This is a genomic window from Desulfobacterales bacterium (assembly GCA_034003325.1).
GTDB lineage: Bacteria > Desulfobacterota > Desulfobacteria > Desulfobacterales > JAFDDL01 > JAVEYW01.
This window is the reverse complement of sequence record JAVEYW010000006.1, coordinates 115,343-173,013: the sequence shown is the minus strand read 5'-3', so window position 1 is coordinate 173,013 and position 57,671 is coordinate 115,343. Positions and strand designations below refer to the sequence as shown.

General features: G+C 46.8%; 44 protein-coding genes (2 of these 44 running past the window's edge). 4 read left to right on the top strand and 40 right to left on the bottom strand.

The window, feature by feature from the left end:
- From RBT11_08355 to RBT11_08245, 23 genes are all read right to left on the bottom strand, one after another.
- A protein-coding gene (locus RBT11_08355; protein ID MDX9786774.1) for a polysaccharide biosynthesis tyrosine autokinase crosses the window boundary here: on the bottom strand, positions 1-1,667 show its 5' portion. The gene continues 532 nt to the left of window position 1, outside the view; only the first 1,667 of its 2,199 coding nucleotides appear in the window; it begins with the start codon at positions 1,665-1,667; the stop codon falls past the left edge of the window.
- Between the two features lie 3 nt (positions 1,668-1,670).
- On the bottom strand, positions 1,671-2,462 hold the full coding sequence (locus tag RBT11_08350; protein MDX9786773.1) for a polysaccharide biosynthesis/export family protein: 792 nt from the start codon (positions 2,460-2,462) through the stop codon (positions 1,671-1,673).
- On the bottom strand, positions 2,462-3,820 hold the full coding sequence (locus RBT11_08345; GenBank protein MDX9786772.1) for an outer membrane beta-barrel protein: 1,359 nt from the start codon (positions 3,818-3,820) through the stop codon (positions 2,462-2,464). Before RBT11_08345 ends, RBT11_08350 begins: the two co-directional genes overlap by 1 nt.
- A 147-nt stretch (positions 3,821-3,967) precedes the next feature.
- Positions 3,968-4,546 carry a hypothetical protein gene (locus RBT11_08340; GenBank protein MDX9786771.1) on the bottom strand — a complete coding sequence of 193 codons (579 nt, stop codon included), beginning with the start codon at positions 4,544-4,546 and terminating at the stop codon, positions 3,968-3,970.
- Between the two features lie 232 nt (positions 4,547-4,778).
- Positions 4,779-6,617, bottom strand: coding sequence for an ABC transporter ATP-binding protein (locus tag RBT11_08335; GenBank protein ID MDX9786770.1), 1,839 nt, complete (start codon positions 6,615-6,617; stop codon positions 4,779-4,781).
- Positions 6,618-6,773: 156 nt separating this feature from the next.
- Positions 6,774-7,676, bottom strand: a complete 903-nt coding sequence (locus tag RBT11_08330; GenBank protein ID MDX9786769.1) for a PEP-CTERM sorting domain-containing protein — start codon at positions 7,674-7,676, stop codon at positions 6,774-6,776.
- Positions 7,677-8,111: 435 nt separating this feature from the next.
- Positions 8,112-8,705 carry a S24/S26 family peptidase gene (locus RBT11_08325; GenBank protein ID MDX9786768.1) on the bottom strand — a complete coding sequence of 198 codons (594 nt, stop codon included), beginning with the start codon at positions 8,703-8,705 and terminating at the stop codon, positions 8,112-8,114.
- Positions 8,695-8,991, bottom strand: a complete 297-nt coding sequence (locus RBT11_08320) for a PqqD family protein (protein ID MDX9786767.1) — start codon at positions 8,989-8,991, stop codon at positions 8,695-8,697. Before RBT11_08320 ends, RBT11_08325 begins: the two co-directional genes overlap by 11 nt.
- Before the next feature lie 59 nt (positions 8,992-9,050).
- Positions 9,051-9,971, bottom strand: a complete 921-nt coding sequence (locus tag RBT11_08315) for a hypothetical protein (GenBank protein MDX9786766.1) — start codon at positions 9,969-9,971, stop codon at positions 9,051-9,053.
- Between the two features lie 359 nt (positions 9,972-10,330).
- On the bottom strand, positions 10,331-11,773 hold the full coding sequence (locus RBT11_08310; GenBank protein ID MDX9786765.1) for a sugar transferase: 1,443 nt from the start codon (positions 11,771-11,773) through the stop codon (positions 10,331-10,333).
- Complete coding sequence (locus RBT11_08305; GenBank protein ID MDX9786764.1) at positions 11,766-12,923, bottom strand: nucleotidyltransferase family protein; 1,158 nt, start codon at positions 12,921-12,923, stop codon at positions 11,766-11,768. Before RBT11_08305 ends, RBT11_08310 begins: the two co-directional genes overlap by 8 nt.
- Positions 12,924-13,048: 125 nt before the next feature.
- Positions 13,049-13,804 carry a WecB/TagA/CpsF family glycosyltransferase gene (locus RBT11_08300; protein MDX9786763.1) on the bottom strand — a complete coding sequence of 252 codons (756 nt, stop codon included), beginning with the start codon at positions 13,802-13,804 and terminating at the stop codon, positions 13,049-13,051.
- Between the two features lie 101 nt (positions 13,805-13,905).
- The gene (locus tag RBT11_08295; protein MDX9786762.1) at positions 13,906-15,036 is read right to left on the bottom strand and encodes a hypothetical protein; all 1,131 of its coding nucleotides are present in this window, start codon (positions 15,034-15,036) and stop codon (positions 13,906-13,908) included.
- A gap of 4 nt (positions 15,037-15,040) precedes the next feature.
- Positions 15,041-17,134: a bi-domain-containing oxidoreductase gene (locus RBT11_08290; protein MDX9786761.1), complete on the bottom strand. Its 2,094-nt coding sequence runs from the start codon at positions 17,132-17,134 to the stop codon at positions 15,041-15,043.
- 58 nt (positions 17,135-17,192) lie between these two features.
- Positions 17,193-18,581: a hypothetical protein gene (locus RBT11_08285; protein MDX9786760.1), complete on the bottom strand. Its 1,389-nt coding sequence runs from the start codon at positions 18,579-18,581 to the stop codon at positions 17,193-17,195.
- A gap of 11 nt (positions 18,582-18,592) precedes the next feature.
- The gene (locus tag RBT11_08280; GenBank protein ID MDX9786759.1) at positions 18,593-19,543 is read right to left on the bottom strand and encodes a glycosyltransferase family 4 protein; all 951 of its coding nucleotides are present in this window, start codon (positions 19,541-19,543) and stop codon (positions 18,593-18,595) included.
- A gap of 398 nt (positions 19,544-19,941) precedes the next feature.
- Positions 19,942-21,384 (bottom strand): hypothetical protein, encoded by a 1,443-nt coding sequence (locus RBT11_08275; protein ID MDX9786758.1) that lies wholly within the window; start codon positions 21,382-21,384, stop codon positions 19,942-19,944.
- Positions 21,385-21,755: 371 nt separating this feature from the next.
- The gene (locus RBT11_08270) at positions 21,756-22,979 is read right to left on the bottom strand and encodes a hypothetical protein (protein MDX9786757.1); all 1,224 of its coding nucleotides are present in this window, start codon (positions 22,977-22,979) and stop codon (positions 21,756-21,758) included.
- Positions 22,980-23,354: 375 nt separating this feature from the next.
- A complete protein-coding gene (locus RBT11_08265) occupies positions 23,355-23,735 on the bottom strand; it encodes a PilZ domain-containing protein (protein ID MDX9786756.1) in 381 nt (126 codons plus the stop codon).
- Positions 23,736-24,214: 479 nt separating this feature from the next.
- Complete coding sequence (locus RBT11_08260) at positions 24,215-26,497, bottom strand: serine protein kinase PrkA (protein ID MDX9786755.1); 2,283 nt, start codon at positions 26,495-26,497, stop codon at positions 24,215-24,217.
- Between the two features lie 68 nt (positions 26,498-26,565).
- On the bottom strand, positions 26,566-28,221 hold the full coding sequence (locus RBT11_08255; GenBank protein MDX9786754.1) for a SpoVR family protein: 1,656 nt from the start codon (positions 28,219-28,221) through the stop codon (positions 26,566-26,568).
- 75 nt (positions 28,222-28,296) lie between these two features.
- On the bottom strand, positions 28,297-29,694 hold the full coding sequence (locus tag RBT11_08250; protein MDX9786753.1) for a DUF444 family protein: 1,398 nt from the start codon (positions 29,692-29,694) through the stop codon (positions 28,297-28,299).
- Positions 29,695-29,703: 9 nt separating this feature from the next.
- Complete coding sequence (locus RBT11_08245) at positions 29,704-31,764, bottom strand: serine protein kinase PrkA (GenBank protein ID MDX9786752.1); 2,061 nt, start codon at positions 31,762-31,764, stop codon at positions 29,704-29,706.
- A 539-nt stretch (positions 31,765-32,303) separates the two neighbouring features.
- On the opposite strand from RBT11_08245, the gene RBT11_08240 reads away from it, so the two are divergent.
- A complete protein-coding gene (locus RBT11_08240) occupies positions 32,304-32,900 on the top strand; it encodes a hypothetical protein (protein ID MDX9786751.1) in 597 nt (198 codons plus the stop codon).
- A gap of 50 nt (positions 32,901-32,950) precedes the next feature.
- On the opposite strand, the gene RBT11_08235 is transcribed toward RBT11_08240, so the two are convergent.
- On the bottom strand, positions 32,951-33,184 hold the full coding sequence (locus RBT11_08235) for a MoaD/ThiS family protein (GenBank protein MDX9786750.1): 234 nt from the start codon (positions 33,182-33,184) through the stop codon (positions 32,951-32,953).
- Between the two features lie 511 nt (positions 33,185-33,695).
- On the opposite strand from RBT11_08235, the gene RBT11_08230 reads away from it, so the two are divergent.
- The gene (locus RBT11_08230) at positions 33,696-35,618 is read left to right on the top strand and encodes a class I adenylate cyclase (GenBank protein MDX9786749.1); all 1,923 of its coding nucleotides are present in this window, start codon (positions 33,696-33,698) and stop codon (positions 35,616-35,618) included.
- Between the two features lie 8 nt (positions 35,619-35,626).
- Here RBT11_08230 and RBT11_08225 read toward each other — a convergent pair whose 3' ends face one another.
- From RBT11_08225 to lptD, 16 genes are all read right to left on the bottom strand, one after another.
- A complete protein-coding gene (locus tag RBT11_08225) occupies positions 35,627-36,541 on the bottom strand; it encodes an RnfABCDGE type electron transport complex subunit B (GenBank protein MDX9786748.1) in 915 nt (304 codons plus the stop codon).
- A gap of 130 nt (positions 36,542-36,671) precedes the next feature.
- Positions 36,672-37,430: an Rnf-Nqr domain containing protein gene (locus RBT11_08220; GenBank protein MDX9786747.1), complete on the bottom strand. Its 759-nt coding sequence runs from the start codon at positions 37,428-37,430 to the stop codon at positions 36,672-36,674.
- A gap of 59 nt (positions 37,431-37,489) precedes the next feature.
- Complete coding sequence (gene rsxE, locus RBT11_08215) at positions 37,490-38,104, bottom strand: electron transport complex subunit RsxE (GenBank protein ID MDX9786746.1); 615 nt, start codon at positions 38,102-38,104, stop codon at positions 37,490-37,492.
- A gap of 69 nt (positions 38,105-38,173) precedes the next feature.
- Complete coding sequence (locus RBT11_08210) at positions 38,174-38,821, bottom strand: FMN-binding protein (protein MDX9786745.1); 648 nt, start codon at positions 38,819-38,821, stop codon at positions 38,174-38,176.
- Positions 38,822-38,886: 65 nt separating this feature from the next.
- On the bottom strand, positions 38,887-39,870 hold the full coding sequence (locus RBT11_08205; GenBank protein MDX9786744.1) for an RnfABCDGE type electron transport complex subunit D: 984 nt from the start codon (positions 39,868-39,870) through the stop codon (positions 38,887-38,889).
- Positions 39,871-39,930: 60 nt separating this feature from the next.
- Positions 39,931-41,289: an electron transport complex subunit RsxC gene (gene rsxC / locus RBT11_08200; protein ID MDX9786743.1), complete on the bottom strand. Its 1,359-nt coding sequence runs from the start codon at positions 41,287-41,289 to the stop codon at positions 39,931-39,933.
- Positions 41,290-41,576: 287 nt separating this feature from the next.
- Positions 41,577-45,359, bottom strand: coding sequence for an SIS domain-containing protein (locus RBT11_08195; GenBank protein ID MDX9786742.1), 3,783 nt, complete (start codon positions 45,357-45,359; stop codon positions 41,577-41,579).
- Between the two features lie 7 nt (positions 45,360-45,366).
- Positions 45,367-46,437: an iron-containing alcohol dehydrogenase family protein gene (locus RBT11_08190; GenBank protein MDX9786741.1), complete on the bottom strand. Its 1,071-nt coding sequence runs from the start codon at positions 46,435-46,437 to the stop codon at positions 45,367-45,369.
- A gap of 80 nt (positions 46,438-46,517) precedes the next feature.
- Entirely contained in the window at positions 46,518-47,714 is a 1,197-nt protein-coding gene (locus tag RBT11_08185; protein ID MDX9786740.1) for a DegT/DnrJ/EryC1/StrS family aminotransferase, read from the bottom strand.
- Positions 47,715-47,728: 14 nt separating this feature from the next.
- Positions 47,729-49,114: a penicillin-binding transpeptidase domain-containing protein gene (locus tag RBT11_08180; protein ID MDX9786739.1), complete on the bottom strand. Its 1,386-nt coding sequence runs from the start codon at positions 49,112-49,114 to the stop codon at positions 47,729-47,731.
- Positions 49,115-49,163: 49 nt separating this feature from the next.
- The gene (gene metG / locus RBT11_08175; GenBank protein ID MDX9786738.1) at positions 49,164-51,089 is read right to left on the bottom strand and encodes a methionine--tRNA ligase; all 1,926 of its coding nucleotides are present in this window, start codon (positions 51,087-51,089) and stop codon (positions 49,164-49,166) included.
- A gap of 2 nt (positions 51,090-51,091) precedes the next feature.
- Entirely contained in the window at positions 51,092-51,964 is an 873-nt protein-coding gene (locus tag RBT11_08170; protein ID MDX9786737.1) for a stage 0 sporulation family protein, read from the bottom strand.
- A 41-nt stretch (positions 51,965-52,005) separates the two neighbouring features.
- Positions 52,006-53,112 (bottom strand): DNA polymerase III subunit delta', encoded by a 1,107-nt coding sequence (holB, locus tag RBT11_08165; protein ID MDX9786736.1) that lies wholly within the window; start codon positions 53,110-53,112, stop codon positions 52,006-52,008.
- The gene (locus tag RBT11_08160) at positions 53,102-53,377 is read right to left on the bottom strand and encodes an HU family DNA-binding protein (protein ID MDX9786735.1); all 276 of its coding nucleotides are present in this window, start codon (positions 53,375-53,377) and stop codon (positions 53,102-53,104) included. The genes holB and RBT11_08160 overlap by 11 nt, the downstream gene beginning before the upstream one ends.
- An 82-nt stretch (positions 53,378-53,459) precedes the next feature.
- On the bottom strand, positions 53,460-53,987 hold the full coding sequence (locus tag RBT11_08155) for a UpxY family transcription antiterminator (GenBank protein MDX9786734.1): 528 nt from the start codon (positions 53,985-53,987) through the stop codon (positions 53,460-53,462).
- A 106-nt stretch (positions 53,988-54,093) separates the two neighbouring features.
- Positions 54,094-56,499 carry an LPS assembly protein LptD gene (gene lptD / locus RBT11_08150; protein ID MDX9786733.1) on the bottom strand — a complete coding sequence of 802 codons (2,406 nt, stop codon included), beginning with the start codon at positions 56,497-56,499 and terminating at the stop codon, positions 54,094-54,096.
- Positions 56,500-56,702: 203 nt separating this feature from the next.
- Here lptD and surE point away from each other — a divergent pair, with 203 nt between their 5' ends.
- Positions 56,703-57,488 (top strand): 5'/3'-nucleotidase SurE, encoded by a 786-nt coding sequence (gene surE, locus RBT11_08145; protein ID MDX9786732.1) that lies wholly within the window; start codon positions 56,703-56,705, stop codon positions 57,486-57,488.
- 61 nt (positions 57,489-57,549) lie between these two features.
- On the top strand, positions 57,550-57,671 hold the beginning of the coding sequence (tmk, locus tag RBT11_08140; GenBank protein ID MDX9786731.1) for a dTMP kinase. The gene runs 529 nt beyond the window's last position; only the first 122 of its 651 coding nucleotides appear in the window; it begins with the start codon at positions 57,550-57,552; its stop codon lies off the right edge, out of view.

The window sequence follows — 57,671 nt, the reverse complement described above, 5'->3', positions numbered from 1 at the left end:
GCCAGACAGGCGCATATGGATGATTTACCCTCGCCAGGCGACATGCTGGTAACGACCAATGAGCCGGGTGGTTTGTCTGCGGAAGAGAGAAAAATAGACGTTCTAAGGCTCTTGAAGCCTTCAGAAACGATGGGCGTGGACTCCGCCAAAATACTATTGACAATGGTTTCGTCCATCCCCTTAAACAAGGATATGGCCCCGATGACGGGAATATCGAATTTTTCTTCGATATCTTCCGGGCTTTTAACGGTATTATCGAGATATTCAAGAAAAAAAGCCAGGCCAACGCCGCCGAAAAGCCCCAGTATAGTTGCCAGCAGGATGTTCCTTTTCTTGTTCGGTTTGGCGGGGATTTTCGGCAACGCCGCCTCTTCAATCACCCAAACATTCACGGTCTGATTTTCTTCCGTGATATCTCTTTCCTTTAATTTCCTCATTAACGCGTCATAAAGGCTTCTATTGGTCTCCACCTCTCTTTTGAGTATTCCCAGTTGAATATATTTTTCATTCAAATTGGCGGCTTCAAACTTGGTCTGCTCAAGCAGTGCCTGTAAATCCCCCACGTTGGATTTAGCCAGCTGGTATCTGTTTTTAATGGTCTGAACGGCCTTTTGCATCTCCGCATGTTTTTTGCTTCTCAATCCCTTCAGCTCATCCATGGCCGAAATCAAGATGGGGTGTTTGCGACCATATTTTTTTAAAAGGTCGGAGATATTTTGTTCCGCTTTCAAAATCTGTTTGTTGATGGCATCCACCGCCTCATTTTCAGCAATGACGGGAATGGCTTCGAGAGCGCCGGAACCCGTGCTTAATATCTGATCATAGACCGCCTTTAACTCTTTTTGTTCGGTCTCGGCGTTCGTCAATCGCCTGCTCAGCTCGGAAAGCCGCTCGGGTATCAGCGCTATTTTATCTTCAACAGTAACAATATCCTGGCTTCTCAGATAGGCCTGAAGAACCTTTTCAGATTTCTCCAGTTTCTCCCGCTGCGTTTCCGCCTTTTTGGTCATCCACTTGATGCTGTAATTTGAAACCTCCATCCGCATATCCAACAGATTATTGATATACGCCTGGGCGACGGAATTGGCTACTTTCACGGCAAGCGCCGGATTTTCAGACATGTAACTAATTTCAACAACTCTCGAATTGGCGACCGGAGACACGCTGATACCGGCTTGAACGGATCGGGCAATCTCTTCGGTTTTGCTCAACGGGGCATCCGTCTCCTGATCCAAATCCGCCTCAGCGGTTGATAACAGCTTTTGAATGCCGACGATTTCTTTAAATGCGGAATACTGGGTATTAAACCACCCCGCGATGAGTGCGATAATGCTTTTTCCCCCACGCCCTTCTTTGAAAAAAGCGTGATACACCTTATCCGGATCGAGAATACCGACAACCTTTTCAGCCACGGCCATGCTGGTGATGACCTGATACTGAGTTTCCAGGAATTCCGGATCGTAAGGCAGGTAACTGTAATTTCCGGCCAAAGGGCTTGAAACATCCCGCTCCATCATGACCTTTGTCGTTGCCTGGTAGATGGGCGTCGCGGTGAATGTCGCAATGACCACCGCGAGAAAGGTGATGATAAAGAAGGTTAAAACGGTGGTTTTCCGCCTATTTACGATTCGCAGATAATCTCTGAGGTGTATTTCTTTTTCTTCCATAGGTCAGAAAAAACTCTCCGGAACGATAATCACATCATCTGGGAAAACGGGCATATCCATTTTAACATTTTCAAGAACCTGCTTTTGCCCGGCAACGATTCTGATTACCCTCACTTTGTTTTTGGCTGCGATTTTCGAAAAACCCCCGGCCGTTGTAATCCCTTTGATAATCGTGAGATCCGCCTCTATTTTGTAAGATCCGGGCTTATTAACTTCTCCGGAAACGTAGTAGATATCGGCTTTTGAAATATAGACGCTGTCGCCATCCCGAATCGGAAGATTTAAGGATGTATCCCCCTTTTTAACCAGAAGATCCAGGTCGATGACAATCTTATCGGCCTCATTGGTTTCAGCTATTTTTCGCTTAATCGTCGCGGTGCTTCCCGCATCCGGCGTCAAGCCCCCCGCAGTGGATATAAATTCAAGAAGTGTTGTTTTCCCCCGAAGCTCATAAAGCCCGGGCGTTTTAATCTGCCCGAGAATAATCGCTTTTTTACTTCTGTATTCTTTAATGAAAACATCCACCTGGGGATTTACGAGATACCCGTCCGCCAGCAGTTTCTCTATTTTGGCGGAAACTTGAGAAACCGTAAGATTCTCCACATTCACCTCGCCAATCAGCGGCACCCGAATCGTGTTGTCGGCACTCACTCTGACTGTGGTGGAAAGATCCTGGTTTTCATAAACATTAATATCAAGCACATCGCCATCACCCACGGTGTATTCCGCGGCGATCGCAAAAGCCGACCCCATCATTAGGATTAAAACAAAAAGGCATGCTTTTTTCATAATCATCAAATGAAAATATCCACTCTAAAAAAGATGGTATTGGTTGTGTAATCAAACAGGCTGAAATTTGAATCCCTGATTGCAAAAATATAAGCGAAATCAACTACCAGCCAGTCCCGCATTTTATATCTTAACGCAGGCGCGATGCTGAAAATATCGTCTACTCGGTCGTCGGTTACCCGGTTATAGGTAATCAGCCCGTCATATTCATCCATTGTAAATGAACACTGTAATGTCCCGGACCACTTCTCAGTGAACCGCTGAAGCCAGGCGGCGGTGATTCCGGTTGTCAAAACGGCCGAGGAATCGATCAGGGACGATTCATTAAACCGCCGGAAACCGACCAATTTCAAAGCCCGCTTGGGTGTAAAATTATGCTGTGTTTGTATTTCAAGCGAAAAGTCGTCATCATCAAACGCGCTTCCCTTGTCAAAATCTTTCTCTATATATCCAAGTTTTATGCGCCCGTTGGTCTTGGCTGTCATATTCCAATCAAGCCCGCCATAATATCTATGCTCCGAACTGTCTGAATCCGTATATTCATCATACCGAATATCTGCAAATTCATATTCAACAAAAACAGAAGTTTTAGGCTTCACTTTGTAAAAGGCATAAAACGCATAAGAGTTGTCGTTCCTGTTTCTGTATTCATTCACATCATCGTCATAATTAAGATCGTAATTTGAATAATCGAACCTAAACTTGAATCGCTCCGGCGTTTCATACACCAGCAACAAATCGAATAAATTGTCTTTGTACTTATCAATTCGCTCAGATATGCCGTTATCGTTAGGCTCATGGTTACTTTGGTACTGATCCACCACGTCAATAGAGAGTCCCATATTTAAATTATATTGCAACATGCCTTCGACCTGATGGTTAATGGCATCATGTTGTGAATTATCCGCATAATAGACAAATTCCGGCGCATAGAATAGATAGCTTTGGAATTTTCGAGCCGCTTCGGGTTTCATGCGGCTCACTTTAAGTCCGCCGGGGCTTGTTGTGGTGGTGCCAATTTCCAAAAGTTTTTCTCTGTTCGCCGGAAGCGCAAGCCATATACCGGGAGATATCGTCGTGATAAAATCTTCTTCCTCTTTTGAATTGGTATAATATAGGTTATCCGTCCAGCGTTCTTCAAAAAGTAAGAAAGGGTGGTAATACCCTCCTTTTTTCCCGAAAACATCAGCCTCTATTTGACCCTGGCCGGGAATAATCTTTTCTTCAGTTTGCCCTACCGGGATGGGCGAGAAACTCTCCGGCTGATTCTGCTGCCCCACGGGCGCATCGGCAGCCATCGCATCATGACACACGAATAGACACCATAGCAGGCAGGAGAGCAAAAGCGGAATTCTCTTTATCAAAATCAGCTCCTTTCGTCAGAAATTGGCAATGCAGCGGAATAATGGCCGTTTATAGATTTTAACTTGCTGGTTTGTCAACAAAAAAACCCCTATGAAAATTTTTTCGGTAGGGGTTTCTGAACTACTCAGGCACTGCTTCAAAAAAGGTCAGGGACTGGGGCTTGAGTTCGATGCAAAGTTCTTATCGCCATTATCGTCAATCGGAATCTCTTTAAGATCATTGTCAGCCAGCGTATAGGCCAGTCCGTCTTCACCCTTAAGGCATTGCGACTGCGCGATTTCATCAATGTCATACACGGGCTGATTTAGAGGCGTCATCGCATCTTTAGCCGCCTTGGCGATGATCGCTTTCATCACCCCCGCCTCTGTTGCACACATGCAAAGCTGATCGATTTCCAGATCCCCGCCCACCGCATAAATATTTTTCAGCACCAGGTACGGATTATACTCAAGCTCAATCGCTATTTTTAAACACTCACAAACGCGCTCGCCCTTTTCCGCCATCAGTGCCATCGCAATAGCCTCAGCCAGCACCACTTCCTCGGGCGCAGCGTACGCCAACCCGGCGGGCTTCGCCTGGTTAACCGGCGCCACCTTGCCCTTTTCAAGAGCGGCTCTATAAACAGCGCGCCAGTCCATTGGACCGATAGCCTCTTCTGCCGAAAGAATAGAAGAAAATATCGCAACCATCGTAAGCGTCACAATACCCCATGTTAAATTTTTCATTTTTCCCTCATTTGTTCGTTTTCGAATTTATAATACCCTTCAATATTCTTCTGTTTGCTTACATTGATTCAAAGCAATACTCATGCCATTAAAACAGCATGACTAAAAAATAATTTTGGATGCTGAATTTTGAATCCAGCAATTCGGATTTTTTATAAAACGGGCAAAATATATATCAATTCAAAATAAAGAACTTGATTTCACCTCACCGTAACCGCATTCCTTTGTATCTTCATACCGGATATTGCTCAGCCTGCTTTCGGTAAAGCGCGGCGTATCGACCATTCAACGCCATCAGCTCCGCATGGGTTCCCCGTTCCGCAATCCGGCCATCATGCAAAAGCATTATTTTATCCGCCAGTTTTACAGTCGAAAACCGATGGCTGATAATCAGGGCAGCTTTGTTTTCAACCAGTTCCTTGAATTTTTCAAAAATCCGGGATTCGGCATTAATATCAAGGGCGCTGGCAGGCTCGTCCAAAATGACAAGGTCTGCATCTCGAAAAAAAGCCCTTGCCATCGCAACCATCTGCCACTGCCCCACACTTAGCTCTTCCCCTCCTTTAAACCATCGCCCCAGGGTGGTATCAAGCCCTGAATGCAGTCGATCCACATAGTCACCGATGCCCGCCTTTTCTGCCGCCGCTTTTACGCTCTCATCCATGCTATCCTTATCAATATCTCCCAACCGGATGTTATCCCGAACCGATAGGTAATACCGGATATAATCCTGAAATACGACCGAGATTCTTTTTCTATATTCTGCGGCGCGAAAATGTCGAATATCCACCCCGTCCAAATTTATGCTACCCAGCTCGGGGTCATAGAGTCTGCAAAGAAGCTTTACCATTGTGCTTTTTCCCGCCCCGTTTTCCCCCACTAGCGCGACGACCTCGCCCGGCTTTATGTCAAAATTCAAATTTTCTATTACATTTTTTCCACAATTTTGATACCCAAAGGTTATGTTCGATATCGCAAATCCGGTTTTTATCACATTCGGTACAGGCTCCGGTTTTTCAGGATCTTGAATATCCGGTTGAACATCCATGAATTCATAAAAATTGGAGAGAAACAGATTATCTTCATAGAGCGCGGCCACGGCGTCCAACAATGAGCCCATGTAGGCAAGCCCTCGTTGAAATGCTTGAAAATACATCACCATATCACCAATAGAGATCCGCCCGTGAACAGTTTCCGATGCGATGTAAATAAAGGAGCCAAACACAGCAATCGTTACACTCGACTGGGCGACCAAATCCCCGAATGCCCGGCGCTTTTCGAACCATAATTTTTCGTGCCTTAACGTGTTGCGTATACGATTAAAACACCCAATAAAATAGTCGCCAAGGCCAAAGAGTCTAATTTCTCTGGCATGCCCTCCATCCGTCATAAGCCAATTGAAATAATAGCTTCTTCTTTCGTCCTCGGTTCGCTTTTTCTGCCAATGATAAATGCGATCCGAATAGGTCAGGCGCATCATCACCCCGGGAATGACCGCCGCCAGCATCACCAGAGGCAGCAAGGGGTTAAACATGACAAGGAGCCATAACATCGCAGTAAGCGAGGCGGCGCTCTGACCGGCTTGCACTAAGCCGTTGACAATACTGGTAGGGCGGTACGGTCCATCCCGTTGTGCCTGATGAAGCGTATCGCGGTGCCCGGGGGATTCATAATAAGCAAGATCCACAGCCACCGACTTTTCATGAAGCACGGAATACATATAGTCGGTAACCGTCAGAGCTTGTGCTTTTTTCACATAATCGGCAAAAAATCGACTGCCTGCCGTTATTAACCCCACGCCGCCGGCGAGGCAAATGTATGAAACAACCTCCGAAAACCCGTTACTCGCCGCTGCCATTTGATTCGATACCGGAAAAATCATGCCGGAAACCGCGTCAATAATCAACTTGACAAGATAAAGGGACAACAGGGGCAAAGCACCTTGAATCACGATCAAGGCACCGGAAGCAACCGTCCATCCGGGACTGGCCCGCCATACAAATCTAAGGGCCCGGTCTATACGCAGGGCATTTTTGAGTTTAACCGATAGGGGGGTGGTATTCAGTGGCATAACATGGGTTATATGATATGAAAGGCTCACAACGCGTTAATTAAAGCGATAGTGAGCCTCATGTATTCCCTATAAATCATCAGGAAGGCGATAACCGAAATTCAGGCTCATCAGCAAATGATATCCCCCAACCTTTAAGGCTATAATAACAAATCACTAGCCAACCAATAAAGATCGATCTTGCACTTTCTTGTTTGACTTTTTATTAGCAATATATGCCCCAAGGCCAATAAGTCCAAATCCCATCAGCGCCATAGTTGCGGGTTCGGGCACTACTTGAAAAATTAAATCTTGCTTTCCATCAAAGCTGGCTATTTGAAATTGGTCACCATTAAATGCGTTTAAATCCGATGAGGCTAAGCCGGTAATGTATTGCGCGTATGCATTTACAATATCTGAATTTGTAAATGAAGTGTTGAGGACGAATCGATCATAATCGGTCACCCCATTGTACCCATCAGGAGCCGCCATGTCATAAATCGTTTCCCAAATAGCAAGTTGTAACGCCGCATTCTCGGCCGCGGTATTATCGGCGCGCCAATAAGTATAAAGCAGCCAAGCTGCTTTATTTCCATTATTTAATGTGCCGACATTCAAAATGGAGGCATCGCCGTCACCAACCAATTCAGTCAAGTCGACACAAAAACCATATGTTCCAAAGAGCGGTTGATTTTCGCTCGAATCCTTGTAAAAGGACAGGTAAAAAGAACCAGCATAGCGACTGTCACTTGATTCTGATCGCCAATCACTACCGGTATATGTGTCCGTAGAAAAAACTCCATCATAATTGAAATCAAATTGAAAGTAGACAGCTAAATACCCATAAGACTTCGGCTTGTTATCGGGTGTGACATCAATGTATTCCGCTGATACACCCGAGACGAATGACATTGATAGCAATATGGCCCAACCAATAACGAATCTTACCATTTCTCCCCCTTTTTGATTTTCTCCGGGGTTGTCCCGGCCAAAATGGCCATGAATTTTTAAAAAAATCCTCATACGGAAAAGCCGGAAGCTGAGCGGCTGGACTCCTTTGCAACCAACAACTTTCTCCAATGATGGCGCTTTCGTGCATGTTTCTTATAGAGGCCCTAACCTATATGCCGATAGAGTTTAAGGTTGTTGAGGCCCTCCTGGATACCCTGGAGGTGGGGGAGGTTCCTCTGAAAAAGAAAGGACCGTTTCCGATACCGCTGCCGCAGCTATTAACGTTAGTTTCGGTTTTTCCCATTTTTTGTCGCGATTTTCGTTTTCCATTAGTTGACTCCCTATTTTTTCACTACAAATTATAGCAATAATTATGCCAAATGGCCTTTCTGCCAGTCGGAAAGTATCCTCTCTGATCAGAAAACATATCTGCCTAATAAAACACGAAATTTATAAAATCAACCCAAATCGCACTGACAACCCGGCGCATTAATTACCCCCAACCCCTCTTGTCATTCAACAGGAATTAGGAAATAAATTACATATGCTTCGCGCCCTCACAGCTCAATAGTATTTTCTTTTCAATAGCTTGCCGAATATGGCGGTAAGGTTGAACCTGGAAAGAAATGTAACATATCTCTTAATTTTTATATAATTAATACCATAACATATTCCGTTTCGGGAATTAATCTCAGAAATAAAACCAAGGATATTATCATAAGGTTGCGGGTTATCCTCATGAAAACAATGGTCACCCTTTGTCACGAACCGATCTTGAGAAAGGCGCATAATTCTGTGCACCACTAATTTTTCGGTAACCGAGTCTATAAAGGCCGCCATATCACCGGGCGCGGGTAACACATCGCCATAGGGAGTCACCCGGATCACATCTCCGTCTTTAATAAACGGAAACATGCTGTCCCCTCTGGCCGTAAACCGGATCATTCGTCCCTGTTCAGTAAAAGCCTTGACCAAGATCCCCAACGCCTTGCCAGATAAGCCAAGGCTGTCCAAGCGTTTAATTACTGGCTGCATTTCCTGGAAATTAGGCCCGTTATCAGAAACATGCACGCCTTTACGTGTATGTTCGCCGAAGGTGAAAATGACTTTTATGCATCCCAGCATCCCAGCATCCGGCTTTGCCGGATTAGGGTTCAAGGACCAGCCCTTTTCCGATAAGTTCGCCCACTAGGGCCACTACATCCACTTCAATTTCGACAAAAGCGGCATTGTACTCGGCCGAAAGCACCTTTATCACTTCAAATAGAGTGGTATGCCCATCCAATTTTTCCCAAACCGCAATGCCCGTCGCGCTCAACGCGTACATCTCGGCATCAAGATCACCCAAACCAGATTTTAGTGGAACAATTACCAACTCTCCCTCTATTTCCCTGGCGACCACATCGGCTGAAACCCGGTAACAATTATTTAAATCAACTGACATTCAATTTCCTTTTCCTTAACCGCGATTGATGCGAAATTGCGCGAATTCATCATAGTTGTTCATTCTCGGCTATTCGCGCAATCTGTGGTTAACTTGTTTTTTATCTTTCCGCATATATCACCTGACAAATCAAATTGCACCCGGAAGCACTTAACCTGCCGCACCAGCGCCGCAAGAATATCAAAGGTTTTTTCCCACCCGTCCGGCGTTAAAAAAGGGTGCACCAGCGCCCGTAAAAGCTGGTGGGATACCCCTCTTCTTTCTATTAGATCTTCAATATGATTCCCCGCAAACTGTTCCAGAAAAAGGACCGCTTTCAACGGCACGGAGCCGGCAGAAGTATCCGGGACCGTGCCATGGCACCAGTTGCCATGTATCCAAAAATCAGTCCCCCTTGCCGTTACAAACATCCTGTCGTCGCAAAGAATTCTAAACCCATGCCGCTTCAACATTCTGGAAAGGGTACTTTTTCCAACCCCGGATGGCCCCGTGAGCAAAATCCCCTTGCCGTTCATATCAAACCCGTTGGAATGAATCATCAAGCCGTTTCTATCACAAAGCAATTTTGAAAAAAGAACTTGGTCACTATTAAACAACGTCAACGCATTGAAAAGGCCATTTCTATATTTTTCTTCCCCTATATCAACCGCATAAATATCAACGACCTTGTGGTCAGCGCTAAACACCCCAACCGCCGAATGGCCGGGATCCGCCGGGAAAAGAGATCTAAATTGGTATATCCAGTATTCATCAGTTTTAAAAATCCGCCATCTATCTTTATGATAAATTTCTTGATTCGCCATCTCATCTGCTCTTGGGGTATTCGGTGAGTGAAAATAATGAGAGATCAAAACATTATCCGCGCCGGGCCCCTCCACTTCAAACTGCCTGAACTTGGGATGAAAGGTATTCTCGGTAATGTGCCGCTCGGACCTAACCTCTATGGTTATACCTGCGACCTGATAAAATTTTGAATACATGAATTCCCTATCAAAAGAGTTTTAACCCCGAATAAAATAAGCGCTAACAAGAGTGCTCAGCAAAAAATACCAACTACCCAAATTGTAATTCAGCGCCAACTTTGTAATTCGAATAACGTTTTTGAAAAGCCCCTATCACGGTTGCCTTCCAGCCTAACCCGGCAAAGCCGGAAGGTGGGCGGCTGGGATGCTGGGATGCTTGGCAGCTAACAACCCTCTCCAATGATACACGCTTTTTCGTGTATGTTCCTGATAACGAGTCTAAACAATTGCCTTATTGATATCACGCAACCGAAAATACAGGCCCTGTCGTGGCAAAGCATGGCACAGCAAATATAATTATCTTTTGTTTCATTGCCCTACCTGCCTGAGCCCATGAGCACGACCCTTACTGTAAGCAACAAGAGTCTAAGATCGTTAAAAAGCGACCAAGTATCGATATATTGCAGATCAAGCCGCATCCACTCATCGAAACGCATATCATTCCGCTGAGGGGCGATTTGCCAATAGCATGTCAAACCGGGCTTCATGGAAAGTCGCCGTCTTTGCCATATAGAATATTCAGTTACTTCTGAAGGGATAGGCGGCCTGGGTCCCACAAGGCTCATTTCGCCTTTTATCACATTGATCAGTTGCGGTAATTCATCAAGACTCGTTTTACGTAAGAAGGTACCGACCCAGGGAATAATTCGCGGATCATCTTTTATTTTAAACGCGGGGCCGTCAGCCTCGTTCATCAGCGTCAGCTCCTGTTTGAGCGCGTCTGCATCATTCACCATCGTTCTGAATTTATACAATATGAATTTTCGACCGTTAAGGCCCAATCTCTCCTGTCTGAAAAATACGGGCCCCTTAGACACCAGTTTAATCGCTAATCCAACAAGGACAAAAAGAGGCAGGCAAAGCACCATCATAATTAAGGCGACCACATGATCCCCAACTGCCTTGATGAAGAGTTTGGCCTCATTGGGCGGGGTGGTCTGAAGCGCCAAGGTATGAAGCCCCAGAAAATCCTCGATCCTGATATTGGCGATTCCAGGCCGATACATCAACTTATCGAGCTGCCAATCGGGAATAATTCTGACCTTTACCCCCATGCTCTCAGCCATCGAAAGATATTCGGCTGCATTTTCAATCAGCTTTAACGGCATCGCAAACAGCAATTCATCAACGACATTATCTTTCAAATAGGCCTCAAGCCCCGCCATGCAGCCGATTACCTGATGTCCATTAACAACCGGTTTGCCAATTGTGGCTTCATCCAGGTCAAAACACCCGAGCACCTTGTAGCCCGACCCCCGGTTATTCTCGATGCTTTTAACCGCATCGACAGCGCGTTCCCGGCTGCCGATAATCAGCACATTTCTCGTGTTGATTCCGCGGGCTCTCAACCGTTTCAAACCGATGTAAATAATATATTTTGATGCCGTCAGAAGTAAAATGTTCAGAAAAATAAAAATTCCGACCAACATACGGCTGATACCTTGAATATGAAACACATAGAGCGATATCGACAGTATCACCACACCTAATAAGACGGACTTTGTGATTCTGACGAAAAATTGCCAAAACTGTGATTCGCGATAGGAAATATACATGCCCATCCAGGCAAAAGAAATGTACCAAACAATGATGATCAGCAGCAGCACGATATAATAATTGGGATTACTTGAAAGGCCCCGAAGCGACGTGGGAAGGAAAAAATTCTTAATATGATAGGCCGCGATAAACGAAAGGGCAGTAATCACCAAATCCAGTGTTTTCTGTACCCGTGTTGTCAATTCGCCACGTCCTCTAAGCATTTTGAACCCCTGATTTTATTTTCAAACACTGCCAGATTAGCCGAAAGGGCCGCAGCAGATACCTAAGGAACAAGAAATGCGCCGGCAAGGAAAAAGATTCCCACTCCTTTTTGGTCGGCGAAAAAAGGAGTCGCAATAAATATCTCCATTGATCCGTCCAAGAATCCCTAACGCTAAGGTGAAAATGGGAAAACCGTCTCTTCCCTTCGCCGGCTTGCGCACCCGCTTCTTTCTGAAACATTCGCGACACAACCGTTTGAGCGAGACGGGAAAGATCATGCTTCGCTTTTATTCTATTTTGAATCATCTCGGGAATAGAACTGCCCAAAAGCACCCAAGAGAGATAAACCCCCAAATCCAGAATCTTTCTGCAGCGCCAATCTCCGGCCAGATCGTCAACAAGACGCCAATTCAACCGGTCACTTTTGCGAATCAATTCCGCGACACAGCAAACCAGCTCCAAGAACGCCCATTCGTGCTTTGCGCCATGAATGCATAGATATAACAATAAATATTCGTCTGACAGACTGAGAATTTTTTTCTTGTGAAAAAGAGAAATTCTCAGGCTGCCCGATAAGCTCTCCATGATCAGGGGTTTTGAGAGATAATTCCCGGATAGTTCCCAATGCAATTCAACAATAACGCCCGATGCATTGCTGCGAAACGACACATTATCTTCATCCTTAATGTACCGTGTCATCAACGAATCGCTGATTGCCAATTCTGCAGCAAATCCGTTTTGTAGCAGTAAGTTCCAGGCCAGTTTAGCATGGCTTCTGCTCACCAGAATATCCAAATCCGCAAAAAAACGCCGTCCGATGTCACCATATACCTTGTCCGCAAGCACAGGCCCTTTGAAAGGAACCGCACAAATTTTGTTTTCTTCAAATAACCGTAACAACTTTATAAGAAAAAACGATAAAAACATACTATGTTTAACGTTGTCGCTATAAACCACTTTGAGTTTATTAAAAATGTAAGCCGGCGCGCTATCCGCTAACATCTTATTGATATTTTCATACATCAGCGGAAAAATTCTCTGCCGCATGGCCATGTCGTAAACCAAATCCCATTGCAGGGAAGGGGAAACAGCCCTCCTTATTTGCGCACATCTGACCTCTCCCGGTTCAACGCATGCGCACAACCGCACAAAATCAATTTCAGGGCCATAGGTATTGATAGCGCTCGTTCCTATTCGGCGAATAACTATTGGCTTTGAACCGCGAAGGAAGCGAATTTTCGCAAACACAAGGTATTTTTAACGTGTTTGAATGATTACGAAGCGGCAGAAGTTTTCTTTTTTCTTGCCAGCGCTTTCATCAGCATCCAAATAAAGGCGGGATTGGTTTTTGCGTATCTTTTCCACATACGCCGGGGTTCTTGATAAATTCGATACAACCATTCAAGACCACTGTGTTGCATCCAGCCAGGGGCTCGTTTGGTTTTGCCGGCAATCACATCAAAACTCCCCCCGACTCCCATACAAAAAGGAACCCCCATTTCAGGTATCCATCTATTTAAAAATTGTTCTTTTTTGGGCGACGAAAAACCGACAAACAGCATGTCCGCGCCACTATTTTTTATTTCTTTCGCTATATCTGACTCCTCATGTTCCGAATAATACCCATTTCGGAACCCCGCTACTTGAAGTGTGGGATACTGTTTTTGAAAAGCGCTGACCATATGTTCCACCACCCACTGCTCCGCACCGAAAAAAAAAGGTTTGTACTTTTTCTGATCGCATACACGAATGAGCGCCTGAAAAAGATCCACTCCCGCCACCCTGGATGAAAGGGGCGTTCCAAGAAGTCTCGCCGCCCATACAATCGGCATCCCATCCGCATTGATAATATCGCATCTATTTATAATTGCTTTAAATCCCTGATTTTTTTGCATCTCGACAAATTTGGAGACATTGACAACGACATGCTGACAAAGCGTCCGTTCAGCAATGTGGCGCTCAATTTTTAAAATGGTCTGAGCTATATCATCGCTATCGACCGGACAGCCCATGATTTCATAACGAGTCATTCGTTTTCCTCTGAGACTTATAAATCGGAAGCTGCACGAATAGCCTGCTCGGCGGGCGGGCAAGAAATGCCGTGATGCTCGAATTAGCCGTTACCTGTGGATCATCTATTAAGATAATAAGACAATGCATAATACATCCACGCCTGCGCCCACCGGATATAGGGTATTTTATTGGTCATCAGCCGGGATTTCTGGTAATAAAAAAAACCTGCTTTGTCCTGCATGTTCAAAATGGCCCATTCAGCGATTCTTTCGGCCATATTCAAACTTCTTTCGCTGTATTGGTATAGTTTAAGACAAGTGATAATTCCTTGGGCAGCGCAATGGATATCAATGGGGTAAAGAGAATTACTGAAATATTTGGGGCAGCCATTTTCTAAAAAAAAAGTGTTTAAATAATATTCATAGGCGCGCTTTAATTCTCTCTCCCATATCCATCTCCCCGTAAATCCCATCCATTCTTTTAGCGCTACGAGATTAAACCCGGTATGAAAATTATCGACAAACCCGTGATGATGAAGTTCCCCATAGGGCCATGAATGGTCCGGTCGCAATGCCGCAACGGAATAGGCCATCGCTTTACGTGATTTTTCATCATATTTCAACTGCCCGGTATAGGCAAAAACTCGGCCCAACAAGGCCGCCCCGAGCATATTCGCATTATGCACTCGGGCGCTTTCCCCCGGAATATACCCGAAGCAAAGGGTGCCTTCATCTTCAAACAGAATCAGATGTTTTAAAATAAAATTGCAGGCACCGATAGCAACTTCCAACACCGAGTTATCAGCGGTTCGGTCAAAATAATCCAGAAATGCATGGGCGACAAATACAGTGGTTACAATATTGGGTTTACCCGCGGGAACATAAAAAGCCCTCGCCTGCCAGTCGAAATTATACCCCCAGCTGATGCCATCATAGCCCGTGCACGCTATGTTTTTCAACCAGTCAAGAATTATTGCTGCTTCATTTGTTTTATCGGCCTGAATGAGACCAGCGGCAAATAGCCCCAACCCCTTGGCGTTATACTCTTTGGGTACTTTTACAAGCCGACGGAAATTAACCGGGGATCGCTTAAAAAACTGAATCCAGATCAATCGCAGCAAAGCGGACCGATAAAGGGGGGAGTTTTTAAACAGGGTTGAATTCAGCCCATCAAACAGATCCCACCCGCTGTATTTTTCCTTCTCAACAAAATGTGCAAGCGATTTATAAGATGTTTCGATCGATCGCATGGGGTTATAAGTCGATCACCTGTTTTGTGCGCAATGATTCGAGAATCCCGAAGCAAACTTCTGCGGCGCTGAAAATTTCCCGAACGGGTATCGGGCATTCGCTGCCGCGTTTAACCGCATCAAGAAAGAGGAACACCCCCACCTTCTGTCCTTTATTCTGGACCAGAAGTTTTTTTGATTTCGGCTTGCCGCCGTAAATCGTCACTTCCTTGAAATCATTCAGAACAACTGTGTTTCCTCGGCAGTATATTTCAACATATTCTTTGGCAAGCGATTTTGACCCGTTGGCAAAATATGAAATACTGCCGATGGATCCGTTCTCATAGCGCAGAGACACGGTTAACACATCATTCAAATTTAGAGGCTGTGTCATGGTAGCGGCATAAACGGATATCGGCAACGAGCCGTTGAGAAACGTCAAATAATCTACAAAATGGCAGACTTCACCCAAAATTCGCCCGCCTCCCACATCAATATCCTGAATCCATGAGTCCGATGGCATAAAGCCCGCATTGATTCGGTAGGTCATCGCCATGGGACCTTCGTTTAAAGCCTCTTTGAGGATTCGTGTCAGCGGTGAAAATCGCCGGTTATACCCCACCATCAATAACCGATCGGATGAATATGCTTCCTTGATCAACTCAAGTTCGGCCGGAGCCAAACAAACCGGTTTTTCAACAAATACATGCTTTCCGGCCTTTAAAGATCGTAATACGAAATCCGCATGTGTATTGTGCCGGGTAGCGATAAATACGGTATTAATCTCTTTGTGCTCAAGAATATCCTTTTCTTCACCCGTGCAAAACCCAAACCCAAACCTTTCAGCCACAGATCTTGCACTGGCACTGGTAGCCGTCTTCACGCCGATAAGTACGATATCATCATTTTTCGGTATATTGGGAAGCAAATGACTTTGCGTGTAAGAGCCTGCGCCAATAAACCCAATGCCGACCTTAGCTGTTGTTTGCCTTCGCGGTCCGATTAGAACCGGTTTCTTTTCAATTCTCTTGGAGATATCATAGGCAATCAAAATACCGATAAATGGTTCTGTTCGGGCCATAATCATGTCATATGCCTTCGGCGCATCTTCCAGCGGAACACAATGGGTGGTCAAATAGCTCAAATCGATGTGTCCGGAATAGATGAGATCCTGAAAGGCCTGCATATTTCGTTTTTCAGTCCAGCGCACATAAGCATAAGGATAATCCATGCCTTTTTCTTCGTAGGTGGGGTCATAACGACCCGGACCGTAAGAACAAGACATTTTAATCTGAAGCTCTTTTTTATAATAGTGGGGTTCTCTGTCAAACCCGGTAGGAACGGCCCCAACCACAACGATGCACCCTTTTTTCCGAGCTATCGCACCCGCAAAATTAATAGGGTCCAGCGATGAAGACGCTGCGGTGATAATCACCGAATCACACCCCATACCATTTGAAAAATCTAAAATAGCCGCTTCAATCCCAGCGTCATGTCGATTAAGTGCCAGATCCAGGCAATGTTTCCGGCCGGTCTCAACCATAGCTTGATCAATATCCACACCAACAACCCGAATGCCTGAAGCCCTTAAAAGCAGCGCTGTCAGTTGCCCTAGTAACCCCAAGCCTATCACTGCGCAGCTTTCCCCAAGCCGCAGATCCGCTTGCCTGACGCCTTGAAGAGCGATAGCCCCCAGGGTGTTATAAGCCGCCTGTTTTAAATCGGCATCCGCTTTCAATTTCACGCATAAATTTGCAGGGACAGCTATAACTTCTGCATGGCAGGCCGAAAGGCCTCCACAGGCGACCCTATCGCCTATGGCGAAACCTGAAACATCGGGTGAAACATCAATCACAACCCCGGCGCATGAATACCCGAGCGGGCAATAGGAGTCCATTTTTTTCATCACTGCGCGATAGGTTTGAACAGGCCCTTTGGTTACCAGTGTCTCAAGCACCTGTTTTACTTGTTCTGGCCGCTCTTTTGCTTTTCCGATATACCCCTTTCGTGCCGCTTTAACTGTGCTGCCTTCCGTGCCGACGCTGATTAAGGAAAAATATGTTTCAATTAATATTCGTCCCGTTTGAATGAATGGCAACGGCGTGTCAACAATACACATTTTACCATTCTTTAGTTTTTGAGTTAGTTGATGCATTGAGCGCTTTCAATTAATTTTTTTATTTTTTTACAGCTACTTTCTTATTCAATTCATTAATAATCCTCAGCTGTTTACCACCTGTTGTCAAAGGTAGTTCATCTACTATTTTAATGGAAATGTCCAATTCATCCCATATTTTTTTTTTATGTTCCTCCTCAATTCTCAACGCGTCATTTTTTGAAAAAGTAGGTGATACAACCAACCTTATTTCTAATTTTCCGATTTGATTTTGATAATATTGTGACTGAATAACATTTTTATACAAATCGCCATGCATGTTTAATGCCGCAGCCGATATCCTCGAACCATTATAGCCGAAAATGCTTTCTATGTTCCATCGGCCTTGAACATCTGAGAATCTTGGCCAATTACGTTTACAACAGCCGGACAACTCTTCTTTTACGGCATAATCACCTGTCTTATACCGTATAAGCGGCATTGCACGATTCCAAAAACCAGTTCCGACCAATTCCCCCTTTTCACCCTCCAAGACCGAATTCCCATCATTATTAACGATTTCTAAAAATCCGTAATTTGGAACGTGATGAAATGAAGCGTTTTTCTCACATTCGCCGGCTAAAATAACCCTTTCACTTTGTCCATACCATGTAAAAACTTTTGTTTTAAACGCTTTCTCTATCCTTTTTCTTTGTTGTATCGAACAGGATTCCGACCCTAGTAGAGCAGCTTTTATAGGGGGTAATTCACCATTAAATTCGTCTCTTAAAATAAATTCTGCGATGCGATCAATTGCCGATGGGTACCCATGCAGATATATTGGCTTGTAGCCAATCAATTGTTCAATATATTTATTAATAGTTTTACTGTTAATATGAAATGGAGAGAATTGCATCTCGTTATGAATCGGGTTTTCCTGCCAATACGCACCATTGTTTTTTTTTAAGGGAACGCCACGAAATGTTGCTTTTTTAAATTTTGGTTTATATCCAACTCGTTTCCATTGGTGATGAATAAAAGCCATTTCTCTCGCATATGACATGTCTTCCTCATAAAACACCAATTGATTACCTGAACTTCCGCCTGTGTATGCCTTATGGTGAGCTATAGCACTTATGCATTTGGGGATATAATCATTTAACTTTGATTGTAATCGTTCTTTGGAAAGAAAAGGAAAGTCCTTTAAGGCTTCGAATGCTGATAAACGTTCTACAAAACGTCTGTGTTGCCGGTAAGCAGGTACATGCAGTGTGGAAAAATCAAGTATCCGAAATAAAGCATTTTCTTGATATTTAACAATTTCTTCATGAGAAGCATATTCAATTTTATTAAGATCTAATTTCGTACTACGATAAGCCTTTCCGGCAAGAAACTCGTAAGGTATTTTGCAAACAATACGTTTTAAATAGTCTGGCAGACTATTGTAAACGTCTCTTTTGTATTCAAACAAGCTGGCCTCTATTATTTTTCAAGCAGGGTTTTATATATGAGACTCACTTTATCCGCAATGATAGGAATTGAGCAATTAAGCTGCGCATATTTTTTAGCATTTTGCCCTATTTTTTCTCTTAATTTTTGATCACTTATTAATTGTAGCATCAAATTTTTCAGCATATGTATGTCGCCAGGATTAAACAACAAACCATTTTCCCCATGTTTAATAATATCGGGAATTCCTCCAACAGGGGTTGTTATTATAGGCAAGCCATAGGCCATCGCTTCCAGCATTGACATTGGAACTCCCTCACAATAGCTAGGAAGGCAAAAAATATCTGCATTCGAATATGCTTTATTCATATCATCTCTCTGTAGCCATCCAGTAAAAATAACATTATCCACAACGTTTTGTTCAATAGCTATCTTTTCCCCTTCCTTAATCTGACCTTTTCCAGCTAAAATCAATTTGCATCCACCAAATTTCTGATAAACTTCTTTGAACGCTAAGATTAAATCAAAAACGCCTTTTTCTTTTTCGATCCATCCAGCATAAATTATCTTTAAGCCATGCCTTTTATCCCTTTGTATACTATAGGTTTGAGATGGACATGGATTTGAAACAATAGCTATTTTTTTACTGATTCCCGGAAAGGTTATTTCATTGGCCTTAGTTGTTGACAAACAGAGAATTTTATCTGAAAGGGTAATCAAGCATCCTATAATGCGCTTCTTGTTATAATTTTTGTTAAGAAACTCTCCGAACCCCCCGCCATGAATATGAAGCACAACTTTTTTTTTTAATATTTTACTTAAAACAACAAAAATACTTTTTCTGTAAAAACTTACATTTGATGCTGTATGTATATGAATAATATCGCTTTTAAAAATAAAACAGGGCGCAACAAAAAGCGCTTTAAGAAAAGTCGACACCTTTGTGATTGTTGTTGTATCTTCTTGCGTCGCAAGCCAGTTCATAGTGTAATTTTCGAACAGACTTGATTCAAAATATGCGGTTATCACAGATGATATCCCGCCACGGCTCTTCCTCGATGGGCCTATATGAAGTATTTTTGGTTTTACTATTACCAAAATCTTTAGCTCTATAGTTATTAAGTTAGTTTCCAGGATGTCAGAGGCCATCTCAAAACAAATTCATCTATTTAGAAGGCTAAAACCAAAACTGCTGTAACAAACTGTAATTAGGCATAAAGCAAACGGCCTTGTATCTAATCAAAAAAATATGCACAACATTCTGAATTACAAAGAGAATAAAACTTACAAGCAAACAATAGGGAGACCGGTAGCGCCCATAAATGCGCCGGCTGCAAAAACCCAGAAAAGGAAGCATCGCAAGTTTTTTTAACTCTCACAAATCAAAGCTCATCAACAGGTGCAACATAACCATTTAATTCTGCGTCACCATTTTGGATTGAACCCAAAAACATCAAACCCAACCATAATGAAAACAAGTCCGTAAAAACTGGCGCCGTCACGGAGTTTACTATTAATATGGTAAAAGCCAATAGCGCCGAAAACATATATTGCTTTGTGTCGACATAATGCGTATAAAAGTTTGCACTTACTATTGATGACTTGCCAATTTTAATAATTTTAGATGATAATTTACCAACCAGAATTTTGAACAACGCAAATAGACATAAGCAGTAACTGAAAAATCCAAACCATCCCGACTCACCTATAACATGCGGCCAAAAGGTATCCGTCAAAAAGGTATTTCTTTGAAACCACCAATATTTTTGAAATCCTAAGTACAGATAATATGGGGAACTATATACATCAGCGGCGTGCCCCCCATACCCCCCTAACCCACCCCCTAAGGGAAATTTGATATTCGCCAATAAAAAACTTTTTGCATAAAAAGCCACCCTAGCTGCTCTGGCTCCCCAAAAATCCAAAAAACCTAATTCATTATACATAGTAAATTTTACATAAGGCAAAATTATTGGGATCAAGATAAAATATAGTAAACCGGTTAACACTGTAAAGGATATGAATTTCTCACCATAAAATTTTTCCCTTCTGAAAAAAAAATACACAACCAGCAACCCGATAATCATTGCAAACGTTTCATTTCGGGAAAAAGTAGTCAGGAGTACAAAAAAACTCAAAATTATCCACAAAAGTTGCTTCTTCCCCTTTTTAATTCCTAACTGAATTATATAAAAACCACACATTGTGGCAGAAAACGTAGCCAACTGCCCAGGATGCCAGAATATTCCAGCTGCCCTTGGTAGGCGCTCTTGCAGTAGAAAAAATGCACCCTGGTGCGCACCGGCTGAGAAAAACGTATTATAACTTTCTGGAAGAACGAATTGCCAAATAATTAAAGCAATTGACAATAAAAGTATCATTTTTGAATAAGGTAAAAATTTTTTAATAATCCATTTTGTATCTCCCGCGCCGATAAACGCCATTGCCAGTATAGGCATTTTTAATTCGAGCAAAAACTGAAGCGCGAAGGCCTCGATTTTAAGGGGAGAAAACAACCAGCTTAAACTACCCCAAAAAAGATAACAAAGATATGCAAATACAGTTATCGGCCCCCATATTCTTATGTTCCAAAGAATGAGCAATCCTCTGAGCAAATATGGGAAAACCAAAATCAAAAGGGCTTCTTCTACTTTATCGTAGTATTGCAAATAGATGCCCAGATCAAATTTTTTTACAAATGGATGAATCGAAATACATATAATCCACCATAATAACAGGATAGGCCGTTTTTCATTATTTGAAAAAAAGCCCCTAGTTACAGAATAGAAACCATTATTATAATTTTCTGAAATCATATAGCTCATGGTTTGTTTTACAACCCATTATAATAACGGCAAAAATATAGATGCTTCAAGAAGGGGCAATGTCTAATAAAAACCACGCCTGATGTTATGCACGCAACAGCGGAATGAGTCTATAACATCAAGCCGGAATTCTTCTTGTTGTTTAAAAAACTCTTACCTATCGTCTTTTTACCATATAGTTAAAAGTATATGTAACTACTCAGGAATACAGAATTCAGGAGCCAGAATTCAATATAATGCACTAACCGCCTGAATCTTCATTCAACTATATTAATCCGGCTGCTTTCAGTTGTTTGTATTCTGAATTCTGGATTCTGTCTCCTGGCTACTGAGCAGTTACAAGTAAATTTAAATTGATCTACTCGTGAATGTTAAAACTTTTGTTTTAATAAGCTGTTAAAAACATATATTTGATACCCTCTTCCAAGCAAAGATGATAACAAGAATGCAATTGGTATTCCCCAAACCCCCATGTTGATTACCATCAACGTCCCCAAAGAAACAACGATAGATGCAGCAATAAGTTCCGCAATAAAACCCGATTTTGTATCTTCCATCGCAACCAGTGCGGAATTTACTGGAATTGCAAAAATTACAACACTTGCTTGTAACGTAAATAATAGCAGCAACCATGAAGAAGGGTTGTACTTACCGCCAAATAAAATTGACATTATTTCATTACTCGAAAAGAAAACCACTAAATTGTATAAGATCAGAACCAAGGCTATCAATAATGTGTACCAACTAACCAGCATTCTCACATTTTCTTTACCATGTCTATAGGCGTGCGCCAATTTTGGAACAGTAAAAGTGGATAGGGCCTGGGCAACGGGTGATAGCAAAGAGGCTGGAATCATGCAAACACCATAGACTGCCGCCTCCTCCATATCGCCCTGCACTACCAACAATATCAAAGGCCCTGAAAGCAACCCAAGTAAAGCCCGCCCCACAAGCCACTTGCCAATTCTGATGCATTTCTGCAAATCCAATAAAAACCGTTTTCTTTCAAACTCAATTGATCTTCTTTTCAAATACAACAACACCAAACTAGGGCATATCGACGAAAAAGAAATTATGCAATATGTGCTTTCGATATTTAACGTCCCAAAGCAGTAAAATATTCCTGTTAAAACAATCGCGCTGCCATTAACAGCAACGCCAAAAAAAAACACTTTTTTAACATCAAGAGTCGAAAGTAAAACCTGCCTTAAGAAATCCCTCAACAACCAGGCAGATACAGCAAAAGAATACAGCAAGACAACTATGGCAGATATGCCGAAATTAAAGAGATAAGCCTGAACAAGTCCTATGATGCATCCCATCATAAACAATACGAAGGATACTATAAGATGGAGCACAAAAACATTGCTCAAAAAAGACCTTTTTTTCTCATTTTCAAATCCTGGAGACAATACAACATACGGAGTACTTGAAAGCCCGTTTTGTATGCCAAGAATGATTATAATTAAAGGAAAGAGAAAAACGTAAATACCATACTCTTCTTTAGTCACCGAACGCGCCAACATTACGCTAATAGTTAAATTAGCAGCACTTCGAAATACTTGTTCGCCGACAACAAAAACGAACTCTGTCAAACTTCTTCCAGTATACAAAAGTATACATACCTCCCTTGACAGTCAAAAGTTCTTTGGCCTTCAATCGGCCTCTTTTTGCCGCACAGACAGTTATGACTGGCGCTTGCTTTAAATTATTCGATAAATCGCGGTATGCTTGAATCTGCGAAAATGATGGTGAAATTCATGCTGAAAGGCAACCCTCCCTTACCCTTTTCTCCGATGTCACGATGGAAGAATATGTTAGCATCCACAGTGTGCCACAGTTCTCTTCAATCTAATGCCGATACATCTTGGTTGTATATCAATCAAGTAACTATTTTATTAGATAATAGCCCGCTCTCCATTCGCGTCGATCACGGCTCAACTATGATTAAACCGCTAATCGAGAATAAACTAAAAAAGAGGGGCAGCGTTAGTTTCAAGGGTTTTTAGAAGTGTTAAAATTTCGGTAGGATTTTCTTTTTCCCCCTGGCCATATGGATTAAAAGAAACACCCATCTGATACTGGTAACTTTTTTCGCGGTTCTTTGAAGCCCATCGGACGGCAGCCTTGATTTCCGGCTGTTGCTCTATGCCCGGAATGTTGAGCTTGAGGATAAGCGCCTCACCGACATCAATTCTATGATGACTTAGGAATTTCAAACCGCCCAAGCTCAAATCCAGCACCGGATAATATTCATCCGAATAGTCCCGGGTCTTCCAAAATTTGGATTTTTTCTTATAAAAAAGGGTGGTCCCCGGAATACTAAATCGATTGCATTGCCGTTTTTCCATCCCCACTCTCCAGGATTAACTTTTCTGTCCACCGGTTTTGCCTCCGCCGCAAGCGGTTCTGCCCGCTATATTTTGGCTGACGACTCGATGCACATCGGGTTGATGACTGCGGGTTAATATTAACATGACGGGGTGTTTGTTTTCTCATTCGCAACTCCCTGAATACAAGACAACAACACCGGCATGCATTTAATTTCATTCGCTATTTCACAAACGAAATGTCTTGCAGGTCCATATGGCTCCGCTTTCTCGGTTACAACATCGATACCGAGCAAATGGTAAGACCCTGAATGGATTTTGAAATTTCCTATCAGCACAACCACTATGAATCAAGCTTAATAATTTGGATTTTCTTTGCATTTAAATATCGGCAGCCCGGTGCGATTTCTTAAGTCAACCGCGAAAAAAAGAGGCCCGATTATCGGCTGCCAACCCGGTGGGGCATGAGCAAAGAAACAGGGTTGCCGGAAAAACTAGCTTTAGTTGGAAGCAAATTTTTTAGCCAAATCGTTATCAATCACATACATGCAAACCGCCTTGGCACCCAGTTGGGTATAGCGGTACTTTCCGATCAGATTATTCATCAGGTAATTCACGTCGTCGCGAATCCGCTGGTCATAGGTTTTAAAATCCTCGGTTTCATAATCCGCGATGGCGCGCCGGAAGTTTTCATTGCCGAGAAAGGGTTCCAGCACCTTTTCCTTTAAATTGTGAATGTATCTCTCGTGTAATTCTCGATATAGATCGGTTTCCGTGAGATTTTTCCCCTCAATCAGAATGTCATGGGGAAGCGTTTTGGTAGTGTATTCTTTCTGGGTCCGCTTGCGGAAATCCTTTCGATTCCGGTCGGCACCGGATGCCCCGAGAAGCCGATGTTCGATGCCGGAAAAAAATTCTTCGGTGATATTGATTTTATCCTTTGTGAATTGGCAGGTTGCGGTTGTGCCAGGCTCAAAATTAACAAAAAAGATATAGTTTTGAACATCTTTGGAAATCTGCTCTTCATTGTAAAAATAGAGCGCTTCTTTTACTTCTTGAAGCACCGTATAATTGTACAACTGCTCCAATGACTCTAGAAATCCTCTGGGGATCGGCAAATGCTGTTTCTCGATCAGCCCGTTAAAATATTTAGTGAGGGTGGCCATATGAATCAACCGGTCTTCTTTAGCATATCTGGAATAAAAATCGTTGAAAATCTTGATGGAATCCCGCCCCGATATTCCCTTGATCCCCTCGGTTTCCGACTCGCCGATGATGCTGCGCCTTCGCCGGGCCGTAAGGTTCTTTCTGTCTTCCTCGCTCAACCATGAGGGAATATAACCGGTATAAATCTCCATTTTTAACAGCAGCAGATTTTCATCGCAATAATTCTTATATTTTGCTGGGTCTCCGATCCATTCCTGAAGCGCTTCGGATTTCAGATTCAGCCGGGTGGAAATAATCACCCTGGCAAAATTATGCAACACTCTGGGCAGAAACCCTTGATCGATATGCTTTCCGAATATATTCCGGTAGATTTCAACTTCCGTATTCAGATCCATGACATAGGGGATTTTGATATATTCAATCCGGTCGGAAAAGGACGGGAAATCCTTGATATTGGCCTTGTCCTCAGGATTCATCAACGCAATAAAAAGCGAATTGACGTTTTCTTCAAGATCCTCGACCTTATGCACGCCCTCACTGATGACATTGTGAAGCTGAATGAGCCTTTCGGTGTTATTCGATTTAATGTCCATTAACACATAGATGCCATTGTTGGTCTTGGCATAGTGGGAAAAAAGATATTGCACCAGGTTGCTGTCTTTAAGAATGTCGTTGATCTGCGTCTGAATCATCTGGTTGGTAAGGGTGGTCCGCCGTAACGGCTTATCGCCCGGGTTAAATACGCTGATCCCTTCGCCGAGGCGCCGGTTGAATTGATAAGGCCGCGCATAGACGCGCTGAAAAACTCTTTGAGGGCTCTTTAGTCTGGTCAATAGCGCTTGATACAACGAACTGCAAATCGTACACGCGCTGTCCCTGAAAACCCATTCGTATTCCTTTTCTGTAAATAATTTCCATTTAAACTCATCATTTTTAAACAACTCATCAAAAAACGGGCGGCGAATGCTCTTGGGAATCATGAGCAGCGGGTTATCGTGGCTCACACACGGGATCTCAATAAAATCACTCATCATAAAGGGCGGCGGCTCGGTCCTCGCCGGGCTATCCGTTACCTGCGTCGGTTTGATGCGGCCGGTGATGAACGCATCTATGATCTGGTCCTGTTGCGGCCCCTCAACCAATTGGCGATCCACCCGCCAGACCGTTTCGTACCGCATGCCGTTTTCCGTATTGGCATACTCCTCAAACTTCATCAGCAGGTTGTTGAGGAAGGTGCTTTTTCCACAACCATGAGGCCCTTCAAAAATATACAATTTATTCTGCTGCGCACCACGGCGCATCGCCTCGATATGGCTAACCAGCCGATTGGCAAAAAGGCGGTCGGCAAAAAACGGCCGGTCGGCATTGTCCACAAAAAGCCGATTGCAGTTAAGCCTGACATAATGAATGGATTCCGGATCATCGGGGTACTCATCGCCTTCTTCATCCACATAATTAATTACCATGTCATGAAATAATTGAAAAACGTTTCGAATATACCGGGCCGGTTCCGCCATGGTCATTTTCAAAAATTCATCAAAGGAGACCAAGGCGCGCTGATCACATTCCCGCACCGCCGTATTGAGTATATTCATCGCTTGTCTCAGATTTTCCATAATATTGCGCTACTCCTTAAAGCCGCCAGCTGTGAGCTATCAGCCATCAACTATTATCATGAACACGTCTAAATCACCTTTTTGGACAATTTCCGGTCTTTCATTGTATAAACAACCCGCTGCCATTTGATTTCCTGCGGCGCGCTTTCCTTTGAGGGGGTAGTGGTTGCCGTCCTTATGGCGCTGGTTGTAGCGGACGGCCGAAGGGTGGCCACCACATCGCTGGTTTCCAGGTGGACCGGTCCGCCCCATAAATATTCTATTCCCAGCATCGTGTTGGCGATATACTCGTTTACCAAAGGTTTACCTTCAAAATGATGGATTAAATACAGGGCGTTGTCTTTTGTTTTGTCCTTATCGACCGTGATAAAGGGGGGGTGATAGAGCGTATCAAGCAACATCTGTCGGTAATCCGCGGCCTTTTTGCTTTTGACATAATATTCCCAGACCATCTTTTGTTGATTCAGCCTTCTGTCCGCGACAAAAAGTTGGTAATCCGTTACAAAGTCCTGGTCCACAAAATAATTAATAAACATAAAATCGCATAAATTTTCACGTAAGGAAAAAATATAGTCTTGGCCCCTTCCGGTTACGGCATCATATTCCTTGCGTGCATGGGCGTCCAAAATTTTTTGAAAATCAAACGTATACTTGCCCTTATCCGCCTTTTTCTCTATGTGGCCGAAAAGACGCATTCCCAGCGCATAGGGATTGAGTCCCACCCGCGGCATGGAGGTAACGCCTGCGTGCACCCTTGCAAAGTCGATTTCATGGCCCTTGATGCGATCATCCTGCAAAAAGAGTTTTTCATGCCAGTAGCTGGCCCACCCTTCGTTCATGATTTTGGTTCGAATCTGCGGCTGAAAAAAAATAGACGTATTTCGGACGACAAGCAAAACCTGTTTCATCCACCGGTTGTTTTCTTTGTTGAGAAATTCCGAGTTGGCACCAATAAACTGAAGCAGATCCACCGGCACCGGCGCTTGCCGTTTCAAACTTTTTTTAAACAGTTCATCAAATTCCGGGTGCTGCTTTCGTATTTCCCCAAAAAAGGACTCTTCTCCAGCTTCACCGTAGGTTTTAAGGCAGTCGTTATATCGCGTAACCTCTTTGATATACTCTGAAACATTTACTTTTTTAATGGTTTGTAAAAACACATCAAAATAAAAATTCAGCCGCTCCGCCTTGCGCGAAACCCGGCGATGATTAACACGAGAAAGCTCCCGATGATAGCCGACCAAATTGTCAATACCTCTGGCAAACTCGATGGCATAGTCCACCCAACGCCCCTTCTCGGCCCGAAGCCGGGCGATGAGCCGCTTGTCCGAGAGGGCCTGCCCCGTAAAATCAAATTCCCATGTGTGTTTAAAAAAAATATTATTTTGAAAAAAATCGATATGCCCGAGTACATGATAAAAAATCATCACGTTCAGCCAGTCCGGGTTGTTATCATTATAAAAAGAAATGGCCGGCCGCGTATTAATCACGGTTTCATAGGGATTGCCGGGATAGAGTTCATACTTTCCCTTCTCCCTGAGCACCTCCACGTCGTGAACCCAGTAATCGTAAAGCGTGGGAATCATGACTTTGGGCGTCAGCTCCAGCAAATCCCGGTTGGTTACAATATATTCCAGGGATTCGTCCTGAAACCGTAACCCGGCATCCCTGGCACGGGCTTTACACCCTTCCATTATTTTTTTGGTATGTTGATCAATCAATTCCATAATCGATCTCGCGCACCCCGTTTCGTTGCATTATGCCCTCGCCCACCGATGAGAAGCATCCAAAATAAACCTCGATCAAGCGATCAGATTCTTAATTCCCTCAATGATTCTGGGTTCATCGGCATCTTCGCGCATCACGTCCAACCGCAGCAACTCGCGACGCTCCGAAAGAAGGCCAGATTTTTTCAGATACCGCTCCACTTCCGTGTTACCGCTCGCTCCATGGGAATGCTCTGCGATGGTCACACCGACCCGGTTGGCATAGGTAAGCATTTTTTTAATGGCGGGAATCGCTTCCTTTCCGTCCGTATCCCAATCATCCCCATCCGTGCCATGGAACACGTATATATTATAATCCGCGGCCAGATTTTCCTTTTCCACGATATCATTGACCAACTGGAAGGCCGTGGATACCTGCGTGCCGCCGGCCACCTTTGAGTTATAATACGTATAAAAGTCTTCTACTTCCTTGGCCTCGGTGTCATGAAGAATAAACCGGGTTTCCACCTGACGGGCATACTGGTACAGTAACCAGCTATAGATCAACACATGCTGGGTCACCACCAACTCGGTCGCCTTGCCGATCATGGACCCGGAATAGTCTCGCAGGAAAAATACCATGGCCTGGGATTCATAATCCTTCTCCCGGGACAATATGCGATAAATCTTGTCATTCGGCGCAATCAAAAACCGGGTCGGGTCTATATCCCCCACATCCGGCACATTCCCCAAACCGATATTGGTCTCAACAATCTTTCTCAAGGTGGCTTTTTTGTCCAGCACCTGCCCCGACCCGGGGTGCCGGTCCGTCAAATCGTAGGTGTAGCGCGTCAAAGAGCGCTTTTTCCCCTTGTCTTTCAGGTTTGGCAACTCAAACTTTTCCGTCAGAATTTTCCCCAGGTCATAGGCGCTCGATTCGATTTCGTGCTGGCCGCCTTCACCCTGGCCTGGCCCGGTCTGGCCTGAAGCGTCCGGCTGCCTGACGGGCTGCTCACCGATCACATCGCCCTCTTCCCCGTCTCCGGACCCACCGGAGGGATCGCCCTCCGTCGGTTTGAAGTTGGGGTCATGGATGAATTTTTCCTCAACCGTCGTCGGAACGACAACGACCTTGTCCTTGCCGCCACGGCCCGGCTTGATCAGCCGTCCCACCCGAATTTTTCCGGGAAAGCCATCCTTCTCGCGGACCTTGTCACGTTCCAACAGTTCATCAATGGACCGCAAGCTGACATCATAGGAAACGGTCGGCAAGCGCAGATTGTTTATTTCGAAGAGGTCATGAAACGCATAGAAACTGCGGATGGGCGTCCGCGGCGTCTGCGCATCAACCGCGGAATCGACCGGCGGATGGGTTTGCGCTGCCGCAAGTTCCTCCGAAATCATCTTTTCCTGCGCTGCGCTCAGTCCCTTTTCCTTCATTCGAAGATAGCGCTCGTAAAGTGCGGCGTGCTTATAATTGTCGTTTACCGTCACAAACCCTCCCTATTTCTCGTCCTCCTGGGTACAGAAATACTCGATGGTTTTCTGCGCACAGGTTTTGCAATAACCAAGTTTGTTCAGCATGGTATCCACCATTCGAGCATAAAGCTTCTGATTTTCCTCGTTGGTGCGATTGGCCAACGCACCGATCAGGCTGCCCGCACCGGCAATGTCGGATTTAAGTCGAACATCCGTCACCGCCTTCACAAGTTCCAGGTTATCCATAAAATCGTAGTTTGGGTCGGTAGTAATCTTCTGCCCATATATTTTTCGAACCGATGTCCGAAAGGACTCTCGTTGCTCGGCGGTTTTTAAGCCAAGTCTTTCTTCCACGCTCTTGATGAAGCGCTCATCGATTTTCATCGCTTTTAGCTCGGCGGTTTGCGGATCCTTGTACTTCCACATCATATCCGGCCCCAGGTTTTCCGCATCAATTCCGATAATCATGTTGACGTAGTTCATCACGTCTTTTCGAATGGCATAGGGTTCATCCATGTAGGCATTGAACATCTCCGTCATGATCCGCTCCCGAAAGAGGCCTTTGGCAATTTTCAGATCCTCAATGAATTTGGCGCGATCATTGGCGTCGGACACATAATCCAGAACAATCCGGTCCAGGCAATTAAAGATATCATAGGCAAACATGCATTGGCCCTCATTGGTTTCCGAGCTTTCTACCATCAACTGAATGGCGCGGCCGACATTTCGTTGCCCCAGCCCCTTTTGCCCAAAGCGCTTGGTGATGTCCGGGTTCTGGCTGAGCGTATCGATCACTTCGGCCAACGCCTTGATACTCTTTTCCCCGGCCACCTCCCCAGCGGCCAGTTTCATGGTCTCCACTGGTGTAAGCTTTTCAGATCGCGGCAACCGTGTCAGCACGGCAGCCACCGATGCCGCGTAATTCAAATTCGGATCCTGGTGCAGGGATTCCTTTGTCAGGGTCGTTTTGGTCTCACTACCGATCGCATAGGCGGTCAACTGATACTGCATTTTATAATTGGTATTATGTGAGACATAGCAAATACGGCATCGATCAATAATTGGCGCCTCCTCCTTTTCGGATAAAAACCGATTGAATTCGGAGTTGTTGCTGGTCGCGATAATCAGCGTATCAATGGGCCACTTATAGCCGTCAATCTCAATGTTGCGGTTCTGTATGACGCCCAAGTACACCTGAACCAAATCTTTCTTGTTCTTGTATATTTCATCGGCGAAATGAATGCCGCCGCCGGCCACGCGGGCCAACGCGCCGCGCCGCAGATCAAACCGGTATGGGTTGTTGGTTTCCGTAATATGCAACAGCCGTTGAATCGATTCCTCGCCCAGCAAATCCACAGCGGATGAGGTGATTTTATCCTTGGCCGGATATTTGCCCGTAACGGTCCCGAGGCTCTCGGTCAACGGAACCGGGACAATTTCGACAAAGGAGAGCATCTCGTCGATCTTTCCGTTAGTGAAGTTAATAATATCGTTCCAGATAAATCCGCTACAGGCGCCCAAGGGCCGATAGTTTTCATAGCTTTGCTCGATCTGCGCTTCGGAAAAACCGATTTTTTTCGCTAAAAAGGTGCGGTTGACATTTTCATCCTCAAACAGGTTCATCGCCAGAATCATCGGGTCCTCAAACGTTTGAGATTCAATCGAGGTTATTCGACCATAACCGCTGAGCTTGTCGATATTTTTAAACCGGAAGGTATATTTTTTATTGCCTTCCCGGGAGAGAAATTCTCTGTATTTGGTGCACAGGTATTCCACAAAATACGTTTTCCCGTTACCGGGCTCCCCCACGAGAACAAAGGCCATCTCCTTGGACGAGCCGCCCTCGGAGGCATCTTTGACAAAAGACACAAAGCTGTTGATTTCATCATACATTCCGATCAAATGTTTTTTCCCGCTTCGGAATATACCAAAATCATAAGTGGTTTTACCGTTAACCACCACTTTTTCGATCTCGCTGCTTAATATCATTCTTGAAACACCTTGAAATGCATTCTCAAAGCAGCGCTTTCCTTCCTTGACGGCAATCAGATGGGATTCAAGTGAGCTGTTTTTTCGAGTTGCCATATTTCCTCCGGTCAGGGTTATGAAGGGATTATTCCAATCCCCTTAGCCTCCCTTAAGAGCACTTTGGGGGTAAATTCTTTCTAAATCAGTTTCTATTACCTCAAAAAATGGCGCTGAGTAATCGAAAAGATGACGCGGTAAAATTTATTTTGATTATATCAACTTATGCCTTGATTGCAACACACATTTCATCCTATATTAGCTATAACCTGCTGCATTTGTTTTGTTTTATATATGTTTTCAGGTTACGGGCCAAATTGCTCACATATAACCCTCTGGAGAAAACATCGGGAGCGTTCAATACCCAAACACACCCCCCCTAAAATAGTTCTTAACCGCAAATTCTTCCTTGACCGCTCATGCGTTGCCAACTAAAGTAAACGATTATAACCCGGTCAGTGATTCAGAGATGCTTCATTTACAAAGAACAAAGCCGGAAGCTGGGCAACCACCGGCCTGCCAACGACCTTCTCCAATGATGCACACTTTTTCGTGCGTGTTTTCGATAAAGGGCTTAAGATAGGTAAGAGAGACTGTTTATGGATCTCAATACGCTGAAAACACAATTCAGGCACAAGCAAAAAGCCGACCTGTCGGATATCGATACAGCCTTGAGCGCCGTTCCTTTTCTCATACGGGAGATCGAAAGGCTTGAAAAGGAACTCACCGAATCCAAAAACCGGATAGCGCAACTTTCCAGCCAATTAACAAAAGCCCCCCCTTCGTTCAAAAAGGGGAAAAAAGGGCAAGGCGAATGGGATGTGAGGATCGATGAGGATAAAAATCGTCTCTTCTTACAATTATCCGGCTTTTTCGACTATCAAGCGGCAAAAATGGCGTCCAATGCGATTGTGTCGGTGCTGCCCAGTCTTCGAGAAAATGCCGATGCCATCAATGATCTTTCGGGAATTAAGGGGTTTGACAATAGAGCGCTGTTTCACATTCGCAAAGTCATCTATACGCTCGAATATGTCGGAGTACGACGCGTGGTTCGAATCCTCGGGGAAAAGGCCGAGCTATCGGACATTTTAAGGAACATTTATTCCAACGAAGCACAATATCAGATGGCAATGGCCGAAAGTATTGAAGAAGCCGAAGCCCTTTTGGACCGGAGTCGGAAATTTCTAAAAACTTGACCCTGTTTCAGACTGTCTCGGTGGCGCAGTCCAGTGAATCAAAATTATATTTATCCACCTGCAACCGGTGGAAAAATGCCGATCCTTTCGCCGCCTGACAGCCGTTGGTCCAAAGCGCTCTTTTTCCCATTAACAAATATCAGTTTGGCCAACGCCATCGGCACACCGAGATTTTCCATTACCTCACGAATCGTCATTCCCTCGGCAATCGGATAACCATTCACATCCTGAGGGGTGAACGAACTCAGGCCGGCATATAATTGAATATGAATCGTTTTTCCCATATCCGAACCCCATTGCCACGTTGTTTGAAAGGATTGACATCAAGGCCGATTCTGCTTTTGCTCAAACGACATGCAATCATGGCCAGAGCTTTTAACCACCACAACGGAAGGCAACTCTTTGCTCTTAAATTTCATAGCCCGGCAACCGTGCGGCAACCGTTGATCCCACGTCACATAATAATGCCGGCAGTATCCGCATTTTTTTTTGTTATCTGATGGCATTGTTTTCGTCGCGCTTTAATCTCGCTTTCATCCATAATCTTTCATCGTTATTTACGGATGGATACTTGCCAAAATCGACATCACCGGTTATTATCCGAAGCCAATCAGCCAACGGCGGAATACAAATGACTTCTCGGCAAAGCCGGAAGCTGGGCGGCAATAATGCTTGGCAGCCAACGACCTTCTTCAATGAGGCACGCTTTTTCGCGCATGTTTCTGAAAAAGGGTCTAACTCTGCACTTCTTTTATTATACACTCATGCTAAGCTTTTTCAATCAAATCGAGGAAAATGGCTCTCCCGATACTCTCAAAAAATAAACAGACCTTCATTCGATACAATCGCTTTCGAAAACAGATTTTTTCCGAACTTTCCCCCCGGGCAACCGAAACCATTCTGTATCTGTTGCCCTGGATGTTGAGCGTGAATCACCCGGCCTGCCCAGGGTTTGTTGTTAATATGGTAAGACCCCTGAAAGTCTTTAATATTGATAATGAATGGGAAATCCGCCGCCGTGAATCAAATTTCAAACGTTTGTTTGAAATTAAAACGCCGGCGTCCCTGTTACATCACGGACCGCAATTTAACGTCATTCAAGGTCTTTATACGATTGGTAGCGTCGGAACGGTCAGCCAAACCGCCAATTCGGACTGTGATATCTGGGTCTGTTGCGATAAGAATCACTATGATGAACCTGCATGGAATCAATTGCACCGCAAGATCAACCTGATTAAGGACTGGTTGGACCTTCACCTGAAAATGCAAGTCTATTTTTTTGTTTGCGATGAAAACGATATTCGCGAAAACCGCTTCGGAAACGTCGATTCGGAAAGCTCCGGCAGTACCCAGAAAAATATTCTTAAGGAAGAATTTTACAGAACCTGTATCGTTATTTGCGGGAAAATCCCTCTATGGTGGCTCTGCCACGATGACAATAAAAAAATTTCTTATGAGCTATCACGCAAAGAGATGCTGGCCAGGCAATACAGCGATTACGATATCATCGATTTGGGCGACCTGCAGCAAATCGAAGGAAGCGAATATTTCGGCGCCGCACTCTGGCAGCTTCAAAAATCCTTAACCCGGCCATTGAAATCCATTATCAAAATGACCCTGTTAAAAATCCTTCTGGACAGTCCTGAAGAACGGCCCATTTGTCATCAGTTCAGAAAAGCGGTCTTACGGACTGACGAAAAAGGCCTTTTTCCGGACCCCATCGTTTTTACGATTCACTCCATTTTAAATTATTACCAATCAATTCAGAAAACCGATACACTGGAATTTCTGAAACAATGCTTTTACATCCGCTGCGAATTCACTCCTCACGCCAGTCGAGTACCATTGAAAAATGAGCTGATAAAAGACCTGTTCCAAGCATATCCCCTCGACATTAAAAAACGAATTCACCTTAGCCGATTTGATTCATGGGATTTTAATGCGCAATTAAAGCTCGGAAACCGGTTGTTTCAGTTACTTATGGACAGCTACAGGGACATAACCGCTGCGTACGCGGGCAATGCCACTGAAATAGACAAACGGGATTTCACCATTGTTGGGCGCAAAATACTGGTCCATCACCAGCGAAAGCCGAACAAGATCATCGTACTGCAGAAACCCACTGGAAATCTCAATCTGACGCATCTGACCATTCGCCTGGAAGATACCCTATGGCAAGTATATTCGGGTAGCAACAAGGAGACGCCACTGGCTGTGGATACTGATATTCTCAACATTATCGGTTTTATCGTCTGGAACAATTTGTTTGATGTGAACAAAATACGAATGGAGCCCAATTCCTCCAATGTCACGATGCAAGAGATCGCTAATTTAGGCAAAAAGCTGTATGAGTTCATCGGAACATTTGAAACTCAGGACATCGAGCTGGCCGGATATATACAGAAAGAGCGCTTGACCAAACTTATGGTCGTGATCAGTTTTGAAAATTTTTACTGGGAAAAAAATATCAACGATTTCGGAGTGCTTTATAAAAACAACTGGGGAGAGTTATTCCTAAGGCGATTTATTTCGGCGATCGAGCTGGAAGCCTTCCTGAAAAGGGCCAGGCAACCGGCTTTAGGCTTCGAAACAGCGTATTACCTGCAACGCAACAGCTCCTATTATGAAAAAATCATTGAACGAACCAAACAGGTAATTCTCTCTTCCATCAAAAATGCCGGCCCGCCTTTTGTAAAGCAGACCGGCATGTCATCCTAACCTGTTATTTATCCGCGCCATTCCGTATCATCAACGGTGGTTTTAAAATCAGGCAGCACGATTTCGGGAAGTTTCTCTTTTTCAACCTTTTTAAGGTCTATTTCAGTCGGTTGCCCCACAAAGACAAGCCGCTCCTGAGGACATTTATTGCAGGCTGCGACCAGATCAGGCAGGCACTCCGCCGTATACGCGTCGTAATTAATCGCCGACAGGTTGTTTTCAACCGTAAACAGATCCGAGAATTTGGTACAGGCCTTACATCCCATGCACCCCACATTACAAACACGCTTCACATCCTTGCCGGCATCCTTGTTGGAGCAGGTCACCACCAGTATTTGAGCCGCCTTAAAAGGCGCCATGGTGATAATGTTCCGGGGACAGACCTTTGCACAGGCTTGGCATCCCACACATTTCTTATAATCTACGGTCGCCAGGCCATCAACAATATGAAGGGCGTCATAATCGCACACCGAAGCGCAATCGCCTAGGCCCAGGCATCCGTAAGTGCACCCCTGCACATCCGCGACCAGGTTCGCCGCTGCGCAACGCTGCTCGCCCCGGTATTCATTTCTGTTCAGCCGGTCTTTGTAAGTAGCGCCACAATGAATCACCGGCCGATAAGGTGCACTTTGCGTGACCTCAACCCCCATAATGGCTGCAATCCCAGCCGCGCAACTGGCCCCACCAACGTTACACAAGGTCACCGGCACTTCTTTGCCCATCACAATCGCTTCTGCATAATCCCCGCAGCCCACGTATCCGCAACCACCGCAATTAGCGCCCGGAAGCACGCCAATGATGGCTTCCACCCGAGGATCAACCTCTACGTAGAACCGCTTATTGGCCCAACCTAATACATACCCGAAAATCACCGCCATCGTCACCAAGGTACTGGCGGAAAGGCCGACGGTTACCCAAGTCATATGCTATCTCCATTCAATTTTTTTCCGTCACCCGATTGCCGGCGAATTCACCAGTGAACACAATCAGGCACGAAGAATTAAGTAAGATTGGTAAAAAAACACATACGCATCGTGTCGAAGACACTGACCGTCATTTATTCCAGGTTTCAGACGGTTTGGGCAGATCGGCACTTGCAACCTGAGGTGCGGCCACGGATGTAATCGCTTTTCGCAATCCCTTGTCCACGCCGGTAAAGCCCATAAACGACATCGCCAGTATACCAGCCACAATCAAGGTAATGGCAGCCCCTTGAAACGGCTTGGGAATATCACAGAGCATGAGTTCTTCCCGTATGCCGGCCATGATCACAATCGCGATGGTAAACCCGATGCCACCGAACACCGCCAGGGTCATGGAACGACCCAGATCCCAAGCATCCGCTGGGTTATCCACACCAACCACATTGCTCATAATAGTCAAACAGGCAAACAAAATGGCACAGTTCGTTGTAATCAAGGGCAGAAAAACACCGAATGATTTATACAGGGGAGGATAAAATTTTCGAACATACATTTCTACGAATTGTACGGATGAAGCAATCGCAAAAATATAAACGATATAACACAGAATGGTTAAATCGATTTTTGCTGCGGCTTCCGGCGCCATAAAAAAACCACCCACAGTTGTAGAAATCCAAGCGCCTGGCATCAGCACAAAGGTCGTAATAGCCCAGCTCAACAGCGCGGCAATGGAAATGACGAATGTAACGGCAAAGCCCATGCCAACCGCCATTTCAACTCTTCGCGACACACCAATGAACGGGCAGATACCGACAAAATAATAGAGCACGAAGTTGTTGATCAGGGCGGCGCCCATGGCAATAAGCACGATATCAATCAAATAATTCATAACACACTACCTCTTCAGGTTGTCTATTCCAAGCAATCGGCCCTTTTTCACCTTGCATATTAGCTTTTCATAGATTTTCGGATGCTTATCCAATTAACAATCCCCAGCAACAAACCAAAGGTAAGAAACGCACCCGGCGGCAACACCATGATGCCCCAATCAGGCCAAGCTGTCGGAAGAACCCGAAAACCAAACAGCATACCGGTACCCATGATTTCGCGAACCGCCGCGATGCTGCCTAGAGCCAAACCAAATCCAAGAGACTGACCGATCGCATCTGCACCGGCTGTAAAAACCGATTGCCTTGACGCACAAATCTCACAACGACCGATAATGATGCAATTCACAATAATGAGGGGAATGTACGGCCCAAGGGCTTTGCTCATCTGGTAGAGATAAGCCGCTAAAAACCGATCGGCGATGGTGACAAAGGTGGCGATGGTCAGCGTGAAGATCACAATTCGCAAGTGCGGTTGAAGCAGGTTTCGAATCAAGCTGATAATAACGTTCGCACAAAACAATACAAACATGACCGCACCGGCCATGGTCAACGCTGCCTGCATGCCATTCGTCACGGCAAGGGTGGGGCACAGGCCAAGTAATTGACGGTATACCGGGTTTTCAGGCAAAATACCCTGAATAAACCTTTCCATTGGGGTTGGGCCTTCAGCCATAACAATTTTCCTCTTAATATAAAATCTGTAATGGATTTTCACGGTGCCGGCAAATCGGCATGCCATGTATTATTTAAGCTTATCTTTCAGGTCTCCGAGCGTGATATTCACAATGCTGCATACACTGTCGGAAGATATGGTGGCACCTGAGACCGAATCGATTTCTTCTGGCGCCTTCGCGCCGGACTTGGTGACCCGCAGGGGTTGAAGCGTACTTTTCCCGATAAACTGGCCTCGCCATTTTGTTTCGATGATTTTATTCCCCAATCCCGGCGTTTCTTTCTGATCCAGAATAAACAAGCCTGTTATTTTCTCTGCACCAGCATCAAGACCCACCAGAAGCTCAATCTTATCGGCATACCCCTGTCCTTTGGCTTTTACCACCCACCCGGAGCGTTTTCCTTCCTTTGCAGTGTCATAAACACTGTAGTAGGTCGTTTTAACCGGTGTTTTTACTTCGATCTGGCGAGGCGCGATCGTAATCTGCTGCGTGTTCTGAAGTTGAGCAGCAGTTTCTTGGCCATAGACCAGCTCCGGCACTTTCTCCAATGTTTCATTCAGCTTATTGGCCTCTATGGTCGGTCCTAACGTCATTTGAACAGCCGCCAATGCAGAGCCGAAACAAACAGCCAGCAGCAGCACCAACCAAGCTTGGACCAAATAATTTTGCTTTAAACGGGACGAGCCAGCGGATTTTTCCGAATTTTCAGCTCCCATGTCACTATTTCCTTCATATTTTCGCGATTAATACCTTTTACTGCCTAAACCGTTATTGCCGAGGCCTATCGGCTGGGTACCAATGGAATTCCACCGAACGGCTCCGGAACCGTCCAGCGATTAATCAACGGCGTCACGCCGTTCATCAGCAGAACAGCAAACATAACGCCCTCCGGATAGCCGCTGTAAAGCCGCAGCAACATGATAAAGCCGCCCACACCAATGCCGAAAATCCATTTTCCCTTCGGCGTTACCGGACTTGATACCGGGTCCGTGGCGATAAAAAACGCACCGAACAGAAGAGCGCCGCCGGTCAGATGGTGCATGGCCGTCCAAGGGGCGGTCATGTCGACCAGATTCGCCAAAAAGGCGATCATGCCCGCCGTCAGAATCACACCGGCCGGGATTTCCCAGGATGCTGTGCGCCTGACACAGAGAAAAATGCCGCCCAACAAACAAGCAAGCGCACTGGTTTCCCCCAACGATCCATTGGTGTTGCCGAGCAAAAGTGCCAACAACGGGGTACTGATGCCAGCCTGCTTAAACGCGGTCAGCGGGGTGGCTTGAGACATAATATCCACCGTCCCGGCTGAAATTTCATACCCGGAGGCGCCCATCAACCCGGCAAAGGCGATCATCACAAAGGCTCGTCCCACCATGGCCGGATTGAAAATATTCATGCCGAGACCGCCGAAAATGATTTTTCCGAAACCCATGGCCACCGCCGAGGCAATCACCCCTACAAACCAAGGTGCCGGACCGGGCAAGGACAATCCCAAAATCACGCCTGTCACCGCGGCAGAAAAATCATTTAAACAAAGATCGTTCCCACGAAGCCGGGTAAAGGCCGCTTCGGCGGCGAGGCAACTTATCACGCAGATACCGATTTGCTTGACGGCATACCAGTGAAACACGTATACTGCCACAAGAACCATCGGCGCCAACCCGATCAGCACATCGATCATAACTGTCTGTGTGGTCCGCCCGGTCCCGGGCAAATGGGGTGAAGGGGCCACGTTCAGTGCGGATTTTATCGATTCAGCTTCCATTTTTTTTAATTTCGCTCCGTCTCACTATAATTTGGTTCATCGGACCTATCTTTCCCAGGCCTACCGCTTGGCCATCAGCAACGCTTTGCCCGTCCGGACGAGCTGTACGATCGGCAGATTCGCTGGGCAAATATAAGCACAACACCCGCATTCAAAACAGGCCATAATATGATATCGTTGAGCCAGTTCCAGATCCTTATGCCGGGATGCCAGCGCCAGTTTGGTGGGAACAAGGTTCATGGGACAGGCATCCACGCATCGGCCGCAACGAATACAGGCCGTCTCATCGGCTTTTTGAACATCCTCGGTCGTTAACACGGTGAGCGCGCTGGTGCCTTTGGTTACTGGCATGGCTAAATCCGTAAACGCAAATCCCATCATCGGACCCCCCGCCACTAAACGCCCCGCATTCAGCTTCAATCCGCCGCAATAAGCCACCAGTTCCCCAAAAGCGATGCCGATCGGAACCAATAGATTTTTCGGTTGCGCAATGCCGCCACCGGTAACACACACCACCCGGTGCGTCAGGGGTTTGCCCCGCAGAACAGCCCCTGCAATCGCCGCGGCGGTTCCCACATTGGTCACGGCAACACCCACATCCATGGGAAGGCCGCCGACCGGTACCTCGCGGCCCACCAAGGCTTTGATCAACTGTTTTTCACTTCCCTGCGGGTATTTGGTATGAATGACACAAACCTTAACCGCGGTACCGGCAGCAGCCGCTTTAAGCGCTTCCACGGCTTTGGGCTTATTGTCTTCAATGCCGATGGCAATGGTCTCCGCACCCACGGCACGCGCCGCCAGAATGGCGCCCGCGATGATCGGCTCGGACGCCTCCAGCATCAGCCGGTAATCAGTGGTCAGGTACGGCTCGCACTCACACCCGTTCACCAACAGGGCTTCGATCGGTTTTTTCTCATTTTTGGCGAATTTGACATGCGTCGGAAACGCTGCCCCGCCCTGGCCGACGATACCGGCTTGTCGAATGGCGGCGCCGATCTTTTCAGGCGCAAATTCGGCCGCCTCATTCAGCGACCATTTCCCGCCAAAGGTTTCTTCCCACAATTGATCCGCGGAAATTTGATCCCCTTCCGCCACAATGGGAATGGCCGGCACATGCCTGCCGTTGGGAAGGGTGGTAACGCCGGTTTTCTGGACCTTACCATTGATGGGGGAATGGATCGGCGCGGAAACGAACGCTTCCGCGTTGGCGACCATCTCGCCATATGATACCGCTTGCTTTGCCTTCACAATCGGCGCACAGGGCGCGCCCACATGTTGGGTCAAGGGCAGCAGAACACTATTTGCCGCCGGGATTACTTCAATCGGCACATCGCTTGAAAAGTTTTTCCTCTCCGGCGGGTGAACGCCGTGAGCGAATGTGCCACTGCCCGGCAACCCTTCCAGGCCAAGGCTCATGATGCCTCCTTGAAACGATTCCGCTTTAGTCGCATCATCGGAAATTAAGCGAAGAAGGCTCACCCGATGTTAAATTCACGAATCTAATTCGGTTTTAAATTTTGATAATGAATGCTCTCCCGCTTCAAAGTAAAGCGGGCCGAGGCTTCAGCCGGTTGAAATGACCCGATGCAAAAAAGGACAACACAAAATTCGAGCTGTCATCGCTTGCGCAGATCATCTTCTCACTCGCGCATCACTTGTGCACAAGGAGATATTTTATGCCTCCAATTCCAGCGCTTGTCAAATTATATTTTAGCTGTCGCCGCCATCCGGCCGACAATAAACTCCCCTATTTTTTCGGCGGACAAACCAAACAGCGCGTCCATGTCCATCAGATTTAAGTATTCGTCATCCCAAGAAATATTGTTCTCTTGAACGATGTTTTTAATGTGCTCATACTTACCGCCCAGCGCCTTGACCCTGGCCGTTAACGGCACCTCGGGTTTAAACGCGATGTTGAGCAGCAGCAAGAACTCGATCATATTCGGTGTTTCAGGCGATGCGGAAATAATCGGAATCACAATAATACTGCGATCGTCCTTTCGGCCTTTGCCGATATAGACATTTCCCTGCCGCACAATGATTCGTTTGGTGCCCTTGAGTCGATGGTCTTTTTCAACCCGCGAGGGAATCGAATTCAGGATACCGCTTTTTGCAATTACCTCAATGGTGGTATCGTCGGTTAACTCACCGAGAAGATTCAACCCGCCGATCCGATATAAAATGGCCCCCTTGACCTCCGACACGATTCCCTGCAGATGCTTCAACACAATAATATTGTGATTGACCAATTGGGAGAGCGTGACGCCATGCACGCCAAGCACATCAAACAAAATCCCCTCCACCTTCTCTTTGATTCGGCTGGTTCCCACCGTCACGGTTTTTGCCTGATGCTTAATGGCATCTACAGGTCTGGCCATGATATTGATGGATTTTCCCATCACTTCAAAAAAGGTTTCCAGCATTTTCCGGGCAGTGCCCTTAGTACCGAAATCAAGTTCGAAATCAGAAGCGGGCAGCCTGCCCGAGAGATATTTGAGCAATAGAATAATCTCCGAAGCCAGTGCAATGGGCATTGGAGAGTCCGTTGCCCGTTGGCGGACTCGAACCTGGTTGTAAAACTTGGCAACCGTTTCACGGAAGGACTTTTCCAAGATGACTTCAAAGACATCCAGGCCCTCGGCCACATGCCGGTCGACCGCTTTATGAAAATCCGACCGGTATTCAAAGAGAAATCTCGATCCGTCGTGAATGGCGAGGGCCGCATAATATCCCCAGAGATGACCAACCAGGGTATTTAATATCGGCGATAGGTGCTGCGGAACCGCCGGAACATGAAACACCGAATCCGCATAGGGCGCAAAGCGATCTTCCCCCTCATCCGTAATGACCACCGGCGTGGCCTTATGAGCCTTGAATATGGCCGTATCTTTTATAATATCCCCCAAAACCGACGGCTTGGTGCCGGCGGCGCAAATAATAATCAGGGGCTCTGAAGACAAATCAATATGCTTTTTGTCTTCCACATAATCTGATGAGATGGTCTTATAGCACAGCTCACTGAGTTTGATACGGATTTCATCAGCAGCCGCCTTATTGGGGCCGCTGCCGACGGCCGCCCAGTAAGTTTTGGCCGGCGCGAATTTCCGGGCCGAACGCTCAATCTCCGTCTTATCGGCCAGAACAGCTCTCATGTGCTCCGGAATCCTTAACAGGCGCAGTATCTCTTCCGAGATAAACTCAGGCGATCTTTTGCCTTTGAGTTCGGCAATAAAAAGTCCCAACAGCGCACCTGCAATAATCTGAGAATAAAACGCCTTGGTGGACGCCACCGACATCTCAATATCCCGACCGCTGCTGGTATAGATCACACCACCGACTTTAAAGGTGATGTCCGAATCCCGTCGATTGACAATGGCAATGCTGTGTGCCCCGCGCGCCCGAACCATATCGATCGTTCGATTGGTGTCGGTGGTCGTACCGGATTGGCTGATGGCAACAACCAGGGTATCGGCCATGCTGCGGGCGTCGGAATCCTCCCCTTGAATACGAAATCCGCTCAACTCCGAGGCCTTTAATGCCGTAATGGGCAATACCGGATCATTCAAATAGTAGTTGAGAATATCGGCGCAAGCCTTGGCCGCAATGCCTGCGGTCCCCTGCCCCACAAAATAGATTCGCCGAATGGGCGCAGCATCATTGCGGCCGGTCAATGCATCCCGCAATTGCACCGGCACCATGGTTTCATTCAGAGCCACCCGGTAGCGCCGCAAGCCATCTTTTTCTTCAATTTTCCATCGATTATGCAGGGTTTTTTCCACCGAAGCCGGAGACTCGGAAATCTCCTTTAAAAAATAATGGGGAAACCCCTGCCGATCGATATCGCGGGTGGTCAGTTCGGTTCTCTTGATATCGTTTTCAGATAGGATGATTGGGGTGCCGTCATAATACATGGCCTCAATGCCGTCAAGACCGGCGCCTCCTTCCCGATTGAGTATAAAAAGTTGGCCTTGTGTCGGGCCGTTTTTCCCCTCAATCACCTTCTCGCCGTTCAATTTGATATACCGTTCTGTTTCTTCGACAAAACCGTAAACCTCTGATACGGTCATAAAATTATCATCGGCAAGCCCCACAAAAATTGCTTGCCCGCTGCCTCTTTGCGCCAGAAAAAGTTTCCCCGGAGCCAGGTCAGTTTGAATCGCGATAGCATGCGATCCATCAAAATCATTTACCGCCAGCCGAAATGCTTCCGCTATATCATGGTCTTGCTGAATGTATTTTTGAATCTGAAGCGGAATAATTTTTGTGTCGGTTGTAATCTCCTCGGGTATCCTGACCCCGCTTTGCGCCAGCGTTTCGGTAAGCGCCAGATGGTTATCGATATCGCCATTAAGACAGGCCTGAATAATTCCAACCGACTCAACCCCATGGGCGGCCCGATTATCCACCGGATGACAGTTTGCCTCACAAATGGCGCCGACCGATGCCCACCGGGTGTGACTCGACAGGGAGTAATGTTCATAGGCACACTCGGTAAGCGCCTGAAATATCACATCCGCTGATATCTGTTCACGAATAAAACGAATGTTATCCCCGAGGCTGCCGATTTCGGCAGCCACCTTGTAGGTCATACAAACAGCCGTCGTTTTGACCCCTTGGCCATTCGTTGTTTCACGGACGCTGATCCCCCGGTTGAGCAGTATCGATCGGTTCTTTCGCTCGGAAAATTCAGCCGAAAGCCTCCCGTTTTCCCGCTGAGACAGTGACGTCTCGAATCGTTCATATTCGCCGGCCGACATGCTCATCAGAACGGAGATGCCGGCCGAATCCCGCCCCCGAACCTCGAGCCGATCCATGCTGTTAAGCACCGCATTGATTTCTTTATATAGCTTGAAGGATGACGCCTTCCGAGGCGAACCATCTCCGCCGGCCAGCAATTTTACTTTTTCGATGTTATCCAAAATCTCTGCATTCAGGCACCACCGGACATCCTTTAAATCCTCAATGCACGCCGTCATCGCCGGCACCACATCAACGGGCAACATGCCGAGCTTCGCTTTAAGCAGATTTTCCTCCACCACGATAAAATGAGCCAACCGATCGGCGTAATCCGCAAACGCGCGCTGCACTTCTGGCTGAGCACATACCTGAAAAAACGCATTGGACCGTTTAAATTGTCGCACGGTTTTCAACAGGGTACCCACGGTACCAGCGCCGGAAAAATAATCCGTGGCAACTGGCAGGTTCTGTTCGAGGCAAAAATGAAGCCCACGCGCTTCAATCCGTGAAATCAATTCCGCCAGCGGCCGAATATCAATACGGTCAATACCGTCTTCACGGGATTTAACGGAAACAAGACCGGCCAGCCCGCAGTTGAGAACCGTCGAACGGCAAGGGAAAAACACGATGGCGCCCGCAGGCACTTGCCTCATGTGCCTGCCAAAATAGACGCGCGATAACAGCGTGTTTCGAATTCGCTCTTTGCATCCTGAGATTGACACCCGGGTTGCGCTGAAAAAGCGTTTCATCTATTCGCTACATCCTTTCGTAAAAGCCCCTGATTCGTTCCCGCGTCATTAGTTTTTTCCAATCGCTTCCAAGGGCGTTTTCCCAAAGCGGCGCCAGAAAAAGCGCCACATCGATCATTTTTTCCATGTTCTCATTGGACATGCCGGCTACGAGGTTACGCGGTAGCAAAATGCCGTTTTTATCCGCCATGATACGAAATTCCCGAACCCCTTCCGGGTAAAACTCCTCCAGGTAATCAAAAACGATGCTGTTGCCGATCCCGTGATGCAGGCCCAGCACATAGGAAAGCCCGTAGGAAAGTGCATGGCAAACCCCCACCTGCGAATAGGCGATGCTCATGCCCCCGAAATAGGACGCCATCATGAGTTTATCTTCGCCTTCAGCGCTTCTGGGGTGCAAAAAGACATCTCGGCACAATTCAAGGGATTTCCCGCCGTAAGCCTTGCTGAATTCGTTTAAATAGGTTCCGGTCAGCGACTCCACGCAATGAATATAACAATCCATACCGGTATAAAATCGCTGCTCGTCCGGGGCGTTTTCAATCAGCTCCGGATCGAGCACCACCTGGTCAAATACCGTGTGATCCGAGTTGATGCCCAATTTCCTTTCCGGCCCGGATAATACGGTCGTGCGGGAAACCTCGGCGCCGGTTCCGGACAGCGTGGGAATGCCAACGTGGTATACTGCCGGCTGTTGAATCAGATCCCATCCCTGATAATCTGCGGAACTGCCTGGATTTGTCAGCATGAGTGAAACCGCTTTGGCCAAATCCATGGTGCTGCCGCCCCCGATACCAATCACCCCATCGGGCAACCGGCCGGTTACGGTCTTGATCTCGGCAGTCAGTGCATCGACGTATTTTGTTTTGGGCTCATCCGTCACATTGACCCAAATACGACGGTCATTGTCCTGCATCGGCAACCGACGCTCTAACTCGCCGTTTTTAAATACATCATCCACTAAGAACACCACACAAGAAGAATCTGCACGGCGCCGGGGTGCTAAAATATCACCCAACTGGGCAAAGCAGCCACGGCCGAATACCACGTGCGAAACCACTTTAAAATTCCGGAACATAGATTTTCCTTCTTTGAGTTTATATGGGTTGGAGTTATCGCGTTTTTTGGATGGGTTGCTTTGTATGCCATCAGACCGGTTCAATCACGCGCAAACACCCCGCAAATCGCCTCAATCCGCTGCTGCAACTGCGCCGGTGTCCAGGATAACTTAATCTGCATTGAAAGGGTCCTGCTCATGATTCCATCCGATTGGGGTAAAGAAAGGTTGTTATAATCGCAGGCCGAAGGATGATTCAAACGGGTTATCGATAGCGGTGCCGGGGAAGAGAGCCGCCGCAAGTGATCCCATCTGCGAATATAATGCCAGTTATTATCATACCAATAAAAACATCCGTCCACGCCTGCCTGTCCCAATGCCCCCGCAATCTGACGAGCGCGCGTCTCGCTGGGCAGCAAGAAAGACAGAAAGGTGGCCGAGTCTCCGGCAGGATCGGGAAGATGCCGAAAACGAACCTCGGAATATTTATTTAGGGCGTCCTTAATCGCTTTTTTATTGGCCCGTTGCGTTTCTATAATACAGTCCAGCTTTCGCAATTGCGCCAAGCCGACCGCTGCATTCAGTTCACAGATTCGGTAGTTGGCGCCCAAAATTTCATGGTTTTCAAGGCCTCTGTCATTTCCGATATGATCGTGACCGTGATCCGAAAAGGCGGCGGCAAGAAGATAGCGATTTGAATCGTCGGTGATCACCGCCCCGCCCTCGCCGCAGGTAATGGTCTTAACGGCATCAAACGAAAAGCACCCCATGTGGCCAAAACTTCCCAGCGCTTTTCCCCGAAAAGTGCCGCCCACGGCCTGGCAGGCATCTTCAATCAGGACCAGGCCCTTATCATCGCAAAGGCGGCGGATTTGATCGATTTGAGCCATGGCACCGCACATATGAACCGTGATCACCGCTCGGGTCCGCGGTGTCACCACCGCCTCTATACTTTTAGGATCAAGGCACAGCGTTTCATCAATTTCCGAGAACACGGGAATGGCACCCGCGTTGATTACCGCCTCAATCGTGGCCAAAAAGGTAAAGGGCGGCACAATCACTTCATCACCGGCGCCGATTCCGCAGGCAGCAAGGGCGATACTCAACGCCGCCGTACCGCTAGAGCATAAATGGCAGTACTTCACGCCGAGTTTTTCGGAAAGTGCGGATTCAAATGCCTTGGCTTTCCAATGGCCCTTGCGCGCCCCGTCAAACCCGTAGCGGAACAAAACGCCCGTTTCCAGAACGTCTCCCACCTCTTTTCTTTCCTCATCGCCGAAAATTTCGAATCCCGGCATAGTCTGTCTCCTTTTTAGCTCCTGGCGCTCTTTTGGGGCGTTGCCCGGCGGGCTGAAAAATAATCATTGAAATAATGTTTGATGACCATTTTGGCATACTCGTTGGCCCGGGTGCCGATATAGTCTTCATGGGCAACCACAATCGCCAGCGCAATCGCCTTTTGCCCGTTCTTTTCTTCCGCAAACCCCACAAACCAATCGATACGGGCATCCCGAGTCTGATTATCAATGGAGCCTGTTTTTCCGCCGATAGCCAACTGCGATAACACGCGGTCTTTTTGATATCCCCGAAATGCTTTTCGGCAGGTGCCGGAACGAATGGTTCCCTGCATCAACTGCTGAAGCTGATCACAAGTCTCGGCGCGAATGGTTGGGCCAACCATGAATTTTCCGCCTCGATACAACAGCGTGCCGTTCGGTTCGGTAATGGAATCAATGATGGTCGGCTCAGGCATCTGTCCCCCATTGACAATGGCCGCGGCAATCAACGCACCATGAAGCGGGGATAAGGTGGTCCGCCGGTTAAAACCGCTGGCAATCTCGGCCAGTTGGTATCGCTCGTCCGTTAATGTCACGCTGCTAGGCTGAATTGCCGCTTCAAAGTCTATCTGGCGATTGAAGCCAAAGGCATCCGCATACTTGGTGAGAACGGACTGTCCCAATCGCAAACAGCCCAACTTACCGAAAACCGGATTGATGGACTGCGCAAAGGCGTCTTTTAAGGAAGTTCGGCTCGTGTAGCGGGAGTTATTTTCCTTGAGCTGGGTTTTATACAAGGTGTATTTGCCGCCGTTGAAAGAAAGTGCCGAATCCGGGTTCAAGCCGCCCGCTTCCAATGCCGCAGACGCTGTGACGATTTTAAACACGCTGGCGGCCGGAAATTGACTGTCCAGACAAGGATTGATGTCGGTTGGCTGCTTGTTAAAACCGACCATGGCCAGAATTCGACCGGTTGCGGGCTCCAGGACGACCATGCCGGTATGCCGGGAAATGGAGCCCTTTAGTCGATCCAGCAAAAATTGCTGCAAAGAAAGATCGAGACTGGTATCGACATGAACCGGCGTTCCATGCACTTGCAGCGTAAAACTCTGTTCTGTCAGATTCGTAATGGGCTCATTTACCAACAGTGTCTGTATATCACTCTTGGTCAGCGGAGAATTAAGCTTGGTACCAATGTGCTTGTCCGTTGCAACCGGGGAAACCAGGCTGTCTTCCCGGTTCATAACGTCCGAAAGATACCGTTGCCCCCCCCAAATCAGGAGGGTCAAGACGGCCAGGCAAACAACACGAGGCACAAGTTTTCGGCGAACAAGGGCCTTCCGCTGATAAAGGCGTTGAGCGGTGCGCCAATCCATTCGGGGTGTATTTTTCAGATCGATCTTGGGATTTAAGGCCATCATGAACGCTTTTGACCGAGTTTCTCCAGTTTCAGTTGGCTAACGACGACACCTAGCTTAATCGCGTCCCCGGCTTAACCGCCTTATCCACTGTGGCGATGGTCGGGCCGGCGTCATCCACCGCAGCCAGCAACATTCCTTTGGATAAAACGCCCATGAGTTTGGCGGGTTTGAGGTTGGCGATAATAATAACCTGTTTCCCAACCAGGTCCTCGGGTTCATATTGGAGCGCAATTCCGGACACAATGGTCCGCCGAGTTCCCATATCGACTTCAAGTTCAAGCAGTTTTTTAGCCCGGGGGACTGCCTGAGCCTTTACCACGGTCGCAACCCGCAGGTCAACCTTGGCAAAATCTTCTATGGTAATTTCCGGTTTTAATTCCGTCTCCACGGGAATCGAGTCCGCCACGGGAGATGCCTCCGTTTTATTCTTCTGCATGTCAATCCGGGGAAAAAGAACGATTGATTTCGGCAGCCGGGTTCCCGGTTGCGTGAGCCGCCACATCTTTAATTGTTCGATGGCATAAAACGGCAAAGCGGGATCCATTCCCAGATGCGTCTGCATCTTTACAGCCGTATCCGGCATCACCGGATAAATCAAGCCGGAAATGATTCGAAGCCCTTCCAAAAGGTTGTAAATGACAGCTTCAAGCTCTTTCCGACTCGTTTTTTTCTTCGCAAGTTCCCAGGGAGCTGTCGTATCGATATATTTGTTGAGCTGATTAATAAATTCCCAGACCCAGCCCAAAGCCTTGTTAAAGGCAAACGCCTCCATGGCCATGTCATACTCGGCCACTATTCTTCCGGCCGAAGCCTGCAACCCTAGCTTCAGATCATTTTCAACGGTTCCATCCACACTCGGCACCACCCCGGAAAAATACTTATGCGCCATGGCAATGACTCTTGAAAATAAATTTCCCAAATCATTGGCCAAATCCGAGTTGATGCGCTGAACCAGCAATTCCTCGGAAAAACCGGCATCCAAGCCAAAGGACATCTCGCGCATTAAAAAATAGCGAAACGCATCCACACCGTAATCATTTTTCAAATTCAGCGGATCCACGACATTCCCGATGCTTTTGGACATTTTGCTCTGATCGATATTCCAGTATCCATGCACATTGAGGTGATTAAAAACGGGAATACCCGCGGATTTGAGCATGATCGGCCAGTAAATACCGTGAGGTTTCAGAATGTCCTTGGCCACCACATGTTGCACCGAAGGCCAAAACTTCTTAAACTGCGCGCCATCCGGATACCCCAGCGCGCTTAAGTAATTGATCAGCGCATCAAACCACACATAGGTGACATAATTAACGTCAAACGGAAGGGTGATGCCCCATTGTAGCCTGGACTTGGGCCTTGAAATACAAAGATCTTCCAATGGTTCTTTGAGAAAAGACAGTACCTCGTTCCGATAACGCTCGGGACGAATAAAATCGGGATGCGCTTTAATATGGTCGATCAGCCAATCCTGATAATTGCTCATCCGGAAAAAATAATTCGATTCCTTTATGATTTCCGGCGCGGTTTCATGGTCCGGGCATTTGCCGTCCACCAACTCGCGTTCCGTATAAAACCGCTCGCAGCCGTAACAGTAAAGCCCCTCGTATTCGCTGAAATAGATATCCCCCTGATCATAAATCTTTTGAAGAATTTGCTCTACCACGGCGATATGGGAAGGATCCGTGGTACGAATAAAGGCATTGTGCCGAATATTCAACTCCGGCCACAGCGCCCTGAACAGCCCACTGATCTTATCCACGTAGATTCTCGGGGAAAGCCCTTCTTTTTTCGCGGCACGAACAATTTTATCACCGTGCTCATCCGTACCGGTCAGAAAAAACGTCTCCTGTTTTTTCATGGAATGAAACCGGGAGACTACGTCCGCAACGATGGTGGTATATGCATGGCCCAAATGCGGACGCGCATTCACATAATAGATTGGGGTAGTAATGTAAAATGTATCCGAGGGCATACTTACTCCTGTTCCGTTATATCCAAATCTTCTATATCGTTTATTTCATCGTCGCAGGCGGTATGATTGTCTTCGGAATCCTCTTTCTTGATCGCATCGATCGGCACCTCCATCTCGATGCCGTCCTCTAAACGAACGGAAATCCGGTTGCCGATAACGTTGTGCCGAATCACCTTGCCGATGCCTTTTTCCGTCATGACCTTTTTGCCGATTTTGGGCAACCCTTTTTTTAATTGCCGGTAGGTTTCAAACTCATAGGTCAGGCAACACATCAACCGGCCGCATTGGCCGGAAATTTTGGTCGGATTTAATGAGAGCCCCTGTTCCTTTGCCATTCGAATGGACACCGGTTCAAATTTATCCAGAAAAGAGGCGCAACACAGCACGCGACCGCATCGGCCGAGCCCGCCACACATTTTGGCCTGATTTCGAATGCCCACCTGGCGCATTTCAATCCGAGCCCCTAGTTTCTTAACCAACAGCTTGACCAATTGGCGAAAGTCGACACGTGATTCGGCGGTAAAGAAAAAAGTGAGTTTACCGCCGTCAAAGGTGCTTTCCACTGAAAAAAGGTTCATGCTCAGGTTAAGTTCCTTGATACACTCCACACAATAGGCATGCGCATCTTTTTCGGTCTGCCGGTTCTTTTCGATCTGAGAAAAATCGGTTTGGTTGGCCGGGCGAAAGATCTTTTTCAACGGGCGGGGGGCATCCATTTCATCATAGGGCCGGGGCATCATCGCCACAGTGCCGAACCCCAGCCCCTGTTCGGTTTCGACAATCACATGATCCCCCGGATTGAGCACATAGGCACCGCATTCAAAGTCATAAACCTTTCCTGCGGATTTAAACCGGATTCCAACTACTTTTTTCATATCGTCATCTTAGCTGTTCATCTTAAGATTCTTGAACCGGATCAAGCCGATCCGATGGCGCGAGCGGCTGCCGGCAGATGGCCCGCCAAGCGCATCAATAAGCGCTCAACCGTCAGCCGGGCATTGGCGTTTGCCTGAATATGCTTACGGGCCGTCTCGATTGCCTCCATATGTAAAAGGATATCCGTCTCATTCATATGTTCGGCGGCGCGCTGAATTCTGCTCGCAAGGTCCTCGTTCATGATTGCCCCCCGCCGAAATCCACACACGGCCAAATCCCGGTAAAGGATGGTTAACATATCCATTGCATCCATCAATTTATGTTTATTCTCCACCAATCGAAGCGCCAAAGCCATCAGGACCGATATCGAACGCTTGGTGGAAGGCGTCACCTCCAGAAACCCGCCGGCATCAATCAGCCAACGGCGCGTATCGGACCAGTTTTGCCGGTAAAAACGAAGCGCCCGTCCATAACTACCGTCCGCCATCGCGGCCAGTGCATTGGCTGTGTCAGCGGGTAATGCCTGGTTTTCAATCAACAAGGCCGCCAGGCTTTGCCTGGACAGGGGATTGAATCGAATTCGCCTGCAGCGGGAAACAATGGTAGGAAGAAGGTCTGCTGTACCACGAGCGGTTAAAATCAGAATCGTTCGGTCCGGAGGCTCTTCCAAAACTTTCAAAAGGGCATTGCCCGCCTCCGAATTCATGGCGTGAGCATCGGAAATAATCACCACCCGCCAACTCGCCTCATACGGCTTCATGGCCAGAATATGAAGCAATTCACGAATCTGGGCGATCCGAACAAATTGTCCAACCGGCGCAATTCGAATGACATCCGGGTGGCTATCGGCCTGAATCTTCTTGCAAGAGCGGCACTGTCCGCATGCCATCGGCAACCCGGCCATTTCATCCGCGCCAGCCTCGGCGCAAGCGTCATCGCCTGGATTCAAACCGGTGGAAACCCGGTTGCCCGTGCAGTTGCATACCATGGCAAAGGCCAAAGCCGTGGTTCGCTTGCCGACACCGTCACTGCCCGTAAATAGCATGGCATGCGGTATCTTACCTGCCCGGGAAAAGGCGGTCAAAATACGGATAGGCTGTTGCTGATCTTTAATGCATGCAAACCCGATCACGCCATTAACTATCAACCCGTTCCTTTAATTCTTTTCCGGACTTAAAGAACGGCAAGCGTTTGGGCTTGATGACAACTTTATCGCCGGTTTTGGGATTTCGCCCCGTATAGCTTTTATACTCTTTTACAAAAAAGCTGCATAAGCCGCGAATTTCTACACGCTCTCCCTGAGCCATCGCATCGGCCATATTGTCAAAAAACAACTGCACCACCTTTGCCGCCTCTGCCTTGGAAATGTTTGCATCGTTTTTCAATGCCGCAATAATTTCCAATTTGTTCATATGTCCTCCTTGCGCCCTGAAGCTGGTATTCAGCAATTAATATTCCTTTTTATTAACCGGGTGTTAATAGGAAGTCAAGCAGTTATGATAGAAATGCCGGCTGGATTTCCACATCCTGCGCATCAACCTCCACGGCCGCATACTGGCCGAGCGCCTCCACATTCACGATCACTCGCCCGCTTCCCTTATAGCGAACGAAAATCCCGACGATACCCGTGAAAGGCCCGCTTAATACCACCACCCGGTCTCCCGGTTGGAATCGGTTCCCCGTCTCTATCGGAAACTCCCCACTGACCATTATTTTGAGCGAATCGATCACATCGTTTGCGACGGAAATCGGTTCGTTTTTATTCCCGATAAGCCTCACGGCGCCGACGGTTTTAAGAATTTCCAGGTAAGCGTAAGGATTCAGATCCGTTTTGACAAAAAGATATCCCGGAAACAGCGGTACCCGAATCATTTTTTTCCGGTCCTTACGTTTACTCTGAACCAGCGCCTTGGGCAAAAATACATCCACCGATTTTTTAACCAACCCGTCATGCACTACGTTTTCAAAACGGCTCTTCGTATGCAGCACATACCAAGCGGGTGTCAGATTATCTCCACTCATATCAACTGTCTCTTTTTTTCACACGGGCTGTCGTCGATTCCATCCGCTGGCTAAACGCCATGATTGTTTTCTTTGTTGCCGGGTCAAGCCGTTCAAAATCGGGTTTTTAATCGGTCCTATCCCAGCGCTCGTAATAAGGGGTTTTCCCGATGGCGCGGCCGCCAGAGCCAAATTCCCCCAATCCATAAAGTGATATGGAGAATAATAACTGCTCGTCTTCGTCTTCCTTGGCGTATCCGATGTTAACGGACCAACATCCGGCTTTAAATGAAACGCCGGCACCTTTCTCAATATCCCGACTGTCCAGCAAATTTCGTTCGAAATTCCCGTACACCCACAGCCATGAAGTGGCCTGCATGACCACATCCATGTAAATCGTTTCCAGCTGATCCTTCCTATAACGGCGTTCAATATAAAATTCATCTCCTCTGGTATCGGAAAGCCGGCAGGCCACATTATGAGCAATGAATTTATGGTCATAGGCGGACCACGCCGTATCCGCCAGCAAAGAGATGCTCTGCCAGGGGCTAAATTCTATCTCGGTCGTAATGGGTGAAAAAGGTTCCGGAAGATCCTCATCCTCTCTGAAAATATCATAGCTTTGTTCAAATTTTATCCGCGCGATCTGGTGATAATCGTAATCCGGAAGATCTTTCCCGGTTCCCTTGGCGTCCTCGGGCCGTTGAATGATCGATCGGGTAACGAAACTGTGCGTCCATGAATAGACAATGAGGTCTCTGTTTTCAAGACGGTCAATCTCATCAAATTCCGGGTATTTGCTCTGGCTGAGCTCGGGCACGTACTCATATCCGACCTGAAACCGCATGATATGCTTCATTCGATCGGCCCAGTCGGTGTCGATAGGATAGACCCGGTGCAGTTCCGATGAAAAATCGAGTTTAAAATCATAGGTCTCCCGGTTCATGGTCCGGTCTGTATCCCCTATAAAGTCATCAAATTTATCCAGATGCCATACGGTTTCCCGCAGCCCGACCGATGGCTCCGCACTCAGATAGTTGCCGAAACGATAAGGCAGATAAAACCGCGGATAAACATCCGTCCGATGGCCCCGGGTTCCGTCTTCCCGGTAAAAATAGGCGTATTCGGTTTCAAATCCAACGAATAGCGGCATGTTGAAGAGGGTCTGCCGGGCACCGGCAACCGATACTTCGGGAAGTCGCTGCACCGTTTCATCTTCCGTGTTCCGGCGGCGCGCAACCACATCATCAAGCCAGCGAACCTCAGTGTTCATGCTGACACTGGACCAAAGCCGGTTCAGCTTCAGCCGGTTGGTCCTAACCGGATCATTATAATCTTCCAGATCCCGTCCGAAATACTTTAAAAAATTAGCGTCGCTGTCATCAAAACCGGCGTATCCGGATTTAAATTCATGCAGGTAGTCCTGGTCGCTGAGAATATCCAGATCCAATTGAGCCGAGATGTCGAAGGGAAGCGCCTGATCATGTTTTGCTCTGAACCAGTAACGGTCGGAATTGGGCCGAAGCCCGTAACCGTCCAGATACCCGTAATCCGCGGTGGTGCTTCCAGTTCCGTCATCCACCTTTCGGTCCTTGAATCCATCCGCCATAAGTGTGCCGCGGCTATCTTCACTCAAGACATAACGATACTCCAATCCGAGTTTATTTCCCCGTTCGCCCATGAAATGCTCGTAAAGGGTCATGTCGGAATTCTCGTAAATCGCCCAAAAGAACGGCTGAATATACTCGGCCCCCTTTCGATCAGAACTGCCGAACTGAGGCATCAGCAGACCGGACTGACGTTTGGATTTAGCGGGAAACATAAAAAAGGGCGTGTAAAGAAGGGGAATGTCCTTCACCCGAAATACCGCATGGTGAACAACACCATACCCATCCAGCGTGACATCAAGCGTTTGCCCCGAGATGGACCATGCGGGGACATCACCGTCACAGGTGGTAATTTTCACGTTTTCAGCGGAATATTCATTCTCACTCGTTTTTTGAATCTTTTGGCCCGAGACATGATAATTTTTCTCTTTCAAAAAAAGCGTGCCGTCATAGAGCGTTCCGGTGCCGGTCGATAAATCCATTTCCATTCGCTCACCGGTCAGCGCATCCGCCCCTGAGGTAATCGTCACATTTCCCTGCGCCTCTCCTTTCAGGCTGGTACGGTTATAGCGAACTTCATCCGCGGTAAGCCGCACATTCTGCTTTTGAATAATCGCATTGCCGCTGGCAGTGGTCTGGTCGGTGTTTTTATCATAGGTCATGTTGTCCGCGTTGATCCGCCAGGGAGAAGAGGGGTCCGCCTCAAAATATTTTTCCAGATCAGCGGCATTCGTCAGGCTGCCGAACGATAGCAACCAGCAAGCTGCGAAAATAAAAAACAACCATTGGAAAGACAGTGAGAGCGGGTTTTGTTTCCCCCGAATGCAAGACGGCTTGTGGCATAAATCGGCCAAATGATGGCAGGTCTTTTTCTTCAAAGTTCTTTTCAGCCCCTTTCTCAAGTGGCACCGGCCGGTATTACGCATGCGCGTTATCCCTTATAATTAAGGTAAGGGGTTGGCAGGCCCCCTTAAGTCTTCGGGACCGGAAAATCAACGGACAACGAACGGTTCAAATCTTCGTATAAAGCCAATAATTATTGAAAAAGTCAAGATATAGATGTAGGGTGATCCATTATTAGAAGCTTCAAAATGCCGAAACATAACTGGCAGGGGATTAACCTTTCGCCTTGTATTCAGTACCGATGAAAATACTACTGACAAACGATGACGGAATTTATGCCGAAGGGCTTTGGGCACTCCAACAGGAGTTGGCCTTGCGCCATTCGGTATCCGTTGTCGCACCGGATCGGGAACGGACCGCGGTAGGCCATGGCATCACCCTGCATTCACCGCTTCGGGTCCACTCGGTCAGCATGAACGGCAGCGGCGAAGGTCTTGCCGTAAACGGCACTCCCGCGGATTGCGTCAAGTTGGGCGTTCTGGAACTGCTGGCAACCAAGCCTGACATCGTTATTTCGGGAATCAATCAGGGGGCCAATGTGGGCATTAATATCAACTACTCCGGAACCGTGTCCGCGGCCAGGGAAGCCGCTTTGTACGGACTGCCGGCTATTGCAGTCTCCGCGGAAAAAAGCCCCCGGCATCACTTGGCCGGCATAGCCGTGTTTATTACGGATTTGGCCGAAAAAACGCTGGAAAAGGGACTCCCGTTCGGCACCATTTTAAATGTTAATTTCCCGGGCGTGCCCATGGACCGGATATCCGGCGTGCGCGTAAGCAGCCAGTCCATTTCGCTCCTTGGAGATTATTATGAAAAACGCAATGACCCGCGAAACCGTCCTTATTACTGGCCGGGGTGCGATACCCAATGTGGATTTGTCAATCCGGATTCGGACGGCGCCGCCTTGAAAGATAACTATATCAGCATTACCCCCATCAAATGCGATATGACGGATTACGGTCTTATGGATGATTTAAAGACATGGAATATTGTGCTGAAAAGCAACCAATGATGACTCGGAAAAAAGGTCGGCAATAACATTTCAAGCAGCGTCGAATAGGTCTCTTAATTTTATGTTCATCACTCTGGAAGGCATTGAGGGGTCCGGGAAAACCTCGCAGGTCAACCCAATCGTTACCTACCTTGAGTCCATCGGTCTGGATTGCGCCATCACGCGAGAGCCCGGCGGCACTCA

Coding starts and splice junctions, on each gene's coding strand:
- RBT11_08350 (MDX9786773.1), bottom strand. CDS start 2,462: ATGATTATGAAAAAAGCATGCCTTTTTGTTTTAATCCTAATGATGGGG.
- RBT11_08340 (MDX9786771.1), bottom strand. CDS start 4,546: ATGAAAAATTTAACATGGGGTATTGTGACGCTTACGATGGTTGCGATA.
- RBT11_08335 (MDX9786770.1), bottom strand. CDS start 6,617: ATGCCACTGAATACCACCCCCCTATCGGTTAAACTCAAAAATGCCCTG.
- RBT11_08320 (MDX9786767.1), bottom strand. CDS start 8,991: ATGTCAGTTGATTTAAATAATTGTTACCGGGTTTCAGCCGATGTGGTC.
- RBT11_08315 (MDX9786766.1), bottom strand. CDS start 9,971: ATGTATTCAAAATTTTATCAGGTCGCAGGTATAACCATAGAGGTTAGG.
- RBT11_08310 (MDX9786765.1), bottom strand. CDS start 11,773: ATGCTTAGAGGACGTGGCGAATTGACAACACGGGTACAGAAAACACTG.
- RBT11_08300 (MDX9786763.1), bottom strand. CDS start 13,804: ATGACTCGTTATGAAATCATGGGCTGTCCGGTCGATAGCGATGATATA.
- RBT11_08295 (MDX9786762.1), bottom strand. CDS start 15,036: ATGCGATCGATCGAAACATCTTATAAATCGCTTGCACATTTTGTTGAG.
- RBT11_08290 (MDX9786761.1), bottom strand. CDS start 17,134: ATGTGTATTGTTGACACGCCGTTGCCATTCATTCAAACGGGACGAATA.
- RBT11_08280 (MDX9786759.1), bottom strand. CDS start 19,543: ATGAACTGGCTTGCGACGCAAGAAGATACAACAACAATCACAAAGGTG.
- RBT11_08275 (MDX9786758.1), bottom strand. CDS start 21,384: ATGAGCTATATGATTTCAGAAAATTATAATAATGGTTTCTATTCTGTA.
- RBT11_08265 (MDX9786756.1), bottom strand. CDS start 23,735: ATGGAAAAACGGCAATGCAATCGATTTAGTATTCCGGGGACCACCCTT.
- RBT11_08260 (MDX9786755.1), bottom strand. CDS start 26,497: ATGGAAAATCTGAGACAAGCGATGAATATACTCAATACGGCGGTGCGG.
- RBT11_08255 (MDX9786754.1), bottom strand. CDS start 28,221: ATGGAATTGATTGATCAACATACCAAAAAAATAATGGAAGGGTGTAAA.
- RBT11_08245 (MDX9786752.1), bottom strand. CDS start 31,764: ATGGCAACTCGAAAAAACAGCTCACTTGAATCCCATCTGATTGCCGTC.
- RBT11_08240 (MDX9786751.1), top strand. CDS start 32,304: ATGGATCTCAATACGCTGAAAACACAATTCAGGCACAAGCAAAAAGCC.
- RBT11_08235 (MDX9786750.1), bottom strand. CDS start 33,184: ATGGGAAAAACGATTCATATTCAATTATATGCCGGCCTGAGTTCGTTC.
- RBT11_08230 (MDX9786749.1), top strand. CDS start 33,696: ATGGCTCTCCCGATACTCTCAAAAAATAAACAGACCTTCATTCGATAC.
- RBT11_08225 (MDX9786748.1), bottom strand. CDS start 36,541: ATGACTTGGGTAACCGTCGGCCTTTCCGCCAGTACCTTGGTGACGATG.
- RBT11_08220 (MDX9786747.1), bottom strand. CDS start 37,430: ATGAATTATTTGATTGATATCGTGCTTATTGCCATGGGCGCCGCCCTG.
- rsxE (MDX9786746.1), bottom strand. CDS start 38,104: ATGGCTGAAGGCCCAACCCCAATGGAAAGGTTTATTCAGGGTATTTTG.
- RBT11_08210 (MDX9786745.1), bottom strand. CDS start 38,821: ATGGGAGCTGAAAATTCGGAAAAATCCGCTGGCTCGTCCCGTTTAAAG.
- RBT11_08205 (MDX9786744.1), bottom strand. CDS start 39,870: ATGGAAGCTGAATCGATAAAATCCGCACTGAACGTGGCCCCTTCACCC.
- rsxC (MDX9786743.1), bottom strand. CDS start 41,289: ATGAGCCTTGGCCTGGAAGGGTTGCCGGGCAGTGGCACATTCGCTCAC.
- RBT11_08195 (MDX9786742.1), bottom strand. CDS start 45,359: ATGAAACGCTTTTTCAGCGCAACCCGGGTGTCAATCTCAGGATGCAAA.
- RBT11_08190 (MDX9786741.1), bottom strand. CDS start 46,437: ATGTTCCGGAATTTTAAAGTGGTTTCGCACGTGGTATTCGGCCGTGGC.
- RBT11_08185 (MDX9786740.1), bottom strand. CDS start 47,714: ATGCCGGGATTCGAAATTTTCGGCGATGAGGAAAGAAAAGAGGTGGGA.
- RBT11_08180 (MDX9786739.1), bottom strand. CDS start 49,114: ATGATGGCCTTAAATCCCAAGATCGATCTGAAAAATACACCCCGAATG.
- metG (MDX9786738.1), bottom strand. CDS start 51,089: ATGCCCTCGGATACATTTTACATTACTACCCCAATCTATTATGTGAAT.
- RBT11_08170 (MDX9786737.1), bottom strand. CDS start 51,964: ATGAAAAAAGTAGTTGGAATCCGGTTTAAATCCGCAGGAAAGGTTTAT.
- RBT11_08160 (MDX9786735.1), bottom strand. CDS start 53,377: ATGAACAAATTGGAAATTATTGCGGCATTGAAAAACGATGCAAACATT.
- RBT11_08155 (MDX9786734.1), bottom strand. CDS start 53,987: ATGAGTGGAGATAATCTGACACCCGCTTGGTATGTGCTGCATACGAAG.
- lptD (MDX9786733.1), bottom strand. CDS start 56,499: ATGCGTAATACCGGCCGGTGCCACTTGAGAAAGGGGCTGAAAAGAACT.